Source organism: Streptomyces sp. T39, assembly GCF_008042045.1.
In the GTDB taxonomy this organism is placed as follows: domain Bacteria; phylum Actinomycetota; class Actinomycetes; order Streptomycetales; family Streptomycetaceae; genus Streptomyces.
Window position 1 is genome coordinate 613,655 of the sequence record NZ_RDBP01000037.1, and the last position, 54,311, is coordinate 667,965.

Annotated in this window: 56 protein-coding genes and 1 pseudogene (1 of these 57 cut by a window edge); 26 read left to right on the plus strand and 31 right to left on the minus strand. The window is 74.1% G+C overall.

All coding sequences use genetic code 11. The features are described from left to right. Positions 1–579 precede the first annotated feature (579 nt). A complete protein-coding gene (locus EAO77_RS25220) occupies positions 580–1,449 on the plus strand; it encodes an esterase/lipase family protein (protein ID WP_147990560.1) in 870 nt (289 codons plus the stop codon). Between the two features lie 70 nt (positions 1,450–1,519). Here the strand turns inward: EAO77_RS25220 and EAO77_RS25225 are convergent, their stop codons facing one another. Further along, positions 1,520–2,542, minus strand: a complete 1,023-nt coding sequence (locus tag EAO77_RS25225) for a lytic polysaccharide monooxygenase (RefSeq protein WP_147990561.1) — start codon at positions 2,540–2,542, stop codon at positions 1,520–1,522. A gap of 318 nt (positions 2,543–2,860) precedes the next feature. On the opposite strand from EAO77_RS25225, the gene EAO77_RS25230 reads away from it, so the two are divergent. After that, the gene (locus EAO77_RS25230) at positions 2,861–3,226 is read left to right on the plus strand and encodes a VOC family protein (RefSeq protein ID WP_147990562.1); all 366 of its coding nucleotides are present in this window, start codon (positions 2,861–2,863) and stop codon (positions 3,224–3,226) included. A gap of 34 nt (positions 3,227–3,260) precedes the next feature. Here EAO77_RS25230 and EAO77_RS41460 read toward each other — a convergent pair. The 5 genes and pseudogenes from EAO77_RS41460 to EAO77_RS25255 form a co-directional block, all read right to left on the minus strand. Beyond that, positions 3,261–3,362, minus strand: a pseudogene (locus EAO77_RS41460) (two-component system response regulator); the annotation flags it as partial. 363 nt (positions 3,363–3,725) lie between these two features. Further along, positions 3,726–4,601: a sigma-70 family RNA polymerase sigma factor gene (locus EAO77_RS25240; protein ID WP_147990563.1), complete on the minus strand. Its 876-nt coding sequence runs from the start codon at positions 4,599–4,601 to the stop codon at positions 3,726–3,728. Next, the gene (locus EAO77_RS25245; RefSeq protein WP_147990564.1) at positions 4,598–4,981 is read right to left on the minus strand and encodes a VOC family protein; all 384 of its coding nucleotides are present in this window, start codon (positions 4,979–4,981) and stop codon (positions 4,598–4,600) included. The genes EAO77_RS25240 and EAO77_RS25245 overlap by 4 nt, the downstream gene beginning before the upstream one ends. 328 nt (positions 4,982–5,309) lie before the next feature. Next, positions 5,310–5,804 (minus strand): DUF402 domain-containing protein, encoded by a 495-nt coding sequence (locus EAO77_RS25250; protein ID WP_147990565.1) that lies wholly within the window; start codon positions 5,802–5,804, stop codon positions 5,310–5,312. Beyond that, positions 5,785–6,705 (minus strand): GNAT family N-acetyltransferase, encoded by a 921-nt coding sequence (locus EAO77_RS25255; protein ID WP_147990566.1) that lies wholly within the window; start codon positions 6,703–6,705, stop codon positions 5,785–5,787. The genes EAO77_RS25250 and EAO77_RS25255 overlap by 20 nt, the downstream gene beginning before the upstream one ends. A 70-nt stretch (positions 6,706–6,775) precedes the next feature. Between EAO77_RS25255 and EAO77_RS25260 the strand changes: the two genes are divergently transcribed. Continuing rightward, positions 6,776–7,153 carry a GntR family transcriptional regulator gene (locus EAO77_RS25260; RefSeq protein WP_261994133.1) on the plus strand — a complete coding sequence of 126 codons (378 nt, stop codon included), beginning with the start codon at positions 6,776–6,778 and terminating at the stop codon, positions 7,151–7,153. 28 nt (positions 7,154–7,181) lie between these two features. Here EAO77_RS25260 and EAO77_RS25265 read toward each other — a convergent pair whose 3' ends face one another. Continuing rightward, entirely contained in the window at positions 7,182–8,276 is a 1,095-nt protein-coding gene (locus EAO77_RS25265) for a DUF5925 domain-containing protein (RefSeq protein WP_147990568.1), read from the minus strand. 258 nt (positions 8,277–8,534) lie between these two features. Here EAO77_RS25265 and EAO77_RS25270 point away from each other — a divergent pair, with 258 nt between their 5' ends. Then, complete coding sequence (locus EAO77_RS25270; RefSeq protein WP_147990569.1) at positions 8,535–9,344, plus strand: SGNH/GDSL hydrolase family protein; 810 nt, start codon at positions 8,535–8,537, stop codon at positions 9,342–9,344. Between the two features lie 96 nt (positions 9,345–9,440). On the opposite strand, the gene EAO77_RS25275 is transcribed toward EAO77_RS25270, so the two are convergent. Further along, positions 9,441–10,412 (minus strand): serine/threonine-protein kinase, encoded by a 972-nt coding sequence (locus EAO77_RS25275; protein WP_261994134.1) that lies wholly within the window; start codon positions 10,410–10,412, stop codon positions 9,441–9,443. A 284-nt stretch (positions 10,413–10,696) separates the two neighbouring features. On the opposite strand from EAO77_RS25275, the gene EAO77_RS25280 reads away from it, so the two are divergent. Continuing rightward, positions 10,697–10,960, plus strand: a complete 264-nt coding sequence (locus tag EAO77_RS25280; protein WP_147990570.1) for a hypothetical protein — start codon at positions 10,697–10,699, stop codon at positions 10,958–10,960. 47 nt (positions 10,961–11,007) lie between these two features. On the opposite strand, the gene EAO77_RS25285 is transcribed toward EAO77_RS25280, so the two are convergent. The 4 genes from EAO77_RS25285 to hmgA all read right to left on the minus strand — a co-directional run bounded on the left by EAO77_RS25285 (position 11,008) and on the right by hmgA (position 15,868). Continuing rightward, the gene (locus tag EAO77_RS25285; protein ID WP_147990571.1) at positions 11,008–12,204 is read right to left on the minus strand and encodes a CaiB/BaiF CoA transferase family protein; all 1,197 of its coding nucleotides are present in this window, start codon (positions 12,202–12,204) and stop codon (positions 11,008–11,010) included. 174 nt (positions 12,205–12,378) lie between these two features. Further along, a complete protein-coding gene (locus tag EAO77_RS25290; protein ID WP_410088714.1) occupies positions 12,379–13,683 on the minus strand; it encodes a type ISP restriction/modification enzyme in 1,305 nt (434 codons plus the stop codon). Between the two features lie 76 nt (positions 13,684–13,759). Beyond that, positions 13,760–14,512: a GntR family transcriptional regulator gene (locus EAO77_RS25295; protein ID WP_147990572.1), complete on the minus strand. Its 753-nt coding sequence runs from the start codon at positions 14,510–14,512 to the stop codon at positions 13,760–13,762. A gap of 27 nt (positions 14,513–14,539) precedes the next feature. Continuing rightward, positions 14,540–15,868 (minus strand): homogentisate 1,2-dioxygenase, encoded by a 1,329-nt coding sequence (hmgA, locus tag EAO77_RS25300; RefSeq protein ID WP_147990573.1) that lies wholly within the window; start codon positions 15,866–15,868, stop codon positions 14,540–14,542. A gap of 119 nt (positions 15,869–15,987) precedes the next feature. Here hmgA and EAO77_RS25305 point away from each other — a divergent pair, with 119 nt between their 5' ends. From EAO77_RS25305 to EAO77_RS25335, 7 genes are all read left to right on the plus strand, one after another. Beyond that, positions 15,988–16,623, plus strand: a complete 636-nt coding sequence (locus tag EAO77_RS25305) for a TetR/AcrR family transcriptional regulator (RefSeq protein WP_261994135.1) — start codon at positions 15,988–15,990, stop codon at positions 16,621–16,623. Positions 16,624–16,899: 276 nt separating this feature from the next. Next, positions 16,900–19,119 (plus strand): molybdopterin oxidoreductase family protein, encoded by a 2,220-nt coding sequence (locus EAO77_RS25310; protein ID WP_261994165.1) that lies wholly within the window; start codon positions 16,900–16,902, stop codon positions 19,117–19,119. 440 nt (positions 19,120–19,559) lie between these two features. After that, positions 19,560–20,975: a CitMHS family transporter gene (locus EAO77_RS25315; RefSeq protein WP_147990575.1), complete on the plus strand. Its 1,416-nt coding sequence runs from the start codon at positions 19,560–19,562 to the stop codon at positions 20,973–20,975. Position 20,976: 1 nt separating this feature from the next. Further along, entirely contained in the window at positions 20,977–22,230 is a 1,254-nt protein-coding gene (locus EAO77_RS25320) for an MFS transporter (protein WP_147990576.1), read from the plus strand. Positions 22,231–22,348: 118 nt separating this feature from the next. Continuing rightward, positions 22,349–23,011 carry a hypothetical protein gene (locus EAO77_RS25325; protein ID WP_147990577.1) on the plus strand — a complete coding sequence of 221 codons (663 nt, stop codon included), beginning with the start codon at positions 22,349–22,351 and terminating at the stop codon, positions 23,009–23,011. Between the two features lie 91 nt (positions 23,012–23,102). Further along, positions 23,103–23,852 carry a class F sortase gene (locus tag EAO77_RS25330; protein ID WP_261994136.1) on the plus strand — a complete coding sequence of 250 codons (750 nt, stop codon included), beginning with the start codon at positions 23,103–23,105 and terminating at the stop codon, positions 23,850–23,852. 288 nt (positions 23,853–24,140) lie between these two features. Continuing rightward, entirely contained in the window at positions 24,141–25,472 is a 1,332-nt protein-coding gene (locus EAO77_RS25335) for an ABC transporter ATP-binding protein (protein ID WP_147990579.1), read from the plus strand. A gap of 95 nt (positions 25,473–25,567) precedes the next feature. On the opposite strand, the gene EAO77_RS25340 is transcribed toward EAO77_RS25335, so the two are convergent. Further along, positions 25,568–27,301 (minus strand): SpoIIE family protein phosphatase, encoded by a 1,734-nt coding sequence (locus EAO77_RS25340; RefSeq protein WP_147990580.1) that lies wholly within the window; start codon positions 27,299–27,301, stop codon positions 25,568–25,570. Positions 27,302–27,485: 184 nt separating this feature from the next. Here EAO77_RS25340 and EAO77_RS25345 point away from each other — a divergent pair, with 184 nt between their 5' ends. The 4 genes from EAO77_RS25345 to EAO77_RS25360 all read left to right on the plus strand — a co-directional run bounded on the left by EAO77_RS25345 (position 27,486) and on the right by EAO77_RS25360 (position 32,047). Beyond that, entirely contained in the window at positions 27,486–28,238 is a 753-nt protein-coding gene (locus EAO77_RS25345) for a HEAT repeat domain-containing protein (RefSeq protein WP_261994137.1), read from the plus strand. Positions 28,239–28,244: 6 nt separating this feature from the next. Next, positions 28,245–29,252 carry a HEAT repeat domain-containing protein gene (locus EAO77_RS25350; protein WP_147990581.1) on the plus strand — a complete coding sequence of 336 codons (1,008 nt, stop codon included), beginning with the start codon at positions 28,245–28,247 and terminating at the stop codon, positions 29,250–29,252. A gap of 304 nt (positions 29,253–29,556) precedes the next feature. Next, on the plus strand, positions 29,557–30,951 hold the full coding sequence (locus tag EAO77_RS25355) for an aldehyde dehydrogenase family protein (protein ID WP_147990582.1): 1,395 nt from the start codon (positions 29,557–29,559) through the stop codon (positions 30,949–30,951). Between the two features lie 16 nt (positions 30,952–30,967). Then, a complete protein-coding gene (locus EAO77_RS25360; RefSeq protein WP_147990583.1) occupies positions 30,968–32,047 on the plus strand; it encodes a Zn-dependent alcohol dehydrogenase in 1,080 nt (359 codons plus the stop codon). Positions 32,048–32,206: 159 nt separating this feature from the next. Here EAO77_RS25360 and EAO77_RS25365 read toward each other — a convergent pair whose 3' ends face one another. Then, positions 32,207–32,578, minus strand: coding sequence for an ATP-binding protein (locus EAO77_RS25365; RefSeq protein ID WP_147990584.1), 372 nt, complete (start codon positions 32,576–32,578; stop codon positions 32,207–32,209). Beyond that, positions 32,575–32,796 carry a hypothetical protein gene (locus tag EAO77_RS25370; protein ID WP_147990585.1) on the minus strand — a complete coding sequence of 74 codons (222 nt, stop codon included), beginning with the start codon at positions 32,794–32,796 and terminating at the stop codon, positions 32,575–32,577. Before EAO77_RS25370 ends, EAO77_RS25365 begins: the two co-directional genes overlap by 4 nt. 110 nt (positions 32,797–32,906) lie before the next feature. Between EAO77_RS25370 and EAO77_RS25375 the strand changes: the two genes are divergently transcribed. Together EAO77_RS25375 and EAO77_RS25380 are read left to right on the plus strand one after the other, a co-directional pair. After that, positions 32,907–33,758 (plus strand): helix-turn-helix domain-containing protein, encoded by an 852-nt coding sequence (locus EAO77_RS25375; RefSeq protein WP_147990586.1) that lies wholly within the window; start codon positions 32,907–32,909, stop codon positions 33,756–33,758. Then, the gene (locus tag EAO77_RS25380) at positions 33,739–33,954 is read left to right on the plus strand and encodes a DUF397 domain-containing protein (RefSeq protein WP_147990587.1); all 216 of its coding nucleotides are present in this window, start codon (positions 33,739–33,741) and stop codon (positions 33,952–33,954) included. Before EAO77_RS25375 ends, EAO77_RS25380 begins: the two co-directional genes overlap by 20 nt. Here EAO77_RS25380 and EAO77_RS25385 read toward each other — a convergent pair. The 4 genes from EAO77_RS25385 to EAO77_RS25400 form a co-directional block, all read right to left on the minus strand. Continuing rightward, the gene (locus EAO77_RS25385) at positions 33,944–34,399 is read right to left on the minus strand and encodes a hypothetical protein (RefSeq protein WP_147990588.1); all 456 of its coding nucleotides are present in this window, start codon (positions 34,397–34,399) and stop codon (positions 33,944–33,946) included. The two genes, EAO77_RS25380 and EAO77_RS25385, sit on opposite strands and share 11 nt — an antisense overlap. Before the next feature lie 125 nt (positions 34,400–34,524). Further along, positions 34,525–35,484: a DMT family transporter gene (locus EAO77_RS25390; RefSeq protein ID WP_147990589.1), complete on the minus strand. Its 960-nt coding sequence runs from the start codon at positions 35,482–35,484 to the stop codon at positions 34,525–34,527. A 32-nt stretch (positions 35,485–35,516) separates the two neighbouring features. Further along, positions 35,517–36,215: an ArsR/SmtB family transcription factor gene (locus EAO77_RS25395; protein WP_147990590.1), complete on the minus strand. Its 699-nt coding sequence runs from the start codon at positions 36,213–36,215 to the stop codon at positions 35,517–35,519. 67 nt (positions 36,216–36,282) lie between these two features. Continuing rightward, positions 36,283–36,951: a TetR/AcrR family transcriptional regulator gene (locus EAO77_RS25400; protein ID WP_147990591.1), complete on the minus strand. Its 669-nt coding sequence runs from the start codon at positions 36,949–36,951 to the stop codon at positions 36,283–36,285. A 63-nt stretch (positions 36,952–37,014) separates the two neighbouring features. Between EAO77_RS25400 and EAO77_RS25405 the strand changes: the two genes are divergently transcribed. The 3 genes from EAO77_RS25405 to EAO77_RS25415 all read left to right on the plus strand — a co-directional run bounded on the left by EAO77_RS25405 (position 37,015) and on the right by EAO77_RS25415 (position 39,329). After that, positions 37,015–38,166: an acyl-CoA dehydrogenase family protein gene (locus tag EAO77_RS25405; protein ID WP_147990592.1), complete on the plus strand. Its 1,152-nt coding sequence runs from the start codon at positions 37,015–37,017 to the stop codon at positions 38,164–38,166. Between the two features lie 104 nt (positions 38,167–38,270). Continuing rightward, positions 38,271–38,558, plus strand: a complete 288-nt coding sequence (locus tag EAO77_RS25410) for a YiaA/YiaB family inner membrane protein (protein WP_147990593.1) — start codon at positions 38,271–38,273, stop codon at positions 38,556–38,558. A gap of 126 nt (positions 38,559–38,684) precedes the next feature. Beyond that, complete coding sequence (locus EAO77_RS25415) at positions 38,685–39,329, plus strand: TetR/AcrR family transcriptional regulator (RefSeq protein ID WP_147990594.1); 645 nt, start codon at positions 38,685–38,687, stop codon at positions 39,327–39,329. Positions 39,330–39,363: 34 nt separating this feature from the next. On the opposite strand, the gene EAO77_RS25420 is transcribed toward EAO77_RS25415, so the two are convergent. Continuing rightward, positions 39,364–39,825 carry a MaoC family dehydratase gene (locus tag EAO77_RS25420; protein WP_147990595.1) on the minus strand — a complete coding sequence of 154 codons (462 nt, stop codon included), beginning with the start codon at positions 39,823–39,825 and terminating at the stop codon, positions 39,364–39,366. Positions 39,826–39,964: 139 nt separating this feature from the next. On the opposite strand from EAO77_RS25420, the gene soxR reads away from it, so the two are divergent. Next, positions 39,965–40,444, plus strand: coding sequence for a redox-sensitive transcriptional activator SoxR (gene soxR, locus EAO77_RS25425; RefSeq protein ID WP_147990596.1), 480 nt, complete (start codon positions 39,965–39,967; stop codon positions 40,442–40,444). Positions 40,445–40,509: 65 nt separating this feature from the next. Here soxR and EAO77_RS25430 read toward each other — a convergent pair whose 3' ends face one another. From EAO77_RS25430 to EAO77_RS25450, 5 genes are all read right to left on the minus strand, one after another. Further along, positions 40,510–41,583 carry an RNA ligase (ATP) gene (locus EAO77_RS25430; RefSeq protein ID WP_147990597.1) on the minus strand — a complete coding sequence of 358 codons (1,074 nt, stop codon included), beginning with the start codon at positions 41,581–41,583 and terminating at the stop codon, positions 40,510–40,512. 190 nt (positions 41,584–41,773) lie between these two features. Further along, positions 41,774–42,385, minus strand: a complete 612-nt coding sequence (locus EAO77_RS25435; protein ID WP_147990598.1) for a hypothetical protein — start codon at positions 42,383–42,385, stop codon at positions 41,774–41,776. 114 nt (positions 42,386–42,499) lie between these two features. Continuing rightward, entirely contained in the window at positions 42,500–43,849 is a 1,350-nt protein-coding gene (locus EAO77_RS25440) for a serine-threonine protein kinase (protein WP_147990599.1), read from the minus strand. A gap of 360 nt (positions 43,850–44,209) precedes the next feature. Next, a complete protein-coding gene (locus tag EAO77_RS25445) occupies positions 44,210–44,422 on the minus strand; it encodes a hypothetical protein (protein ID WP_147990600.1) in 213 nt (70 codons plus the stop codon). 104 nt (positions 44,423–44,526) lie between these two features. After that, a complete protein-coding gene (locus tag EAO77_RS25450) occupies positions 44,527–45,771 on the minus strand; it encodes an exo-beta-N-acetylmuramidase NamZ domain-containing protein (RefSeq protein WP_147990601.1) in 1,245 nt (414 codons plus the stop codon). 165 nt (positions 45,772–45,936) lie between these two features. Between EAO77_RS25450 and EAO77_RS25455 the strand changes: the two genes are divergently transcribed. From EAO77_RS25455 to EAO77_RS38845, 4 genes are all read left to right on the plus strand, one after another. Further along, on the plus strand, positions 45,937–46,701 hold the full coding sequence (locus tag EAO77_RS25455) for an SDR family oxidoreductase (protein WP_147990602.1): 765 nt from the start codon (positions 45,937–45,939) through the stop codon (positions 46,699–46,701). Next, on the plus strand, positions 46,698–48,350 hold the full coding sequence (locus tag EAO77_RS25460) for an AMP-binding protein (protein ID WP_261994138.1): 1,653 nt from the start codon (positions 46,698–46,700) through the stop codon (positions 48,348–48,350). The genes EAO77_RS25455 and EAO77_RS25460 overlap by 4 nt, the downstream gene beginning before the upstream one ends. A gap of 48 nt (positions 48,351–48,398) precedes the next feature. Beyond that, positions 48,399–48,992: a TetR/AcrR family transcriptional regulator gene (locus tag EAO77_RS25465; RefSeq protein WP_147990604.1), complete on the plus strand. Its 594-nt coding sequence runs from the start codon at positions 48,399–48,401 to the stop codon at positions 48,990–48,992. A 113-nt stretch (positions 48,993–49,105) separates the two neighbouring features. After that, the gene (locus EAO77_RS38845; RefSeq protein ID WP_187283398.1) at positions 49,106–49,255 is read left to right on the plus strand and encodes a hypothetical protein; all 150 of its coding nucleotides are present in this window, start codon (positions 49,106–49,108) and stop codon (positions 49,253–49,255) included. Positions 49,256–49,376: 121 nt separating this feature from the next. Here EAO77_RS38845 and EAO77_RS25470 read toward each other — a convergent pair whose 3' ends face one another. From EAO77_RS25470 to EAO77_RS41465, 6 genes are all read right to left on the minus strand, one after another. Beyond that, entirely contained in the window at positions 49,377–50,591 is a 1,215-nt protein-coding gene (locus tag EAO77_RS25470) for an acyl-CoA dehydrogenase family protein (RefSeq protein ID WP_147990605.1), read from the minus strand. 7 nt (positions 50,592–50,598) lie between these two features. After that, on the minus strand, positions 50,599–51,618 hold the full coding sequence (locus tag EAO77_RS25475) for a phosphotransferase family protein (protein ID WP_147990606.1): 1,020 nt from the start codon (positions 51,616–51,618) through the stop codon (positions 50,599–50,601). Between the two features lie 419 nt (positions 51,619–52,037). After that, positions 52,038–52,334: a hypothetical protein gene (locus tag EAO77_RS25480; protein ID WP_187283399.1), complete on the minus strand. Its 297-nt coding sequence runs from the start codon at positions 52,332–52,334 to the stop codon at positions 52,038–52,040. Positions 52,335–52,469: 135 nt separating this feature from the next. Further along, positions 52,470–52,796: a DUF202 domain-containing protein gene (locus tag EAO77_RS25485; RefSeq protein WP_410088715.1), complete on the minus strand. Its 327-nt coding sequence runs from the start codon at positions 52,794–52,796 to the stop codon at positions 52,470–52,472. Continuing rightward, on the minus strand, positions 52,781–53,170 hold the full coding sequence (locus EAO77_RS25490) for a YidH family protein (protein WP_147990608.1): 390 nt from the start codon (positions 53,168–53,170) through the stop codon (positions 52,781–52,783). Before EAO77_RS25490 ends, EAO77_RS25485 begins: the two co-directional genes overlap by 16 nt. A 59-nt stretch (positions 53,171–53,229) precedes the next feature. Next, on the minus strand, positions 53,230–54,311 hold the 3' portion of the coding sequence (locus EAO77_RS41465) for an ASCH domain-containing protein (RefSeq protein WP_410088716.1). 19 nt of this gene lie beyond the right edge of the window; only the last 1,082 of its 1,101 coding nucleotides appear in the window; its start codon lies beyond the right edge, outside the window; the stop codon is at positions 53,230–53,232.

Consider the following 54,311-nt stretch of genomic DNA (forward strand, 5'->3'; position numbering starts at 1 on the left):
AACTCTCCCGCCAAATTACGGGTGAGTAACCGGGGCCGGGAAGTTACGCGACGGTAAAGCTTCTGCCGAGGGGGTGCGCGCGAGGCGGGGCGGCACGTGTACGGGCCGGGCTGCGGCCACGGTGCGGGCCGGTGGTSGCAGCACCCCCGCTGCGCGCGGTGTCCTCGAACGCCGGACGGGCTGGGGTGGTCGGGGTGTGTCCGCCCCGTGCGGGCCGGTGGTSGCAGCACCGCGCTGCGCGCGGAGTCCTCGAACGCCGGACGGGCTGGACACGCGTGCCGAGGTGGCCTGGTCCTCGGACGGCACACGGGCGAGCGGGCCGGGCCCAGGTCACTTCAGCCCGTCCGGCGATTGAGGACACCCGCGCGCAGCGGGGGTGCTGCGACCACCGGCCCGCACCGTGGCCGCAGCCCGGCCCGTACACGTGCCGCCCCGCCTCGCGCGCACCCCCTCGGCAGAAGCTTTACCGTCGCGTAACTTCCCGGCCCCGGTTACTCACCCGTAATTTGGCGGGAGAGTTGTCGTGCGCACCGCAACTTCGGTCATCCCCACTCCCTTGAGCCGCAAGGAGAACGACCGATGCTGCCCTGGAAACGCGCCATCAGACCCCTGTCAGCCGTGCTGCTCGCCCTCGCCCTCGCCCTCACCCCCGCCGTCACCGCGACCGCCGCCCAGACCGCGGCCGCGCCGAGCAGTGGCTGGAACGACTACCGCTGCAAGCCCTCCACGGCCCACCCCCGGCCCGTCGTCCTCGTCCACGGGACGTTCGGGAACTCCGTCGACAACTGGCTCGTCCTCGCCCCCTACCTGGTGAAGCGCGGCTACTGCGTCTTCTCCCTCGACTACGGGCAGCTCCCCGGCGTGCCCTTCTTCCACGGCCTCGGCCCGGTCGCGGAGTCGGCCGTGCAGCTCGATGCCTTCGTCGGCCGCGTCCGCGGCGCCACCGGTGCCGCGAAGGTCGACATCGTCGGCCACTCGCAGGGCGGCATGATGCCCCGTCACTACCTGAAGTTCCTGGGCGGCGCCGCCGAGGTGAACGCCCTCGTCGGCATCGCGCCGAGCAACCACGGCACCACGCTCGGCGGGCTGACCAGGCTGCTCCCGTACTTCCCCGGTGTCGCCGGACTGATCGGCGAACACACCCCCGCCCTCGCCGACCAGGTCGCGGGATCCGGCTTCCTCACCCGGCTCAACCAGGGCGGCGACACCGTCCCCGGGGTCCGCTACACCGTCATCGCCACTCGCTGGGACGAGGTCGTCACGCCCTACCGCACGCAGTACCTCAGCGGGCCGAACGTCCGCAACGTGCTGCTCCAGGACCTGTGCCCGCTCGACCTCTCCGAGCACGTCGCCATCGGCACCCTCGACCTGATCGCCTTCCACGAGGTCGCCAACGCACTCGACCCCGCCCATGCACGCCGGACGACCTGCGGGTCCGTCCTCGGCTGAGCCGCACGACGAGGGCCGCCGTGCACCCCGATGGGTGCACGGCGGCCCTCGTCGTGCGTCGACGCCGGTGTCAGCGGCCGTGGCGCCCGCCGGCCGCCGCGGGCCGGCGGCGGCCCAGTCCGAACAGTGCCGCCGCGCCGATCGCGAGCGCGGCGGCCCCGCCGGCCGCCAGGTACGCCGTGCTGCCGTCCCCACCCGTCTCGGCGAGGTTCTCGCCGTCGTCCGAGGTCCCGGGGGCCGCCGGGGACGGGGAGGCGGCCTCGGCCGCCTCGGGTGCGTTCGCCCCGCCCGCCGTCTCCGGGGCCGCCGCCGCGTCCGCGGGCGCCTCCGCCGGGGCGCCGCCGTGGCCCTCGTGGCCGTCGCCGCCGTGACCCCCGTGGTCCACGGTCGACTTGTCGGCGCCCTCCGCGATCTCCTCGTCCGAGGGGGCCGAGGCGGTGGGCGCGGCGCCGGTGCCGCCTTGGCCGAACACCACGTCGGAGCAGGTGTAGAAGGCCTCGGGGGAGTCCGAGCGCTGCCAGATCGAGTAGATCAGGTGCCGGCCCGAGCGGTTCGGGACGATGCCCGTGAACGTGTACGCGCCGTTCTCCAGCTTCGGGTCGGTGACCTTCGCGAACGGCTTCTCCTCCAGGTCGGACCATGCCAGCGGCTTCGACGGGTCGTAGCCCTCCTTGGTCACGTACAGCTCGAACGTGCCCTTGTGCGGGGCGGTCGCCTTGTAGGTGAAGGTGCGGTTCCCCGCGGACATCGCGGACGAGGGCCAGTCGGCGCGGGGCAGGTCGAGCCCCTTGTACTTGTCGCGGCCGGCGCTGCAGAGCCTGCCGTCCGGGATCAGCTGCCGGTGGTTGCCCGCGGCGTTGGCGATGTTGACCTCGTTCCAGTCGTACAGCGGCTGCGTGCCGCCGGCCGCGACCAGTGCCTTGCACGCCGCCGAGACCGGGCTCTCCGGACCTTCGGCGAAGCAGGCGGAGATACGGCTGACCGGGTCCGTCATCGAGCCGTGCGCGGACGCCGGGACCGCGGCCAGCGAGACCAGCGCGAGCGGCGCGAGACCGAGTGCGGCGATCGTGGCGGTCCTGCGGCGAGCGGTCATGGTGGGGTTCTCCTTCGAAGCGGTGACGGGCTGACGGCCCGGTGCGGGGGTGGCGGCGCAGCCCCCGTGGAACGGCGCCGGCGACTTCCCCCGGACGGGTCCGGCGCCATGCAAGCTAGCCGCTCCGCACCGCGAAATCGCCTGCTGGGAAAGGGGAACGGGCATCCTTATGGTCCCGTTAAGGCGGTCCTAAGCGGGCGCTGAGACTGGCCCCGCCACGGCCCTGACGAGCCGCCCGCGCCGGCCCCGTCCGGGTGCGGGCGCCCGGGGCCCGGCCTACGTTGGTGGGGGTGTTCCGCGACGAGCCGGGAGCGAACGATGGCCGGGGAGATCTCCTTCTTCGAACTGGGTGTGGGCGACCCCGACCGGGCGCGCGCCTTCTACGGCGGCCTGTTCGGCTGGGTCTTTGAGGCCGGGACGGCCGAGGGCGGCGGCTACGCGATCCGTACCGGAGCAGCCCCCGGCGGAGTGCACGGCGGCGATCCCGGAGCCCGCCCGTACGTCTTCTTCCACGTCGACGCCATGGACGCCGCCTTGGCCCGGGTCCGCGAACTCGGCGGCCGGGTGGACGAGACGGAGCTGGGCGGCGACGAGGAGACGGTCGCGCGGTTCGGGCGCTTCCTCATCTGCGAGGACGACCAGGGCTCGGCCTTCGGCCTGCACGAGCCCCCGCCCGCCTCCTGACCCCGCCCCCGATCCCGGCGCGGCGGTTCGGCCGGACCCGGCGGCGGCGCCGCTCGGGGCGGCCCGTTCCCCCGTACCGCAGCGTCACCGCGGCTCGGCCGGTGTCGGCGAAGTACTCCGGACGGCGCCGGGCGCTTCAGATCGTGCGACGGCAGCGTCACGGGACGCGTCGGCACGCCGTTCTCGGTCGCGGTCCACGCCGTGGTCGCGGTCCTGCCCTCGTGGCAGCTGCTGAACACTGGCGACTGCGGCTGTTCGGACGTGCGGAATTGCCCGGATCCGGAATGTCCCTCTGCATGGTGAGGCCGGCCCGCTTCGGTCCCACGACCCTGTCTCCCGCGGTCCGCTGCGGACGAGTGTGCTGTCCCGGAGGCATGGGCCGGAGCACAGCCCCGTGCGGCTGGCCGGCGGATGGCGTGTGGACTCGATGCCGGAGGAGCGTGGTTCCGCCACCGCACCGGACACCGTCCTCTCGCTGTGCGAGGTGCCCGACACCGGCTCAGGTCCCGGCGGGCAGATGGACCGAGGCGAGTTTGGCCGGGTCGACGACGATGTGGATGCCGGTGATCCGGCCTTCGGCGACGGTGAAGGCGATGAGGGAGAGAGGGGTTCCGTCGGGGCGCCAGGACATGTGGCCGGGGTTGCCGTCGACCAGCACGGGCCGTTGGCGGGCGACCTCGCCGGAGAACATGCGGGCCCCGGAGGCGACCTTGGTGGCGCCGAGGGTGACGACCACGCCGTCGGAAGTGTCGACGGTCAGCTCCACGTTCGGGTCGAGGACACGCAGCAGTGCTTCGAAGTCGCCGCTACGGGCGGCGGCGCCGAATGCCCGGACGACCTCCCGGTGCTCGCGGCCGGAGCCCGCCGGACGGTCCGTGGCGCGGACCTTGCGGCGGGCGCGGCTGGCGACCATCTTGGTGGCGGCGGTGGACTTGCCCAGGATCCGGCCGATTTCGTGGAACGGGACTGCGAACATGTCGTGCAGGACGAACGCCAGGCGCTCGCTCGGGGTGAGCGAGTCGAGCACGACGAGCAGGGCGAGGCCGACCGAATCGGCCAGCGCCGCCTGCTCGTCCGGCGCGGGGTCATCGTCGGGTACCACCACGAGGTTCGCGAACTCCTGCTCGTAGGCGATTTCGGGGTGGGCTCGGCGGGATCTCAGGAGGTCCAGGCTGATTCGGCCGACCACCGTGGTCAGCCAGCCCGCCAGGTTGCCGATGGTCGCCGCGTCCTGACGGACGAGGCGCATCCAGGCTTCCTGGACCACGTCCTCGGCGTCGGCGTGTGAGCCCAGCACGCGGTACGCGACGGCGCGCAGCCGATCGCGCTGGGCTTCGAACGCCTCGGTCACAAGGCCGGACGGGTGGGCGGTCACGGCTTGCGCTGCTGACGGAGCGAGACCCGGTTGCCGTCCGGGTCCACCGCCTCGATGCGCACCCCGAACGGATAGTCCTCGGGCTCGGGCTCCTCGAAGACGACGCCGCGCTGACGCATGATCTCGAAATCCTTTCGCAGATCGTCGGATTCGAGGATCAGCGGACCAGGCGCGCCCGTTTCCCCCGGCTGTCCCGCGGCCGCCGCATGCGACCACAGGATGATCTGCACCGGGCTGTCGGGAACCCCGACGGTGAGGAACCGTCCGTCGGGCCCCGGGAAGTCGAGCCGCTTTTCCAGGCCCAGTCCCTCGGTGTAGAAGTCCAGTGCGCGGTCCTGATCGGTGACGTAGATCGTCACGTACATGATCTTGTTCAGCATCCTGCTCTCGATTCACTCGCTGAGGCGACCGTTCGTATGCGGTCGTCGCTCTCATGACGAGTGCCGACGGGAGAAGGTAACAGGACCGGTCCGCGGGAGCCGACGGGAGAAGGTGACAGGACCGGTCCGCGGGAGCCGACGGGAGAAGGTGACAGGACCGGTCCGCGGGAGCGGAGACGGAACACGCCTCACCGCTAGGTCAGGCGAGAGGCGAGGGGGCGCCCCCTGAGCCGGCAGGCCGAGCGAAGGGGCCCGGCACACCCCAATGTGCCGGGCCCCCGTCATGGGCGGCTGCCGCCGGGCGGCTGGGCCCGCGCGGCCCCCGGGCTCAGCCGGTGGTGAGGAGTCCGGGCAACCCGGCCCCCCGGGCGAGGAGTTCGAGCTCGTCGAGGGCGCGCACCGCGGCTCCGGCCGCCTGCGGGTCCCGCTCGGCGAGCCCGCTCGCGGCGAACTCGTCCTCGTCCAGACGCAGCACCTCGGCGCCGTCCGCGGACACCCAGAGGTCGAGGTCCAGGTCCTCCACCTCGACCTCGTCGCCGGTGCGCACCGCGGGCCGGGTGATGTCGCAGTACCAGCCCTTGAGCCCGCCCGCGCCGGTGCGCACCTCCTTGACGGCGTACCACCGGTCGCGCCAGTAGTGCTCGGTGAACACGTCACCCGGCTCGAACCGCACGAAGCCGAAGTCGCGCACCCCGGGCGCGGCCCACGGAGCCCGGACCACCAGATGGGTGCCGTCGTCGTGGACCAGCGCGGCGGGGTAGCGGATCTTGGTCGCGCCGGCCTTCACGAGCCGGACCACGACCTCAGACGATGTCGCGGACATGCCGTACCTCCGTGGCGCACACCTCGTAGCCGAACCAGTCGTTGATCGCCAGCATCGGCGCGTTGTCCGCGTCGTTGCTGGTGAACGCGTCCGTGAAGCCCGCGGCGCGGGCGCGCCGCAGCGAGTCCGTCTTGGCGAGCTTGGCGAACCCCTTGCCCCGGTGGGCGCGCACGGTCCCCGTCATTCCGCTCAGATAGCGGGTTTCGCGGTCGGTCATCGCCGCGGTGAACGCCGCCACCTCGCCGTCCACCACCACGATCGTGGACAGGTCCCGGTCGAGCAGCGGCTGCTCCCAGGTGTGGCGGATCCAGTCGTCGTAGTCGGTGAAGTCCGTGGCGACGTCGCCCGGTTCGTCGGAGGTGGCCTCCGCGTCGGCGGCGAAGACGGGGCGGGGATCGTCCGCGTAGTCCGCCGCCGTCCGCAGTTCCACCCCGGGCGGCGTCCTCGGGAGCTCCGGCAGCGTGCCGGACGCCAGGTCCAGGCGCTGGAAGTGTGCCGTGCGGCTGGGACGGTAGCCCCGCTTGGCGGCGAACGCCCGTGCCTCGGGTGTGTCTTCGACCCAGGCCAGGAGCGACCGCGCCCCCTCGGCGGCCAGATGCTCCTCCGCCGTGCGCAGCAGCAGCCCGCCCGCGCCCCGGCCCCGGCGACCGGGCAGCACCAGGGGATCGGCGAAGGAGAAGCCGGGCTCGGCCGCGTCGTACGCGATGCCGGTGTGCGCCATGCCGATGACCTCGCCGTCCTCCTCGGCGATCATCAGCCGGTACTTCTTCGCGGGGTGGGCGGTCCGCACCCCGTGGAGCACCGAGTCGGCGGTGGTCACGTCGAACGGGAGCGCGGCCCGCCGCAGCCGGGTCACGGCGTGGGCGTCCCCGGCGCGGAAGTCGCGCACGATCACTGTCATGGGGCCGCACGCTACGTCGCGCCGCGCGGCCCCGCCTCCCAATTACCCGCCGGTGGGGGAGAATCTGCCCGTGACGCTGAACATCACCATCGATCCCGGGGGCGCCGACGCGCCCTACGAACAGCTCCGTGCCCAGATCGCCGGCCAGGCGCGCTCGGGCGCCCTCCCGGTCGGCCACCGGCTCCCGACGGTCCGGGGCCTGGCGGAGGAGCTGGGCCTCGCGGCCAACACCGTGGCCAAGGCGTACCGGGCCCTGGAGGGCGACGGGGTGATCGAGACCCGGGGCCGCAACGGCACGTTCGTGGCGGCCGCCGGTGACGAGGCGGAGCGCCGGGTGGCGTCGGCGGCGGCGCGGTTCGCGGCCGAGGCCCGCCGCCTCGGGGCCGGCGAGGAGGCCGCGCGGAGCGCGGTGGAGGACGCGCTGCGGGTGGCGTACGGGAAGGACTGACGCCCCCGGGCGTCCCGGGGGCGGGGCGTCACAGGTACAGCCCGGCGTCCGCGCTCGTGCCCGGCGCCGGCACCGAGGCCGGTGACGTGCCCCGGCGCAGCGCGAACAGCTCCGCCAGCGTCGCCCCTTCGCGGCCGACGCCCTTCTCGGTGCCCAGCCAGGACACCGCCTCCGGCCGGGTCAGCGGCCCCACCTCGATCCGGGCGAGGCAGCGACCGGGCCGGACGACCGCGGGGTGGAGCCGTTCGAGGTCCTCGTTGGTGGTGACGCCCACCAGCACGTTGCGCCCCTGCCCGAGCAGTCCGTCCGTCAGGTTGAGCAGCCGGGACAGGGCCTGGCCGGCGGTGTGGCGCGCCTCGCCGCGGATCAGTTCGTCGCAGTCCTCCAGCAGGAGCAGCCGCCAGCGGCCCTTCGCGGTGCCCTCGTCCTCGCCGATCGCGATGTCCATGAGATAGCCGACGTCGTTGAAGAGACGCTCCGGGTCCAGCACGCAGTCCACCTGGCACCACTCGCGCCAGGACCGGGCGAGAGTCCGCAGCGCCGAGGTCTTGCCGGTGCCGGGCGGGCCGTGGAGCAGCAGCAGCCGGCCGGCGATGTCGTCGGGCGTCACCGTCATCAGGCGGTCCATCGCCCCGGCCACCGGCGCGGTGTAGTTCGGGCGGATCTCGTCCCAGGTGCCGGCCGCGATCTGCCGTGTGGTGCGGTGCGGGCCGCGCCGGGGCGAGACGTACCAGAAGCCCATGGTCACGTTCTCCGGCTGCGGTTCCGGTTCGTCGGTCGCGCCGTCGGTGGCCTGCGCGAGCACCTTCTCGGCCAGTTCGGAGCTGACGGCCGTCACGGTGACGTCCGCTCCCCGGTTCCACCGGGAGACCAGGACCGTCCAGCCGTCGCCCTCGGCGAGGGTCGCGCTGCGGTCGTCGTCGCGTGCGCTGCGCAGCACGGCGGCGGCGGGCGGCAGCAGAGTAGCGCCCGCCCGGACGCGGTCGATGGTCGAGCTGTGCGAGTACGGCTGCTCGCCCGTGGCGAAGCGGCCGAGGAACAGCGCGTCGACGACGTCGGACGGGGAATCGCTGTCGTCGACGTTCAGCCGGACCGGCAGTGCGTCATGGGGGTTGGCGGACATACGGCACATGATCCGGCACACCACCCGCCGCCGCACCGTGTTTTGCCCGGAGCGGCGCGGGAGCGGCGCGGCAGGGGTGGTGGCGGGAACCGGGCGCGCCGGACGCCCGGTTCGGCCCGCTTGGCTCCACCTTGGGGGTCCTTGATCCAGGAGGCCGACAACCCGTCAGTAACATCTTTGGCATGAACACTTCCTGTCGGGTGGGTCCGCTGGTACGAAAGTTCCCGCAGAGATCCTGCGCACCGCCTGGGAGGTTCCATGAAGCTGTCCCGTCTCGCGGCACTCTCGTCCTCGATCGTCCTCGGCGCCGTCCTCGCTCTCACCGGAGCGGGTGCGGCACAGGCCGACACCTCGGCCGCCGCCCTCGACTACGTGGCCCTCGGTGACTCCTACTCCTCCGGTGTGGGAGCGGGCAGTTACGACAGCGCCAGCGGGGACTGCAAGCGCAGCACCCGTGCGTACCCCAAGCTCTGGGCGGCGGCCAACGCCCCCTCCTCGTTCGCCTTCACCGCCTGCTCGGGAGCCCGCACCAACGACGTGACGGCCAATCAGCTGGGCCCGCTCAGCTCGGCGACCGACCTCGTGTCCGTCACCATCGGCGGAAACGACGCCGGTTTCGCCGACGTCATGACCACCTGCGTCCTGCAGTCCGAGTCCACCTGCGTCAACCGGGTCGCGCAGGCCAAGGCGTACGTCGACAGCACCCTGCCCGCCCGGCTCGACTCGGTGTACTCGGCCATCCGCGCCAAGGCGCCCGCCGCACGCGTGGTGGTCCTCGGATACCCCCGCTTCTACCAGCTGAACGGCAACTGCATCGCCGGTCTGAGCGAGGGTGAGCGGGCGGCGATCAACGGCGCGTCGGATCACCTCAACGCCGCCGTCGCCAAGCGGGCCGCCCAGCACGGCTACACCTTCGGCAGCGTCGTCGGGACCTTCACCGGCCACGAGATCTGCTCGGGTTCCTCCTGGCTGCACAGCCTCAACTGGCTCAACATCGGTGACTCGTACCACCCGACCGCGGCCGGCCAGTCCGGCGGCTACCTGCCCGTCCTCAACGCCAACGACTGACGGCGCAACCGGACGGCCGCGCACGGCGGGCCCTGTCCCGGCGTCACCCGCCGGGGCAGGGCCGTCCCGTTCCGCCGCCCGCGGCCTCTCCCCGGCTCAGCCCGAGCCCGCCACCACCCACACCAGGGCCGCCACCACGAGCACCAGCAGGGCGATCCCGACCGCCAGCACGGCCGTGGCGTGCCGCCCTCCCTCCGGGCCCGGCGCGGGGCCGGCGGCCGGCGGGGAGCCGGCGGCGGGCCCCGGACCGTCGCCCCCCGGGGCCGCCGGGGCCGGGGCGGAGGCCGCGCCCGCCGTGCCGGCGCGCGGCTGCCCGCCCGCGCTCGCCAGGCGCAGCCGGTGCTCCGCCTCCGCGGCCGTCATCCGCTCCGCCGGGTCCTGCCGCAGCAGGCCCTCGATCACCGGCGCCAGTGCCGGCCCCGCCCGTTCGGCGACCGCGGGCCCGTCCCCGTCGGGGTAGCGGCCCTCGACCGCCGTGAACAGCAGTGCCCCCAGCGACCACAGGTCCGCCTCCGCTCCCGGCGCGTCCGCCGCCGAGGCGACCGGGCCGAGCGAGCCCGCGGTGCCGGCCGCGGAGGCCATCCCGAAGCCGGTCACCAGGATCCTGCCGTCGTTGGCGAGCAGGACGTTGGCAGGCTTCACGTCCAGATGCGCCACCCCCGAGGCGTGCGCCGCCCGCAGTCCCGCCAGCACCTCGGCGCCGATGTGCGCCGCACGGTGGGGCGTCAGCGGGCCCTCCCCTTCCAGCACGTCCGACAGTGCGAGCCCGCGGACCAGCTCCATGACGATCCAGGGGCGGCCGTCGCAGGTGGCCACGTCGTGGACGGCCACGACGTTCCGGTGGGAGACGCGGCCGGCGGTCCTGGCCGCGTGTTCCAGGCGCCCGTACAGCGCGCGGGCGGCGCCGGGGTCGGCGCCCGCGGGGCCGCGGACCTCCTTCAGGGCCACGTCCCGCTCCAGCAGTTCGTCACGGGCGAGCCACGCCACGCCCGTGACACCCTCGCCGATCCGCCCGATCAGGCGGTAGCGCTCCGCAATCAGCCGGCCCGCGTCCGGTGCTCCGGTCATGCCCTGCCCCCTGTCCGTGGTCCTCCCCGTGGCACCCTCCGGGGTGCCTCGGCCGTCATCAACTCGTGCGCGTACGCTGTCGCTTGAGGCGCAGTCAGCCGTCGGCGCCTCCGTGCCGGAACGATCCGGCGGTCCAACTCGCCCTGGAATCACTTGTATTCGGAGAGTAACCGTCAATCTCCGTACAGGTGTGGTGAATCCTGCAGGCGGGATACACGGGTGTACCGCCGGGGCGATAGGGTTAACCTGCCCGGGCCGGGTATCTCGTACGGGTGGGGAGTGACATGGATCAGATAACAGTTCGGAGCAGGGCGCGCGTGCCTGCCATCACCTGCGGGAGCGGCGCGACCAGTTCGCGTCTGGACCGCCATCTCGCGGTGCTCGGCGGACCAGCCGTCCCGCAGCGCGAGTCCGCCGAGGCGACGCTGCTCATGCGCGAGCTGACCTCGCGCGACGTGGCGCACCGGCGCCGGAGCAAGAGCGCGAGGGTCTCGCTGTTCGCCCCGCTGCGCAGGCTGCGCCGTTCCATCCTCGGCAGCCGCGGCTGATCCGACGGCGCGCGTCACCCCTCCCGCACACGGTTCCCACGTCACGCTCAGGCGACCACACCGTCCCGGCGCAGCGCGGCAGCGGTCTCTTCCGTCATTCCCAGGGCCCGCAGCAGCGCATCGGTGTGCTCGCCGAGTGAAGGAATCCCGCCCATCGGGGCCGGCGCCCCGCCCGGCAGCGTGATGGGCGGCAGCAGCGCGCGCAGCGGCCCCACCGGTGAGTCCACCTCCCGCCAGCGGTCGCGCGCGGCGAGCTGCGGATGCCCGGCCACGTCGTGCACGGTGTTCAGCCGTGCGCAGGCGATGCCCGCCGCCTCCAGCCGCTCGACGGCCTCCGCCGCCGTCAGACCGGCCAGTGCCCCGGCCACCACGGCGTCCGTCCTCTCCCGGTGCTCCGTACGGGCCGTGTTGGTCGCGAACGCGGGATGGTCCGCGAGCTCCGGCCGGCCGAGGACCTGTTCGGCCAGCCGCCGCCACTCCCGGTCGTTCTGCACCGACAGCAGCACCTGACTCCCGTCCGCGGTGTCGTACGCGTCGTACGGGGCGATCACGGCGTGCGCGAGGCCGGTGCGGGCCGGTGCCCGGCCCCCGTGCATCCCGTGGTGCAGCGGATGGCCCATCCACTCGGCGAGCGCGTCGAGCATGGACACCTCCACCGGCCCGCCGAGCCCCGTCGTGCCCCGCCGCAGCAGCGCGGCCAGCACACCGGAGAACGCGTACATCGCGGCGGCCACGTCGGCGGCCGGCACCCCCGCCTTGACCGCGTGCTCGGGCGTGCCCGTCACGGAGACCAGACCGGCCTCGCACTGGACGAGCATGTCGTAGGCGCGTTTGTGGGCGTAGGGCCCTTCGGGCCCGTAGCCGGAGATGTCCACGGCGACGAGCCGGGGGTGCTTCGCGCAGAGCGCGGCCGCGTCCAGCCCGAGCCGGGCCGCCGCCCCCTGGGCCAGGTTCTGCACGAACACGTCGGCGTCCGCCACCAGCCGGTGCACGATCTCCAGGCCGCGCGGATCCTTGAGGTCGACGGCGATGGACTCCTTGCCCCGGTTGCACCAGACGAAGTGCGAGGCGAGCCCGCGCGCGGCGGTGTCGTACCCGCGGGCGAAGTCCCCGCCGTCCGGGCGCTCGACCTTGATCACCCGTGCTCCGAGATCGGCGAGCTGCCGGGTGGCGAACGGGGCGGAGACGGCCTGCTCGACGGCGACGACCGTGATCCCGTCGAGGGGAAGCGGCTGGTGGTTCATGCCGGTCTGCTTATCGTGCGGGGCCCGCCCCTGTCATCCCCTCCACGCCCGGGGCCGTGCCGCGGCGGGGCGGAGTCGGCCGGCGGGCGGGTCCGCCCACGGCGGGCGCCCGGCGCCGTCCCCGCTCCCGCGGCTCACCCGGACCCCCCGCCGCGCACGCGGCGCCCCACGGGGTCAGAGCAGGGCGAACTGGCCGTCCMGGCSCTCCTCGCGGTGGTCGAGGACCGACGCCGGGCGGCGCGACGCGGCCGGTACCGGCAGGACTCCCGCCGCGCGCAGCTCACCGGCCGTGATCCGCGGGCCGTCGCGCAGGGGCGCCAGGCGCGGCCGCAGTTCCGCGAGGAGCGCCAGGACGGTGATCAGCTCCAGCAGTTCGGAGGTCCACTCCTGGGGCCAGACGGCCGGCCGCACCGCCTCCAGCGTGCCGGGCTCCGGCTCGGCCGCGCGGCGGGCGAACCACAGGTCGAGCACCCGGCCGCCCCCTGCCTCGAAATCCCACGCCCCCTCCGGCACGGGGGCGATGCGGCCCCCGTCGCCGATGAGCAGCGCCTCGTCCCCGGCGTCGTAGGCGAGCGTCAGCGGCCGCGGCGGCAGCGCCGCCCGGACGTAGGGGCGCCGCCCGCCCGGCAGCTTCGGCCGGGTCCCGCCGTGCGCGCCCCGCAGCTGGATCCCGGACGCCGCGCGCCCGAGCTCGACGCCCCGCGCCCACAGCGCGGCGTCCGCGGTCAGCGGCACGGCACACCCGGCGGGCGTACCGGACGCGGCCGCCACGCTCCAGCACAGCAGGTCCTCCGCCGACACGGGGTGCCCGTAGGTGCGGGCGAGCAGCCCGAGGAGTCCGGGCGCCACATTGGGCTCCTGCCCGCCCGGCCTGCGGTACAGCGGCCGGATCCGCCCCGGGCGGCCCGCCGGCGACCGCCCGTCCGGGAGCAGCGCGGTCACCACCAGGGCCGGTCCGCCGCCCCCGGGGACGTGCCCCTGCTCGACGGCGAACCGCTGCCGCCCGTCGCGCACCCGCCACAGCTCGGGACGGGCGACGTCGATCAGCCGGTGATCCGGTATCAGCCACTGCTCGTCGAACGCGCCGTGCAGCACCCGCACCGGCTCCGGGCAGCGGCCCTCCTCGCGGGCGATGCGGGCCGTGCCGCTCGGCTGCCCGGGCAGCTGGGCCACCGCGCTGTGCGGGGTGCGGGACCGGGTGGGGCGAAAGAGCCGTTCGCGCTCCGCGGGTCCCGCGCCGGTGAGCGCGTCCCAGCGGCCCCGCAGGGAACCGGCGTCGGGTGCCATCACCCAGTCGCGGCCGAGCCGCAGCGGGGCCACGGACCAGGGCATCAGGTCGTCCAGCAGCGGCACGTCCCCGGGGGCGGAGCCGTCACGGGGCGCCGCCGGCGCACGTCGTCCGGACTCCGCGCCGGGCGGCGGCCCGGCGTGGGGCGGGGACGTCGGCTCGGACGGGGTACGTGCGCTCACCGTGCGCATGGTAGTGAAACGCCTCCGCCGTCCGCACCGGTGCCGGGTGCCGCCCCCTCGGTGCGCCGCCGCCTCCCCGCGGCCGTCAGTCCGCCGCGTCCACCGTCACGGAGAAGGAGAACCTGTCGCCGCGGTAACGGATCCGGGCCACGTCCACCACCTGTCCGTCGGCGTCGTACGTCACGCCGGTGTAGTGCAGGATCGGGCTGAGCAGCGGGACGGAGAGCAGCCGTGCCGTCTCCGGGTCGGCCAGGCGGGCCTCGACGGTGTCCGTGATGCGGCTGATGCGGATGCCGAGCACGTCCCGCAGCACCTTGGTCATCGGCCAGCGCTCCAGGTCCGCGAGGTCGATGCGGGCCGCCGTCTCGGGACGGAGCGCGTTCTCCGCCCAGTTGGTCGGCTCGTCGGTGTCGCCGTCGCGGCGCAGCCGCCGGAAGACGACCACCTCCCCGGCGTCCGGGAAGTGCTCCGCCAGGTCGCCGGGGACCGGCTGCGGGCCGTGGCCGAGGATCGTGGTGCGTTCGCCGGACTGCTGGGCGACGATCGCGTCGATCGACCCCAGCAGCCGGCGGGGCGCGCCCCGCCGCGCCCCCGGCTCGATGAAGGTGCCGCGCCGCCGGTGGCGGCTGATCAGCCCCTCCTCCTCCAGCTCCTTGAGCGCCTGGCGCATGGTCAGGACGCTCACCCCGTAGTGCTGGGCGAGCTGCTCCTCGGTGGGCAGACGCAGGGACGCCTCGGGCGCCCGGCCCAGTATCGAGGCGCGCAGCGACTGCGAGACCTGGTACCACAGCGGCAGCTTGCGGTTCAGGACCAGCGAGTCGGGGGCGAAGGAGGTCACGGCATCTCCGTACACGGCATCTACCTACTACGGCCGGAAGTGGCGCTCAAGACCCTGCCACACGTTGTCGTACCCCTTCTGCAGGTGTGCGGCGCCGGCGGCCTGTGCGGTCGCGGTCACCGGCCAGCGGGTCTCGAACATGAACGCCAGCCCGTCGTCGATCCTCTGCGGCTTCAGCTCGGCGGCGCTCGCCCGGTCGAAGGTCTCCCGGTCGGGGCCGTGCGCGGACATCATGTTGTGCAGCGAGCCGCCGCCGGGCACGAAGCCCTCCGCCTTGGCGTCGTAGGCCCCCTCGATCAGGCCCATGTACTCGCTCATCACATTGCGGTGGAAGTAGGGCGGGCGGAAGGTGTCCTCGCCCACCAGCCAGCGGGGGGCGAAGACGACGAAGTCCACCCCGGCCAGGCCCGGGGTGTCGGAGGGCGAGGTCAGCACGGTGAAGATCGACGGATCGGGGTGGTCGTAGGAGATGGTGCCGATCACGTTGAAGCGGCGCAGGTCGTAGACGTAGGGCACATGGGTGCCGTGCCAGGCCACGACGTCGAGCGGGGAGTGGTCGTACGTCGCGGTCCAGAGGTTCCCGCAGAACTTGTTGACCACCTCGACCGGGCGGTCGCCGTCCTCGTAGGCCGCGACCGGGGCGAGGAAGTCCCGGGGGTTGGCGAGGCCGTTGGCGCCGATGGGGCCGAGTTCGGGGAGCTCGAAGGGCTGCCCGTAGTTCTCGCAGACGTAGCCGCGGGCGCTCGCGTCGAGGAGCTCGACGCGGAACCGGACACCGCGCGGGATGAGGGCGACCTCGCCGGGGCGGGCCGGCAGCAGTCCCAGCTCGGTCACCAGCAGCAGGCCGCCGCGCTCGGGGACGATCAGCAGCTCGCCGTCGGCGTTGCCGAAGACCCGGTCGGTCATGGCGGCGTTGGCGTGGTAGAGGTGCACGGCCATGCCGGTGCGCTGGGTCGCGTCGCCGTTGCCGCCGAGGGTCCACAGGCCGGCCAGCCAGTCGGTGCCGGGGGCCGGCTCGGGGAGCGGGTTCCAGCGCAGCCGGTTGGGGTCGGGGACGGTCTCGGTGAACGGGGCCGTGCGCAGGCCGCCGTTGTCCGTGCGGACGAAGGCGGGGTGGGCGGCCGAGGGGCGGATCCGGTACAGCCAGGAGCGGTGGTTGCGGGCGCGGGGCTCGGTGAAGGCGCTGCCGCTCAGCTGCTCCGCGTAGAGGCCGAGCGGGGCGCGCTGGGGGGAGTTGCGCCCGTGCGGGAGGGCGCCGGGCTCGGCCTCGGAGCTGTGCTCGTTGCCGAATCCGGGGGAGAAGGACCCGTCGGTCAGCCCCTCGACGGTCTTCCGCGCCTGTTCGATGCCGCTCATCGCCGCTCCATGATGTCTGCGTTGACCCGTGCCGTGGCCGCCCACGAACTCATTCCTATGGACAACCGTAGGATTGCAGGACGGGTCCGTCAACGGCAACGGCCCGGCATCATGGGCGCGTGTCCCCGTCCCCTCTGCGCCGTGAACCCGTCCAGGCGCGCAGCGCCGACCGGCTCGCCCGGATCCTGGACGCCTGCGCCGAACTCCTGGACGAGTGCGGCTACGAGGAGCTGTCCACCCGCACGGTGGCCGAGCGCGCGGGCGTCCCCATCGGTTCCGTCTACCGCTTCTTCGGCAACAAGCGCGCCCTGGTCGACGCGCTGGGGCACCGCAATCTCGACCGCTACGCCGAGCGCGTCGCCCGCCGCCTGGGGCCGCCGGGCGCGGGGGAGTGGCGTGCGGTCGTGGACGTCGTGCTCGACGAGTACCTGGAGATGAAGCGCACCGTCGCCGGCTTCAGGCTGATCGACTTCGGCGCGCAGGTCCCGCTCGGGGCGCCCGTCACGGGTGTGAGCAGCGAGGTCCCCGACCGGCTGAGCGGCCTGCTCGCGGCCCAGCTGGGGCGCGCGGTGGACGAGGACCTGCGCCGCGCGGTGCTCGTCGCGGTCGAGGCGGCCGACGCGCTGCTCCAGCTCGCCTTCCGGGCCGACCCCGCCGGGGACGAGCGCATCGTCGCGGAGACCCGCCGGCTCGTCGGCGCCTACCTCGCCCAGGTGCTGGACGAGGGGCCGGCGGACCGGCGCCCGGGCTCCTGAGGCCGCGCGCACCCCTCTCCGGGCCCTGGGCCCCGCACCCGGCACCCGTCTCCCGGGCCCCGGAGCCGGCCCGCGCTGCCGGACGCCGTCGGGATGCGTCCGGGTGCGACAAGACCCTCCCCAGCATGCCTACCGGTCGGTATGCTCGCGGGTGACGGCATGCCACCGCCCCCGGGAGGACCTGTGTCCAGCACCGCAGCCGACGCGCCGACGACCCCGCCCGCTCCCGCCGGGAGCGACGGGGCAGCCGGGGCCCCGCCCGCCGCACGCACCGCCGTGCCGTCGCCGCAGGCCGGCCCCGGCACCAGGACCGCGCTGCGCGTCTGCCCTCTGTGCGAGGCGACCTGCGGGCTCACCCTCACCATCGAGGGCACCCGCGTCACCGGCGTGCGCGGGGACCGGGACGACGTCTTCAGCGCCGGCTTCATCTGCCCCAAGGGGGCCTCCTTCGGCGAGCTCGACGCCGACCCCGACCGTCTGCGCACCCCCCTCGTACGGGAGGACGGCGAGCTGCGGGAGGCGAGCTGGCAGGAGGCGTTCGACCTCGTCGCCGCCCGCATCCGCCCGCTGGTGGAGGAGCACGGGCCGCACGCCGTCGGCCTCGTCCTCGGCAACCCCAACGTCCACACGATGGCGGGCGCCCTCTACCCGCCCGTGCTGCTCGGCGCCCTGCGCACCCGCAGCCTCTTCACCGCCTCCACCCTCGACCAGATGCCCAAGCACGTCTCCAGCGGACTGCTCTACGGCAGCGCCCTCGCGATCCCCGTCCCCGATCTCGACCGCACCGACCACCTGCTGCTCCTCGGCGCCAACCCCCTGGAGTCCAACGGCAGTCTGTGCACGGCCCCCGACTTCCCCGGGAAGCTCAAGGCGCTGCGCCGCCGCGGCGGCACCCTCACCGTGGTGGACCCGCGGCGCACCCGCACCGCCCGGCTCGCCGACCGGCACGTCGCCATCCGCCCCGGCACCGACGCCCTGCTGCTCGCCGCGCTCGCGCACGTGCTCTTCGCCGAGCACCTCACCGACCCCGGCCGCCTCACCGACCTGGTCGAGGGCATCGCGGACGTCGAGACCGCCCTGGCCGACTTCACCCCCGAGGCCGTCGCCGCGGCCTGCGACCTGGACCCGGACGACATCCGGACCATGGCCCGCGAACTGGCGGCCGCCCCCACCGCCGCCGTCTACGGCCGCATCGGCAGCTGCACCGTCGAGCACGGCACCCTGGCCAGCTGGCTCGTCGACGTGCTCAACATCCTCACCGGCAACCTCGACCGCCCCGGCGGCGCCCTCTTCCCGCTCTCCGCCACCGACCGGGCCCCGCGGCCCGCCGCCCCGGGCAAGGGCTTCGCCCTCGGCCGCTGGACCAGCCGCGTCTCGGCCCGTCCCGAGGCGAAGGGCGAGCTGCCCATGGCGGTCCTCGCGGAGGAGATCGAGACCCCGGGCGACGGCAGGATCCGGGCCCTCGTCTCCATCGCGGCCAACCCGGTGCTCAGCGCCCCGGACGGGGACCGGCTCGACCGGGCGCTCACCGGCCTGGACTTCATGGTCAGCGTCGATCCGTACCTCAACGAGACCTCCCGCCACGCCGACGTCGTCCTGCCCCCGCCGCCGCCGGCCCAGAGCGCCCACTTCGACTTCGCGTTCAACGCCCTGGCCGTGCGCAACCAGGTCCGCTTCACCCCTGCCGCGGTGCCGCTGGAGGAGGGGCTGATGGACGAGTGCGAGATCCTCGCCCGGCTGGTCCTCGCCGTCTCCGGCATGCACGGCGCCGATCCGTCGGCGGTCGACGACATGGTCATCGGCTCCACCCTGGCCAAGGCGGTCGCCGACCCGCACTCCGCCGTCCACGGCCAGGACCCGGCGAAGATCGCCGCCGATCTCACCGGCGGCAGCGGGGCCGAGCGCCGGCTCGACATGATGCTGCGCCTCGGGCCCTACGGGCTGACCCTGGCCGACCTCGTGGAGAATCCGCACGGCCTCGACCTCGGGCCGCTGCGGCCCCGGCTGCCCGAGATCCTGCGCACCCGCAGCGGGCGGGTGGAGCTGCTGCCCGGCCCTGTCGCGGACGACCTGCCGAGGCTGCGCGAGGCGCTCGGCGAACGGCCCGCCGGGCTCGTCCTCGTCGGCCGCCGCCATCTGCGCTCCAACAACAGCTGGCTGCACAACGTGCCCACGCTGAACGGCGGTTCCAACCGCTGCACCCTCCAGGTCCACCCCGACGACGCGGCCCGCATCGGACTCGGCGACGGCGGCACCGCCCGGATCACCGGGGACGGCGGGAGCGTCGACGCGCCCGTGGAGGTCACCGAGGAGGTCCGCAGGGGAGTGGTGAGCCTGCCCCATGGCTGGGGCCACGACCGGGCGGGCGTCCGCCTGGCCGTCGCGTCCGCCCGCCCCGGGGTCAACGTCAACCAGCTCCTCGACGGCTCACGCACCGACCCCCTGTCGGGCACCGCGGTGCTGAACGGATTCCCGGTCGAGGTGGTCCCGGTCTGAGCCGGTCCCGTGCCGGGGGGTCCGCGCCCCCGGCACCCCTGTACGCAGCGCTGCCCGCCGGCCACCCGCTCGCCACGGCCGGGCCCCCGCCGGAGCTTCGGGCCCTCCCGGACCTCCCCCTGCCCCTGGCCCCTCGCGAACGCCCCGGCCTTCCGCGACGCGATCACCGGGGCCCTGACCGGCCTCCGGTCCGGTGACGTGCCGCGCCTCGGTCCGGCCTTCACCGACCTCCAGTCCACGCTGGTGGCCGTCGGGTCGGCCGCGCGGCGGGGAGACCCTGCCGCGCCGACGCACCTCCGCGTCGCGGTCACCCCGGTGAGCTGGGGTTCTGCTCGTATTGCTCACGTGTCAACACCTTGTTAACGGCAAATCACGGCACCTAACGTCGTCCGGGCCGCCGCCCCCCGGTGGAGTTCAAGGGTGAACGTTAGGTGTCCTGAATGCTGACAATCCTCGGCTTCACCATGATCGCGACCTTCCTGGTCCTGATCATGATGAAGAAGATGTCGCCGATCGCGGCGCTGGTCCTGATCCCGGCCCTCTTCTGCGTGATCGTGGGGAAGGGCGCCCATCTCGGGGACTATGTCCTCGAAGGTGTCGGCAACCTCGCCCCCACGGCCGCGATGCTGATGTTCGCGATCGTCTACTTCGGCGTGATGATCGACGTCGGTCTCTTCGACCCGATCGTCCGCGGCATCCTGCGCTTCTGCCGCGCCGACCCGCTGCGGATCGTGGTCGGCACGGCGGTGCTGGCCGCGATCGTCTCCCTCGACGGCGACGGTTCCACCACGTTCATGATCACGGTGTCGGCGATGTATCCGCTCTACAAGCGCCTGGGGATGAGCCTGGTCGTGATGACGGGTGTCGCCGCGACGGCCAACGGCGTGATGAACACGCTGCCCTGGGGCGGCCCGACCGCCCGGGCGGCGACCGCACTCGAACTGGACGCGGCCGACATCTTCGTCCCGATGATCCCGGCGCTCGGCGTCGGCCTCCTCTTCGTCGTCGCCCTCGCCTACGTCCTCGGCCTGCGCGAGCGCAAGCGCCTCGGATTCCTCTCGCTGGAGAAGGCCCTGGAGCCGCAGAGCGAGACGGTGCTGGTCGAGGCGGGCGGCACGGGTGCCGCCGGGGGCGCGGGCAGCGGCCCGGCGGGCACGGACACCCGCCCGGGCGGCGCGGCGGACGGGAGCGAACACGACGCGGCCGGCGAGGACTTCCCGGGACTCGACCCCGACCGGCCCACCCTGCGCCCGAAGCTCTACTGGTTCAACGCGGGCCTCACCGTCGTCCTCCTCGCCTCCATGATCATGGAGCTGCTCCCCATCCCGGTGCTGTTCCTGCTCGGCGCCGCGCTGGCCCTCACCGTCAACTACCCGTCGATGAGCGACCAGAAGGCCCGTATCGCCGCCCACGCGGACAACGTCCTCAACGTCTCCGGCATGGTCTTCGCCGCCGCCGTCTTCACCGGAGTCCTCACCGGCACCGGCATGGTCGAGCACATGGCCGACTGGCTCGTCGGCGCCATCCCCGAGGGCATGGGCCCGCACATGGCCGTGGTGACCGGGCTCCTCAGCCTCCCGCTGACGTACTTCATGTCCAACGACGGCTTCTACTTCGGCGTGCTGCCGGTCCTCGCCGAGGCGGGCGCAGCCCACGGTGTCTCCCCGCTGGAGATCGCCCGCGCCTCGCTCGTGGGGCAGGCCCTGCACATGTCCAGCCCGCTGGTCCCGGCCGTGTACGTGCTCGTCGGCATGGCGAAGGTCGAGTTCGGCGACCACACCCGGTTCACCGTGAAATGGGCCGCCCTCACCTCGCTGGTGGTCCTCGGTGCCGGCATCCTGTTCGGGATCATCTGACATGAGCTCCTCGCGGGGCTGGCTGCTGCGCCTCGTCATCGCGTTCGCCTTCGCGCAGGGCGCGGTGTCGATGGCGCGGCCCGCCGTCTCCTACCGGGCCCTCGCCCTCGGGGCGGACGAACGCGCCATCGGCGTCATCGCCGGTGTGTACGCGCTGCTCCCGCTCTTCGCGGCCGTACCGCTCGGCCGCCGCACGGACCACGGCCGGTGCGCCCCGCTGCTGACCGCGGGCGTCGCGCTGATCGCGGGCGGCTGCGCCCTCGGCGGCACGGCCGGCTCCCTGGGTGCGGTCGCCGCCTGGAGCGGGGTGACCGGGCTCGGTCACCTGTGCTTCGTGATCGGCGCCCAGTCGATCGTCGCCCGCCGCTCGGCGCCCGCCGAACAGGACCGCAACTTCGGGCACTTCACGATCGGCGCGTCCCTCGGCCAGCTGGCAGGACCGCTGGCGGCGGGCGCCGTGATCGGCGGGGACATGGGCCGCACGAGCGCCCTCGCGCTCCACGTCTCCGCCGCCGTCGCGGCGGTGGCCCTCACCTCGCTGTGGCGGATCGAGGCCCGGACCCGTCCGGCGCCCCGCGCCGAGCAGCAGGCCAAGGTGCCGGTGCGCGGCATCCTGCGCACCCGGGGGGTGCCGGCCGGGATCTTCGTGAGCCTCGCGGTGCTGTCGGCGACCGACATCCTCACCGCCTACCTGCCGGTGGTCGGCGAGCAGCGCGGCATCGCGCCCGCCGTGGTCGGCGGCCTGCTGTCCCTGCGGGCGGCCGCCACCATCGCCTGCCGCCTGGCGATGGGCCCGATGCTCCGGCTGATGGGGCGTACCGCGCTGCTGGCCACGACCTGCCTGGCCGGGGGCGTGCTGTGCGCCGCCCTCGCCCTTCCGGTGCCCCTGTGGGGCCTCGCGGCGATGCTGGCCGTGCTCGGCTTCTGTCTCGGGGTGGGGCAGCCGCTGTCGATGACGACCGTCGTGCGGGCGGCGCCGGAGCAGGCGCGGTCGACGGCGCTGGCGCTGCGGCTGACGGGCAACCGCCTGGGCCAGGTCGCGGCGCCCGCCGGGGCCGGGCTGGTCGCGGGAGTGGCGGGCGCGGCCGCGCCGTTCGTCGTGCTGGGGGTGCTGCTCGCGGCTTCGGCGGGGGTGGCCGTGCGGGCCTCCCGTCCGACCCGCGGGGGGCCGCCGCGCGGTGCTTCGGACGACGTTCCCGCAGCGGCTCCACAGGGGGCGCCGTCGCCCGGTCGGCACACATCCGGTATCGGCTAGTCAGGGCATATCTGACATCGTTTCAGCGTTTCGAGGCTTTACGGCCCCCGATCTGTGACATCTAGTCAGGCGATCGCCTGATCAGTATGACAATCGGATCGGCTTGAAGGAGCCTCGCATGCCCTCCACCGCATCGTTCCGCGCCCACCGTCTCCGTCCCGCCGCGGCGGCCCTGGCGACGCTCGCCGTCGCCGGGGCCACCCTGGCCGGCGCCACGCCGGCCCTCGCCGCCCCGGGCGACAGCGGTGACCTGAAGGTCCACCGCGCGGGCGTGCCGCACTGGAACACCCAGGACGACCTGAAGGTCTGCAAGTTCAGCCTCTCGGCGTTCAACTTCGAGACCGTCCGGCTGCTCACGTGGGCCATCGCGCCCCAGCCGCCCACGCCGACCGGCCCGACCCTGTCCGGCAGCCTCACGCTGATCGCCGGCCGCGGCCACACCCCGGAGTACAGCCTCCCCGAGGGCGACTACCGGCTCACGTGGACGTTCACCGGCGGCGTGGCCAAGGAGAAGGTCTTCCAGGTCACCTGCCCCGAGAACAAGAAGGGGACCCCGGGCGGCAAGGGCGAGGACCACCACACCGGCGGCGGCGAGAAGAACGACACGTGGGAGCAGCCGTCCGGCGCCGTGCCCGCGGGCGGCGGCGGCATGTCGGGCACCGGTGGCGACGGCGGTTCCGGGATCGGCGCCACGCCCGTGGTCGCCGCCACCCTGGCCGCGGGCCTCGCCGGCCTGATCGTCGTCCGCCGGGCACGCCGCCGTGTCCATGGCGCAGCGTAATCCGCCGAGCCGCCGACCCCAGCCCCCCGCGCGTCCCCGCCGCCGCCGTCGCGGACCGAGCCGCGCCTGCCGCCTGACCATCACGCTCAGCGTGACGGCGACCCTGGTGACCGGCCTCGTCCGGGCGTGCGACGGCACGCCGCCGGACGGGGCGGCCGTCACCGTGGCGGCCGGCGCACCGGCCAGGATCGAACTCCCTCCGCTCACCACGCGGGTGGAGGGCCCGTCCGCCCGGAAACCGTCCCCCCGGGCCGCGGCGGCGAAGCCCCGCGACGCGGCGAAGCCGAAGCGCGCGGCATCGCCCGCCGGTGCGCCGCGCACCGGTTCGTCCGCCCGGCCGGCCTCCAGGGACGGCAAGGCCCGGGGTGCTCGGGCCCTCCCGCCGTCCCCGGCCAAGCGGCTGGTCATCCCGAAGCTCACCATCGCCTCCCCGGTGACGCTCCTCGGACTCGACGACCGCGGGGTGCTCACCGCACCACCGGTCGACGACCCGAAACTGGTGGGCTGGTACGGACTGGGCCCCGCACCCGGCGAGGCGGGCACGGCCGTCGCGGTGGGGCACCGGGACACCAGGACCGGCCCCGCCGTCTTCCTCAACCTGAGCACCCTCAAGCCCGGGGACAAGGTCGACGTGGTCCGTGAGGACCGCCGGACGGCGGTGTTCACGGTGGACAAGGTCCGCACCTTCACCAAGGAGAAGTTCCCCGACAAACAGGTCTACGGCAGCACGGGACGCCCCGAGCTGCGGCTGCTGACCTGCGGCGGGACGTTCGACAAGAAGCGCGGCTACTCGGCCAACGTGGTCGTGTTCGCGCACCTCACCGACGTCCGCCAGGTGTGACCACACGTGGGGTCGGCCCGTGGACGGGCCGGCCCCACGGGCGTGCCCGCGGCCGTCCGCCGGCGCCCCGCGGGCCGGGCCCGGATCTCCGTGACCGTGCCGGACGCATGTGCCGCAACGGCCGTGGCCGGGCGACCATTTCCGGCCGTTTCCCGTACGGCGGCAAGTGAGCGGACGACGCCTCAGATGTCCGTTCGCCGACCTTTCGCGCGATGTATTCCCTGATCGCACGGCATGGGCTAACTTCCTGCCTCTCGGCTGCCTTCCTCACTCCCGGGCGGGACCCCTATGACTCGCGCCATCGCTCTGCACAACGTCAGCAAGAGATACGGACGCAACGCCCGTGCCGTCGACCGCCTGTCCCTCTCGGTGGAACCGGGCGAGTTCCTCGTGCTGCTGGGCCCCTCCGGATGCGGGAAGTCGACGGTGCTGCGGATGATCGCGGGCCTGGAGGACATCACCGAGGGCGAGTTGCTCCTGGACGGCGAGTACGCCAACGACATCCCGCCCCGCGAACGCGACATGGCGATGGTGTTCCAGAACTTCGCCCTCTACCCGAGCATGACCAACCGGGAGAACATCGGCTTCCCGCTGAAGCTGGAGAACCCGCGCGCCGACCGCAACCCGCGGGTCGAGGCGACCGCCCGGATGCTCGGCATCGAGGACCTGCTCGACCGCTTCCCCGGCCAGCTCTCCGGCGGCGAGCGCCAGCGCGTCGCGATGGGCCGCGCCATCTCGCGGCGCCCCTCCGTCTTCCTGATGGACGAGCCCCTCTCCAACCTCGACGCCAAGCTCCGCAACCACCTGCGCGCGGAGATCGCCCGCCTCACCGCCGACCTGGGCGTCACCACCGTGTACGTCACCCACGACCAGGCCGAGGCGATGTCCCTCGGCGACCGGGTCGCGGTCATGCGCGGCGGGGTGCTGCAGCAGGTGAGCACCCCGCGGGAGACCTACGCCCTGCCCGCCAACGTCTTCGTCGCCGCCTTCATCGGCACGCCCCGCATCAACCTCCTCCAGGCCGTGGTGCACGCCCCGCTCGACGGGCGGATGTCGATCGACCTCGGCCGCCAGCGGCTCCCGCTGCCCGAACCGCTCAGCTCCGACCACCAGTTGCTCCGCATCCAGCAGGGGCGTCAGATCATCGTGGGTCTGCGCTCGGAGGCCGCCCGCATCGCCCCGCCCAGCCAGGCCCGTCCGGGAGAAGTGGCGCTGACCGGTCTCGTCGAGCACATGGAGTACCAGGGACACGAGGCGCTGGTGCACTTCAACACCGGCTCGCGGCCCGCGGTCGTGGCCGACCTGGAGGCCTCGCGGCCCCAGTCCGCCACCCGCAGGCGCCGCGAAGGCGGACCGGGGATGCTGGCCCGGCTCAAGGAGCGTGCCGTCTCCCAGGTCACCGGGCCGGTGGCGGTGCTCGACGCCCCCGATGTCGCGGCGCCCGACGAGCGCAGGGCCGTCGCGCCGAGCGACCTGGTGGTGCGGACCGGGCCCGACGTGCGGCTGCGCACCGGGGCGCAGGTGCCGCTACTCGTCGACCTCGCCCACCTGTACGTCTTCGACCACCTCGGCCGGCGCATCTGCCCCGCCCCGGCGGACGTTCCCGGCCTGGAGGTCTGAGACGTCGGCCGGAACGAGGCCCGAACGACGCCCGGTCGGGGCCGATCCGGCCGAGGGGCGCTCGCCGGTGCCCCTCACGTCACGCCCGGTGCCCCTCACCCCGCGTCGAGGGCGGGGGTGCGCAGGGCGAGCATCGCGACGTCGTCGTCGTTGTCCCGGGGGCGGACCTCGTCCAGCACGGAGTCGCAGAAGACGTCCAGCGGGCGGTGCGCGAAGGAGGCCGCGTGCCGCCGCAGCCGGTCCAGGCCCTCGTCGACGGAGTGCCGCGGGGACTCGATCAGACCGTCGGTGTAGAGCAGAAGCGTCGACCGGGGCGGCAGGGTGGTGACGGCCTCGGGCCGGGGCCGGTTCAGTCCGGTCCCGAGCAGGATGCCGTGTGCTCCGTCGAGGTAGCTCGCCCGGCCGTCGTGGGTGACGAGCAGGGGCGGCGGATGGCCGCCGTTCGTCCAGTGCAGCCGCCACAGCGCGTCGTCGCCCCGGGCGATCCTGGCGAGGATCATGGTGGCCATGGGGACCTCGGCTATGTGCATCACGGCTTCGTCGAGGCGTTTGACGACGGCGGCAGGGGAGGCGGTCGGCTCGGACCAGGCGAAGGCGCGGAGCATGTTGCGGACCTGCGCCATGCCGGCCGCGGCGTCGAGGTCGTGACCGACGACGTCGCCGATGACCAGGGCGTGGCCGTGGCCGGCCAGCGCGAAGGCGTCGTACCAGTCGCCGCCCACCGACGAGGCGTGCGGAGCGGGCACGTAGCGCGCGGTCATCTCCAGGCCGGGCAGGGTGGGCAGCTGCGGCAGCAGATGACGCTGCATGGTCTCGGCGACCTTGCGCTGGCGCTGGTACAGGCGGGCGTTGTCCAGGGCGAGGCCCGCCCGGCGGGTGATGTCCTCCAGCAGCGGCAGGTCGGCCGGGGTGAAGGCGTCCTGACGCTGCGACCGGCCCAGCGTCAGGGCGCCGAGCACGTCGCGCAGACCCCGGATGGGCGCGATGACCGCGGAGTGCATGCCCGTGGCGGCGAACAGGCGCTGCTGCTCGACCGCGATGCCCGAGTCCGGCGGTCCCTGGTACGTGGCGGGGCCGGCGAGGGTGGAGGCCGCGCCGCGCAGGGCCCGGGACAGCGGCATCGGGGACTCCTCGGGCACGGGGGGCATCGGACCCTGCAGATCGGTCCGCTCGATGAGGATGCCGTCCTTGTGCTCCGTCACCAGGACACGCCGTACCTCGTCGCGTTCGGTGAGGAGGTCGAACACCGCCCAGTCCGCCAGCCGGGGCACCGTCAGAGCGGCCAGCCGGTGCAGCGCCTCGTCGACGTCCAGGGTGGACGTGAGCTGTGTGGTCGTCTCCGCGAGCAGGGACAGGCGGTCCATCTCGGTGAGCGACGCCGCGTACCCGGCCCCGCGGCGCACCTCGTCGTGCGGCGGCTCGTACAGCAGCACCAGCGCACCGGTCGTGTCCGTGTCCGGTGCGCAGGGCGTGACCAGCCAGGACAACGCGATCAGCGTGCCGTCGCCGCGGACGAACCACTCGGTGTCGCCGTGCCGGGTGCCCTGGGTGAGCAGCGCCTTGCGCAGCCGGCAGCGGCTGCGCGGCATCGTGTGGCCGTGCTCGTCCCGGTGCAGCAGGTCGTGGGAGTCCTGGCCGAGGAGTTCCTCGGCGCTGTGGCCCAGCAGACGCAGGGCGGCGCCGTTGGCCGTCAGGATGCGGCCGTCGTCGTCGACCACGAAGGCGGGCGCCGTCATGCTCTCCGGACTCAGGCTCAGCAGGCCGTCGGACACCGGCCGGGCCCCGAACACCGGGGGGCCTGCCGGGCCGGCGGCGGCCACGTCGTCCATCTCACTCCTTCACCGGGACGTGCACCTACTGTGGGTTCCCCGGCTGGACCGTGGCAAGCACCCGGGCCCGGCCGGAGTGCGCTGCCCGGCCCTGCCCGTGATGCCGCCCGGGTGCGGCCCCCGTGCGCCCCGCTTGACCTTGACACCGTGCCAAGCCCTTCACTGTCGGCGAGGAGGTGTCCCCATGACCTTGCCGACACCGGACGCGCAGACCGCCACCGGGACCGACACGACCGCCACCGGGACCGACACGACCGCCACCGGGACCGACACGAGGACCGATGCGGACACGGACACGACGCGGGCCCGCCGGGGGCTGGCGGACGGCCGGTCCTCGGTACGGCTCCGGGCGGCGATGGCCATCGGCACGTCCCCCGACGACCGGCTCGTCGCAGCCCTGATCGAACGATGCGGGATCGAACCCGATTTCTCCGTGCGCGAGGCGCTCACCTGGGCGCTCACCCGCCATTCCCCGTCCGCCACGATCCCGGGGCTGCTCGCCGAAACCCGGTCGGAGCACGCCCGGGCGCGCAGCCAGGCGCTGCACACGCTGTCCAAGATCGGGGACCGGCGGGGCTGGCCGGCCATCACCCGGGCGCTGCTGTGCGACGAGGACGACGAGGTGGCGCGCAGCGCCTGGCGCGCGGCGGTCGTCCTCGTGCCCGAGGGCGAGGAACCCGGGCTGGCCGCCGTGCTGGCCACCCGGCTGGGCCGCGGCGCACGGGAGACGCAGCTGAGCCTCAGCCGGGCGCTGACCGGGCTCGGCGAGGTGATCCTCCCCGCGCTGCGCGCTGCGATGATGGACTCCGATCCCGGTGTGCGCGCGCACGCCGCGGCCACGGAACGCCTGCTGCGCGATCCGGACGCCGGATCCGGCTTCGCGATCGAGGAGGCGAAGCGGATCGTGGCCCTCGGCGGGAGCGGTCAGGAGGGGTGACGGACGGTGCTGATCGGTGAGGTGGCCCGGCGGTCCGGGGTCAGCGCACGCATGCTCAGGCACTACGAGTCGCTGGGTCTGGTGCGGCCGACGGACCGCAACGGTGCCGGCTACCGGGAGTACTCCGCCGACGACATCCGGCGGATCTTCCACATCGAGAGCCTGCGGTCGCTGGGCCTGTCGCTGCGGGACGTCGGCCGTGCGCTCGACGATCCCGGCTTCGCCCCCTCGGCGCTGGTCGACGACCTCATCCGCGGGGCCCGGGAACGCATCACGGCCGAGACGGAGCTGCTCACCCGGCTCCGCCGGATCGGCGAGGCGGAACCCGAGGACTGGGAGGACGTCCTGCAGACCGTGGCGCTCCTCCAGGCCCTGGGCTCCACGAGCGCCGGCAGACGCCAGCGTGCGGCCCTGTCGTCGGCCGACGAGGTGCCGGTGCCGGTGGAGGCGCTGGTCGAGGCGGCGCTGAACGAGACGGACCCGCATGTGGCCGGAGCCCTGCGATGGGCGCTGGCGCGATCGGGCGACGGCGGGTGGGCGCCGCTCGCGGAAGGGCTCGGCGCACCGTCGGCGCAGGTGCGCCGCCGGGCCGCGCGGACGCTCGCCGCGATGCCGCACCACGAGGAGGCCACCGCTCTGCTGCGGGACGCCCTCGCCGGCCCCGACGCCGCGGTCCGCGGGATCGCGGCCCTGGCGCTCGGGGCGCGAGGGGCGGCCGAAGCGGTCCCGGCACTCGTGGACATGGTCGTGGCGGGGACGAACGACGTCGACGCGGCCGACGTGCTGCACGGGCTGGCGGCGACCCCCGCGTCGGCGGACCGGATCGCCGCCGGGCTCGCCGGGCGTCTCGCCCGCTGCGCCGGTGACCCGGCGGCACGCCGGCGCGTGGCGCAGGCGCTCGCGGACATCCCCGGATCCACGGCCGCGCACGCCCTCCGGGACCTGTCGGAGGACGAGGACCGTGGCGTCGCCCTCACCGCGGCGTACGTCCTCGGCCGGCGGGGGGAAGGGTAAGGGGTCCTTCCCGGGGCGCGGCCGGGACCCGTCCGGCAGCGGTCCTCCGGGGCGCCGCTCCAACCGCCGGTGGCGGTCCTCCCGGGGCGTCACCCGACCGGCCCGGGGGCGGCCCCGCCGGGTGGCCGGGACCCGTCCGGCAGGCGTCCTCCCCGGGCCCCGCCCGAACCGGCCCGGCAGCGGCCCTGGCCCGTACCGCCCGGTCCCGCGTAGCCTCCGCCACACCGCCGGGACACCCCTGGCGCACGAAAACTAACACCGCTAGTTTAGGGTCCGAGACGACCGCGACGCGTGGAGGAGTGCGATGAAGGCCCACGACGGCATGTACATCGACGGCAGGTGGCAGCCCGCCCTCGGCACGGACACCATCGCGGTGGTGAACCCCGCCGACGAGCAGGTCATCGCGCAGGTGCCCGCGGGCACGGCCGAGGACGTCGACGCGGCCGTGCGCGCCGCCCGCGAGGCGTTCCCCGCCTGGGCGGCCACCGCGCCCGCCGAACGCGCCGCCCTGCTCGGCGCGCTGCGTGACGAACTCGGCCGCAGGACCGAGGAGATCGCCGAGACCGTCACCGCCGAACTCGGCGCCCCGCCCGCCCTGGCGCTCGCCGTCCACGCCTCGCTGCCGGTCATGGTCGCCGGGACGTACGCCGAGCTGGCGGGCACCTACGCGTTCGAGGAGAAGCTCGGCAACTCGACCGTGCTGATGGAGCCGGTCGGCGTGGTCGGCGCGATCACCCCCTGGAACTACCCGCTCCACCAGATCGTCGCCAAGGTCGCCCCCGCCCTCGCCGCCGGCTGCACCGTGGTGCTCAAGCCCGCCGAGGACACCCCGCTGACCGCCCAGCTCTTCGCCGAGGCCGTGGACGCGGCCGGCATCCCCGCCGGGGTCGTCAACCTCGTCACCGGGCTCGGTCCGGTCGCCGGCCAGGCGCTCGCCGAGCACGACGGCGTCGACCTGGTGTCCTTCACCGGCTCCACCGCCGTCGGCAGCCGGATCGGCGCCGTCGCGGGCGCCGCCATCAAGCGGGTGGCGCTCGAACTGGGCGGCAAGTCCGCCAACGTGATCCTGCCGGGCGCCGACCTCGCCAAGGCCGTCAACGTGGGCATCGCCAACGTGATGTCCAACTCCGGCCAGACGTGCAGCGCCTGGACCCGGATGCTCGTCCACAAGGACCGGTACGAGGAGGCGGTCGAGCTCGCCGCGGCCGCCGTCGCCAAGTACGTCCCGGGCGAGCGCGTCGGCCCCCTGGTCAACGCCAGGCAGCAGGAGCGCGTACGCGGCTACATCGAGAAGGGCGTCGCCGAGGGCGCCCGTCTCGTCGCGGGCGGGGCCGACGCGCCCCTGGAGACCGGCTACTACGTCCGGCCCACGGTCTTCGCCGACGTCACCCCCGAGATGGCCGTCGCGCAGGAGGAGATCTTCGGCCCCGTGGTCTGCCTCCTGCGGTACGAGGACGAGGACGACGCCGCCGCCATCGCCAACGGCACCGTGTACGGCCTGGCCGGAGCGGTCTGGGCCGGCGACGACGAGACGGCCGTCGCCTTCGCCCGCCGCCTGGAGACGGGCCAGGTCGACATCAACGGCGGCCGGTTCAACCCCCTCGCGCCCTTCGGCGGCTACAAGCAGTCCGGCGTCGGCCGGGAGCTCGGACCGCACGGTCTCGCCGAGTACCTCCAGACCAAGTCCCTCCAGTTCTGAGCCGGGAGACCTCACCGTGGTCCGCGCAGCAGTCCTGCCCTCCGTCGGATCTCCGCTGGAGATCACCGCCATCGACCTCCCCGACCCCGGCCCCGGCCAGGTCCGGGTGCGTCTCACCGCCGCCGGGGTGTGCCACTCCGACCTGTCCCTGTCCAACGGCACCATGCGGCTTCCCGTCCCCGCCGTGCTCGGCCACGAGGGAGCCGGCACCGTGGTCTCCGTCGGCGAGGGGGTCACCGGCATCGCCCCGGGCGACGGCGTCGTCCTCAACTGGGCCCCTTCCTGCGGCGTCTGCCACCCCTGTTCGCTCGGCGAGGTCTGGCTCTGCAACGACGCCCTCACCGGCGCGGGCCGGGTCCACGCCGTCGCACAGGACGGCACGGAGCTCCATCCGGGCCTGAACGTGGGCGCGTTCGCCGAGGAGACCGTGGTCCCGGCGAACTGCGTGCTGCCCGTGCCCGACGGCATCCCGCTCGCGGACGCCGCCCTGCTCGGCTGCGCGGTCCTCACCGGCTACGGCGCGGTCCACCACTCCGCCCGGGTGCGCGAGGGGGAGTCGGTCGCCGTCTTCGGGGTCGGCGGGGTCGGCCTGGCCACGCTCCAGGCCGCCCGGATCGCCGGCGCCGGCCCGATCGTCGCCGTCGACGTGTCGCCCGAGAAGGAGGCGCTGGCCCGCGCGGCCGGCGCGACCGAGTACGTCGTCGCCTCCGACACCACAGCCCGGGAGATCCGCAAGCTCACCGGCGGACACGGTGTCGACGTGGCCATCGAGTGCGTCGGCCGTGCCGTGACCATCCGCACCGCCTGGGAGTCGTCCCGCCGGGGCGGCCGCACCACGGTGGTCGGCATCGGCGGCAAGGACCAGCAGGTCACCTTCAACGCGCTGGAGATCTTCCACTGGGGCCGCACGCTGTCCGGCTGCGTGTACGGGAACTGCGACCCCGCCGCCGACCTCCCGGTCCTCGCCGCGCTGGTCCGTGACGGCAGCCTCGACCTGTCCGCGCTGGTGACGGACCGCATCACCCTGGAGGACATCCCGGCGGCCTTCGACGCCATGCGCGAAGGGAAGGGCGGCCGCGCCCTCGTGATGTTCTGACCCTTCCCGCACAGCGAGCCCCGGCGGCCCTTCCGCCGGGGCTCCTCGTGCTGCCGGGGGCCCGGCCCGGGCCGCCGCCCCAGGGGTCGCGCCGCCCCGCCGGGCGCCGACGGCCGCAGGGTGACCGGAGGGGCCGGGCCGCCCGGCCCCTCCGGTCGCTCAGGATCCGTCCAGCTCGCACCACACGGTCTTGGACCCCGTCCCGCGCACCACGCCCCAGCGCGTGGCGAGTGCCTCCAGCAGTGCCAGGCCACGCCCCGACTCCTCGTCCGGCGACGGGCTGCGCGGGGCGGCCACGGCCGCGGGGGCCCGGTCCGTCACCTCGACGCGGGTCGTTCCCCCGGCGCCGGTCACCCGCAGTGTGACCGGTGTGCCCGTGCCGACGTGGCGCACCACGTTGCCGAGCAGTTCGCTCACCGCCAGCTCCACGTCCGGGCACTCCCGCCGCAGATGCGCGCGGACGGCGTGCCGCAGCCGCGGCACGGCCTCCGGCCCGGCCGTCAGCTCCGCCTCGAAGTCCCCCGACCTCACCGGCCCTCCGCCCGGCGCAGTGCGGCCGTCAGAAGGTCGGCCGTGGCGGGACTGCAGTTCCCCAGCGCGACGAGATGCCGGCAGGGCAGGGCGCCGGCGTAGCTCGGCAGATCGACGCCCAGGGACGGCAGCGTGATGCCGTGCGCGCCCAGCGCCTCCCGCAGCCGGTCCACGCTCGCCTCGACATCGGGTGCGCCATCGGGTCGTTGCTCGTTCATGAGGGCCACTTTCGTGTGCTGTGTGTGACGTTGCGCTCACAGCGTGGCGGGGCGGTGCGTACGGTTGAAGGGTTTCTGACTCCACCGCACGGACCGTGGAACGGTGAACGATGGCGGCACGCAAGGACATCGACGGCTCGGCGGGCGTCCCCGCCCTCTACGGCGCGGAGCTGCGCTTCCAGCGGGAGGCGGCCGGACTGACGCTCCAGCAGACGGTCGAGGGCAGCTTCTACGGCGTGAGCCTGCTCAGCGAGATCGAGCGCGGTACCCGCCGCATGCCGGCCGACCTGGCCCGGCACGTCGACCGCCTCCTGGGCACGGACGGGTTCTTCGAGCGCCGCTGCGAGGATGTGCGCAGGGCACGCCAGGGCGTGCACGCCGGTTACTTCGCGCAGGTGGCCGAGTTGGAGATGCGCGCCCGGTCGATCGAGAGGTGGAGTCCTGCGCTCGTGCCCGGTCTGTTGCAGACCGAGGCGTACACACGCGGGGTCATCCACGCGACCCACCCCCTGGACCAGCCGGACGAGGTCGATGCGAAGGTGACGGCCCGCGTGTGCAGGGCGGCACTCCTCGACGACCCCCGGACGCCCGAGTACTGGGTGGTCCTCCACGAGTCGCTGGTCCGTCAGCCGTTCCTGCCGTGCGCCGACATGGCGGCGCAGCTCACCCGCATCTCGGAGCTGGCCGGGCGGCGTCGCATCGTTCTACAAGTACTTCCGTGGAACGGGCCGACCCGCCCGTTCCTGAAGACGGACATGATGTTCATGCGGTTCGCGGACGCCCCACCGGTGCTCTACACGGAGGGCGCCTACCACGGTCACCTGATCGACGATCCGGCCCTCGTGGAGCAATACCACAAGGCATACGATCAGCTCAGGGCCGCCGCACTGTCCCCGGAGGCGTCCCTGGCCATGATCGACGCAGCGGCAGAGGACTACCGAAATGGCAAGCAGCCGAATTGACCTGGGTGCAGCCGCCTGGCGGACGAGCAGTCACAGCAACGGTGACGGCGGCGAGTGCGTCGAAGTCGCCGACGGACTCCCCGGCCTGGTCCCCGTCAGGGACTCCAAGCGCCCGGGCGGGCCGGTCGTGGTGGTCGGCGGCGGGGCGTGGTCCGCGTTCGTCGGGGCGCTGAAGGCGCCGTGGGCTACGGCCTGACGGCGCGGGCGAGCCACGGGGTGAGTCCGCTGAGCAGGATCAGCTCCTTGTAGGTCTCGTCGCCGGGCAGCGGCACCACCAGCCACTCGCCCACCGGGAAGAACCTCCCCTTCACGTAGGCCAGTCCTCCGTAGACGGACCTCAGGAAGCCCGGAACCGAGGCGCGCGGGACGTCGTGGAACTCGACCTCGTCGACGGTCACCTTCGCGTCCCCGTCGGCGAAGATCCGCACGGTGACGGCCGGTTGACCGCCCAGCTCCACGAACGCCTCGTGCGGCAGCGATCCGTCCGGGTCGGCCGCCGTGAACGCGTCGGCCGACTCGCGGCGCGAGACCTGGTCGGCCCCGATGTCGTCGGAGACGACGAACTCCCGGTCGTACTCCCGCGCGACCTCGCGGATCGCGGCGACGGCGGCCTGGGTCGTCGGCAGATGTGGGTGTCCCATGCGCACGATCATGCCCGGTGCGGGGCCGGACGCCGGGACGCCGGGCGGCCGTCGCCGCCCGGCGTCCGCGGGGTGAGGCGGGGACGGCCGCCGTGACACCCGTCCCGGGAGCGGGCGGCCCCCGTTCAGGACGAGGGCGACCGGCGCCGGGTGGCCGCCTCGGCGCCCGCCTCGCCGCCGGTCCCTGCGGCGGCCGTCCTCGCCCGCGAGCGGGAGACGGCCACACCCGCCAGGCAGAGTGCGCCGCCCGCCAGCGTCAGCAGCCCCGGGACCTCGTCCAGGGCGAGCCACGACATCAGCACCACGAGGGCGGGAACCGCGTACGTGGTCGCGCCCATCCGGCCCGCCGTCGTGCGCGCCAGCGCGTACGCCCAGGTCGTGAAGGCGAGCGCGGTCGGGAAGATGCCGAGGTAGACCATGTTCAGCGTCGCGGAGAGCGGAGCGTCGGACGCCTGCGCGACGAGCTGCCCCGCGAAGGGCAGGCAGGCGACCGTGCCGACCAGGCAGCCGAACGTGGTGACCTGGAGCGCGCTCGCGTGGGCCAGTGCGGGCTTCTGCGCCACCACACCGGCCGCGTAGCCCACCGCGGCCACCAGGCAGAGCAGCACGCCGAGGGTCGAGGAGCCGCCCTCGCCGGACATCGACAGGCCCACCACCACGGCACCCGCGAAGGAGACCGCCATGCCCGCGACCAGCCGGGGCGGCAGCCCCTCGCCGAGGAGCCGTGCGCCGAGCAGCGCGATCAGGATCGGTCCGATGTTGACGACCATGGCCGCCGTGCCCGCGTCCACCTGCTGCTCGCCCCAGTTGAGCACCACCATGTAGACGCCGAACCACAGCAGGCCCGACACGGCGATCCCCGGCCACGCGGCCCGCGGCGGCAGCCCCTCGCGCCGGATCAGCAGCACGCAGCCCAGGGCGAGGGAGCCCGCGAGCAGGCGGCCGAGGGCGAGCGCGCCGGGGGAGTAGGCGTCGCCCGCGCTGCGGATGGACACGAAGGCGGACGCCCAGAGGACGACGGTGACGGCTGCGGCCGCGAGGGCGGGCCAGGCGGTGCCACGGGAAGGGTTCGGCGGGTTCGTCATGGGCCGACGGTACGGCGGTGACCCTTCGGTCCTCACCGCAATTTCCCGGGCTCGATCCCGAGCAGCGCGTGCAGCGCACGTTCGCCCTCCCCGGTGACCTTCACGGCCCGCTCCGACCCGATCCGCACGCACCAGCCCGCCTCCAGCGCGTGGGCGCACAGGCGGGCGCCGGCGATCCCGGCGAGGTGGGGGCGGCGTTCGGTCCAGTCCAGGCAGCCGCGGGCCAGCGGCCGGCGTCCGGTGCGGGTGAGGGCGATGCCCGCATCGCCGAACCAGCCGACGCCCCGCTCGGTGAGCGCGAAGCCGGCGTCCTGGGCGAGCAGCCCGCGCGCCGTCATGGCGTCGGTGACGGCGATGCCCAGCCGTCCCGCGAGGTGGTCGTAGCACGTGCGGCCCCGCGCCATCGCGTGGGCGGCGCTCGACTCGCGCAGGGTGCGGGGCCGGGGCGCCGGCCCGGGGGACGCGTAGGCGGCGAGCTCCTCGACCAGATGGGCCGCCCGGTCGTCGGCGAGGCGCACATAGCGGTGGCGCCCCTGGCGTTCCTCGGTGAGCAGGCCGCCCGCGACCAGCTTGCCGAGGTGCTCGCTCGCGGTCGACGGGGCGACCCCGCCGTGACGGGCCAGCTCGCCCGCGGTCCAGGCGCGTCCGTCGAGCAGGGCGAGCGCGAATCCGGCGCGGGTCTCGTCGGCGAGCAGCGAGGCGAGGGCGGCGAGGTCCCGGGAGGAGGTCATGCCCCCAGGATGCGGCAGCCATGGTTCGGCGGCGGCCGAAAGGTCGCAGCGGCGGCCCGCCCGCACGTCACCCGGAGTTCGACACCGCCCAGTCCCGTCGGACGCCCGCCTCGTACTGCATCGCCAGCCCGTCCAGCAGCGCGCGCAGCCCCGTCTCGAACGCCCCTTCGTCGACCTGTTCCTGGCGGTCGGCGAGGAGGTGGGCCTGGCCGAGGTGCGGATAGTCGGCCGGGTCGTAGGCGGCGGCGTCGTCGACGAAGCCGCGGGCGAAGGAGCCGAGTGCGGAGCCGGTGATGAAGTACCGCATCAGCGCGCCGATCCGGGTGGCCTGGGCGGGCGGCCAGCCGGCGCGGACCATGGCGCCGAAGACGGCGTCGGCGACCCGGAGGCCGGCGGGACGGCGGCCCGGTCCGCGGGCCAGGACGGGGACGGTGTTGGGGTGCGCCCGCAGCGCGGCCCGGTAGGAGAGCGCCCAGTCGTGCAGTGCGGTGCGCCAGTCCCGCGGGTCGTCCGCGTCGAACATCGACAGGTCGACCCGGGCGCTGACCGCGTCGGCCACCGCGTCCAGGATCTCGTCCTTGTTGCGGAAGTGGTTGTAGAGCGAGGGGCCGCTCACCCCCAGCTCGGCCGCGAGCCTGCGGGTGGAGACCGCGTCCAGCCCCTCCGCGTCGACGAGGGCGCCGGCCGCCTCGACGATGCGGTCACGGCTCAGCAGGGGCTTGCGCGGTCGGGCCATGCGGCACATAGTAGGCCCTGGCAAAATAAACTAGCAGTGGTAGTTAAAGTGGGGTGCCCGCGTATGAACCTGGAGCTCACCGAGGAGCAGACGGCCGTCCGCCGGCTCGCAGCGGACTTCGTCGCCCGCGAGATCGCCCCCCATGTCGTCGAGTGGGACCGGGCCGAGAACGTCGACCGCGCGATCGTGAAGAAGCTCGGCGCGCTCGGCTTCCTCGGTCTCACCGTCGACGAGGAGTACGGCGGCTCCGGAGGCGACCACCTCGCCTACTGCCTGGTCACCGAGGAACTCGGCCGCGGCGACTCGTCGGTGCGCGGCATCGTCTCCGTCTCCCTCGGCCTGGTCGCCAAGACCATCGCCTCCTACGGCACCGAGGGGCAGAAGCGGGCCTGGCTGCCCCGGCTGACCTCGGGAGACGCCGTCGGCTGCTTCGGGCTCACCGAACCGGGCACCGGATCGGACGCGGGCAGCCTGGCCACCCGTGCCGTCCCGGACGGCGACGACTACGTCGTCAACGGGTCGAAGATGTTCATCACCAACGGCACCTGGGCCGACGTGGTCCTGCTGTTCGCCCGCACCAACGACACCCCCGGCCACCGGGGCGTCTCCGCCTTCCTCGTCCCCACCGACACCCCCGGGCTGACCCGCCGCACCATCCACGGCAAGCTGGGCCTGCGGGGCCAGGCCACCGCCGAACTGGTCCTCGAGGACGTGCGCGTCCCGGCGTCCGCCATGCTCGGCGCTGAGGGCAGGGGCTTCTCCCTCGCCATGTCCGCGCTCGCCAAGGGCCGGATGTCGGTCGCGGCCGGCTGCGTCGGCATCGCCCAGGCCGCGCTGGACGCGGCCGTCGGGTACGCGGGCGAGCGCGAGCAGTTCGGCCGCCCCATCGCCCATTACCAGCTCGTCCAGGAGCTGATCAGCGACATCGCCGTGGACGTCGACGCCGCCCGCCTGCTCACCTGGCGGGTGGCGGACCTCGTCGACCGGGGCGAGGAGTTCGCCACGGCCGCGTCCAAGGCCAAGCTGTTCGCCTCCGAGGCCGCGGTCCGGGCGGCCAACAACGCCCTCCAGGTCTTCGGCGGGTACGGCTACATCGACGAGTACCCGGTCGGCAAGCTGCTGCGCGACGCCCGGGTGATGACCCTCTACGAGGGCACCAGCCAGATCCAGAAGCTGATCATCGGCCGGGCGCTCACGGGGGTCTCCGCGTTCTGACCCGGCCGTGCGGCGGCGCTCCGGCGCGCCCGGGCACCGGCCTGAGTACCCGGATGAGTACCAGCGCCCATGTGACGCCCGCCACGGCGCACGAAGCTGTGCCCATGAGTGAGACACAGGTCAAGCAGCAGAACACCGCGGCCTACTACAGCCAGGCCGTGATCTCCTTCGCCGTCGCGCTGGGCGCCGTCGCCATCGGGATCTACCACATGGAGGCGGACGCCTGGGTGCGTGCCTTCCTCGCCGTCGCCGTGCTGTACCTGACGACGTCGGCCTTCACGCTCGCCAAGGTGGTCAGGGACCGTCAGGAGGCCGGACAGATCGTCAGCAGGGTCGACCAGGCCCGGCTGGAGAAGCTGCTGGCCGAGCACGACCCCTTCCAGAAGCTGTAGGCACACGCCGGGGCCGCCCGTGGCCGCCCCGGCGCCCGGCGCGTCCGCGCGATCCCGCCGCGAGGCCCTAAGCGGGCGCTCATGCGCGGGGTATGGTGTCGTCCTGTGCCAGAGAAGGGGCGAGTGATGACTGCGGACCAGACGGCGGCCGGCGAGGACGTGTCCGGCGAGGAGAAGCCGTGGGACCAGGTCACCCCGGAGGCGGCCAGGAAACTGCTCGTCGCCGCGGTCGAGGCGTTCGCCGAGCGCGGGTACCACGCGACCACCACGCGTGACATCGCCGGCCGGGCGGGCATGAGCCCCGCGGCCCTGTACATCCACTACAAGACCAAGGAAGAGCTGCTCCACCGGATCAGCCGCATCGGGCACGACAAGGCCCTCGACATCCTGACGGCCGCGTACGACCGGCCCGGCACCCCGCGGGACCGCCTCGCCGAGGCCGTGCGCACCTTCGTGCGCTGGCACGCCGGGCGGCACACCACGGCCAGGGTGGTCCAGTACGAACTGGACGCCCTCTCCGAGGAGCACCGGGCGGAGATCATCGAGCTCCGCCGCGAGAGCGACGCCGTGGTGCGCAGACTGCTCGACGAGGGTGTCGCCGCGGGCGAGTTCACCGTGCCCGACGTGCCCGGCACCGCGGTCGCCATCCTCTCCCTCTGCATCGACGTGGCGCGCTGGTTCAACACCCAGGGACGCCGGACGCCCGACGAGGTCGGCGCGTTCTACGCCGACCTCGTGCTGCGCATGGTGGGGGCCCCGCAGGGCCGCTGAGCGGGCCGGCCGGGCGCCCCGGCGGGCGGCCGGTTCAGAAGAAGTAGCGGGAGACCGACTCCGCCACGCACACCGGCTTGTCGCCGCCCTCGCGCTCGATCGTGACGAGGGCGGTCATCTGCACACCGCCGCCGGCGTCCTCGACCTCCTTCAGCACGGCCGTGGCGCGCAGCCGCGAGCCGACCGGGACGGGCGCGGGGAAGCGCACCTTGTTCGTCCCGTAGTTGATGCCCATCTTCATGCCCTCGACCCGCAGGACCTGGGGCACCAGGGCCGGCAGCAGCGACAGGGTCAGATACCCGTGGGCGATCGTCGTGCCGAAGGGGCCGCTCGCCGCCCGCTCGGCGTCCACGTGGATCCACTGGTGGTCGCCCGTCGCGTCGGCGAAGAGGTCGATCCGCTTCTGGTCGATCTCCAGCCAGTCGCTGTGCCCCAGTTGCTCGCCCACTCCGGCGCGCAGCTCCTCGGGGGAGGTGAAGATCCTCGGCTCAGCCATGTCCCTGGTCCCTGCCTCTCGCACTCTCGAAGCGCATGTCTCGACACAAATGTCTAAGCGCTTGCTCAGCATGGTGGGGCGGGGGCACTCTGTCAACGGACGTCCAGGACGAGTCGGCGGTGGACGTAGGGTTCGCCGGGTGCCCCAGATTCCCGAGACGATCCACGAACTCACGGTCGGCCAGCTCGCCGCGCGCAGCGGCGCCGCCGTGTCCGCCCTGCACTTCTACGAGTCCAAGGGCCTGATCTCCAGCCGGCGCACCAGCGGCAACCAGCGGCGCTACAGCAGGGACACCCTGCGCCGCGTGGCCTTCGTCCGCGCGGCCCAGCGCGTCGGCATCCCGCTGGCCACCATCCGCGACGCGCTCGCCGAACTGCCCGAGGAGCGCACACCCGACCGCGAGGACTGGGCCCGGCTCTCCGAAGCGTGGCGGGGCGTGCTGGACGAGCGCATCAAGCAGCTCGGCAGGCTCCGGGACCACCTCACCGACTGCATCGGCTGCGGCTGCCTGTCCCTGGAGACCTGCGTGCTGTCCAACCCCGACGACGTGTTCGGCGAGCGGCTGACCGGCTCGCGTCTGCTGGGCGAACGCCGCAGGCCCGCCGGCGACGGAGGCTGACCCCGACGGGACACGGCTCGGGGCCGGCCCCCGGAGGGACCGGCCCCGAGCCGTGGCGGAGAGCGTCACTCGTACTCGGTGCCGCCCTTGCGGGTCAGATACGCCGGGCTGACCGCCTTGGCGATGGCCCGCCCGCCGGTCACCGGGCTGTAGCGCTCCACCGCGGAGCGCACCACGACGCCCTCCCGCAGATGCAGCCCCCGCCCCGACACCGTCTCCCTGCCGGTGGCCAGCTCCAGCACCGTGCCGGCGTCGTACGGGCCCTCGTACAGCCGTGGCACCAGCGGCAGTTCACCGTCGAGCAGGGCGGCCGCGTCCAGCCAGCGGACCCGCCCGTCGATTTCCGCCGACACGTCGAACACCGCGTACCCGAGCCCCTCGGCGCTGCGGGCGTCGGCGCCGTACGCGAGGTCCTGGACGCCCGCCCCGTACACCTCGCCGAAGACGCCCACCCGGCTCGCTCCCAGCGCGGCGGCGAGCCGCGCGGCGGCGGCGGGGACGCCGTGCCCCAGCACCGCGCGCCAGTAGAGGTTCGCCGGGTCCTCGGTGAGAGCGAGGCCCTTGGCGCCGAAGCCCTTCGACGACACCCGTACGCTGCCGCCGTCCGCGGCCGAGTAGGTCAGCAGGCAGGCCGAACCGTGCAGCTTCTCGGTGAGCACCACCTGCTCGCCGGGCTCGAAGATGTCCGGGTAGCGCTGGAGGTTCTCGATGTCGACCCACCCCAGCAGCTCGGGCGCCGGCTCCACCGCCCCGCTCATCCCCACGGGCACGGGCGGGACCCACTTGGTGATCGCGAGCAGCTCCGCGAAGTCCGTGCCCTCCTCGGCCGCCCGGGCCAGGTCGACGTTCGCGACCGCACGCGGCCGGCACACGATGCCCTGCGACAGCTCCCCGCGCAGCCGCACCGCCTTGACCCGGTTGCGGTCCCCGCCGGACAGGCGTCCCGTCAGGCCCAGTTCGTCGATCAGGGCCGGGGGCAGCACGGCCTGCTCGGGGATGTAGAGCGCGACGTCACCGGTGCGGTAGGCACCCTTGGCGACGACGGCGCGGTAGAGACCCACCTGGGCCAGCTCCAGCGCGTCGGCGTCGGGGTGTTCGTGCACGGTCAGCGTCTCGGCGGTGACGCGCAGCGTCGACATGTCGGGGACTCCTTGCTCGTGGCATCCGTCTCCCGACACTCTCGCCCGCCGAAATCCCGCTGGCCCAGGGGATTTCCGCTCTGCTAAAGGCCGTCCCGCGCCCCGAAGCGGATCCCCGCCCGTGGGTGTGCGCCGCGCGGCGCCCGCCCGGCCGGGACCCGGGCCCCCGTCCCCGGGCTCCCCGCCGCGTTCAGGCCACCGACGCGAGTTCGCGCCGGCCCGCCCTGCGGGCCGCGGCCACCGCGGCGGCCGTCAGCACCGGCTGCGGCACCACGATCCCGCACCCTTCGCAGACCGGACCCGCCCACGGCTCGTCGTCCAGGTCCTGCCGCCACACGATGTGCGTTCCCCGGCACACCGGACAGGCCGACCCCGGCTCCTCGTCCAGCGCGCCGATGAGCCGGCGCAGCACCTCGCCCAGCGGCTGGGAGGGGTGGGCGTGAGGTGTGTCGCACCGCGCCACCCCGTTCCCGCCCCAGCTCCTGCGGTGCCAGTCGTCGAGATGGCCGGGCCGCCGCAGCCCTTCGTGCTTCTCCCGTTTGCGGCGGTCCGCGAAGTCCTCCTCGTACGCGAGCCACACCGCGCGCGCGTCCTCCAGCTCGTCGAGCGCGGCCACCAGCCGCGCCGGATCGGGATCCCGGTCCTCGGGCTCGATCCCGTGGCGGGCGCACAGGTGGTCCCAGGTGGCCCGGTGGCCGTACGGCGCGAACCTCTCCAGGCACTTGCGCAGCGAGTAGCGGCGCAGCGCCAGATCGCACCGCCCGTCGCGCACCTGTCTCGCAAGACTCCGGAAACCTGCCATCGTGTCGGCACCTCCGTCACTCGTCCATCGGCGTTGGGGAATGGACGTAGGAGTGCCCGTTTAGGCTCCATCGAAAATCGCCGGGCGCCGATTCGTCCGGATCCTGTCGTCCGGTCAGCGTCCGACGCGGCCCGCCGCCAGCACCAGCCGGGCCAGTTCCTCGTGGCAGATGTCACTGTGCGCACCGGCCGGGGGCCCGCCGCGGCGCACCACCTGAGCCGCGTCCACGCTGACGCACCCGCTGCCCGGCAGCCCGTCGCGCAACGCCTCGCCCAGGTTCGTCCGCACGGCCCCCGGCACGGCCCGGATGCCCTCGGCGCCCATCGCGCACCAGCGCGCGTCGCCGCCGGCCGCCGCCGGCTCGCCGGCGAGCCCGTGGGCCAGCGGGTAGAAGACTCCGAGCGCGCTGTCGTGCCGCGAGAAGGAGGCCACCACCGGGCCGTCGACCCGGTCCTGGAGCCCGGCGAGCGCGCCGCCGGCCCCCGGCGCGTGGGGGAGACCACTGGCGAACACGTAGTGGGACAGCGCGCCCTGGAGCAGCGTCACGGACTTGACGTTGTGGGCGCCGTGCGGCAGCCCGCGCAGCGCGAACGCCACCAGCCGGGCGCCGTGGCCGTGCCCGACCAGGTGCACCCGCACGCCGGGCGCCGTCCGGGCCAGCCGCCCCAGCAGCGGACCGAGCCCCAGCTCGCCGACCGTCCCCGCCCGGCGCTTGAGCGCGTAGTAGGTGGTCTGCCGCAGCAACTCCTTCGCGCCCCGCCACGGGACCGGAACCACGGCAGGCGTGGAGGTCCCCGGGTACCCGCCCGGCGGCGTCCGGTCCGCCGGGCCCCGCGCGCCGGGAGGCGCGGCGCCCCGGGCGTCCGGTGCCGGGCCGTCGTCCAGTGCCTCCGACAGCCGGACGCACAGCCTCGGGAGGTGCTCGTACAGCACGGCCGGCGGGCCCTGCTCGTCCTGCGGCAGATCCTCGGCGAAGCCCGACTCCAGGCCGCCGGCCGGCACGGCCGCCAACTGCCGTGCCAGCGAACCGAACTCCTGGAACGCCGCCATGGACGACGGCTGCTCGTCGAGCAGCACCGCCAGCCGCCGCACGTCGGAATGCCGGCCCGGGTGCAGCCCGGCCAGCCCGTCCCGGGTCGCCCGGTCGAGGCCGGGACCCGTCGGCTGCGCCCCCGGGGCCGGCGGTTCCACGTCGGGGATGGACTCGTCGGTGAACCGCATCGACGGCCAGGTGACCGCCGCGCACGCGAGCCGCACCTGCGGGGTCTGGGCGACCAGTTTGGTGAACGGGGCGAAGAACGCCGTGTTCAGCGCCCGTGCCGTGGCGGGGGTGTTGTGCCACCCGTGCGCGAACAGCAGCAGATCGGTGACCCCCGGCTCCACCAGGCCGTCGCACGGTCGGAGCGGATCGCCGTCCGCGCCGAAGACCGTCTCCCGGTACGGCTGCCCACCTGCGTCGGCCATGGTGCGCCCCTCCCTCGTCCCCTCTCCCCAGCATCCTGCGCAAGAGAGGAAACAGCCATACCCCCGGCCGGTCCGAGACGGCCGGCGGCACCCGACCTCATGCAGATGGATGAGGACGTCGTACGACGTGAGCAGGCGCACCGACCCGGCCCCGTCCGGACGGATGCCGCCGGAGCTCCGGGCGGGACGGTCGACTCCCGGCCATCGGCGGGCTCGTGGGGCGGTGCGCGGGCCGGCGCGTCCGTCGCGGGCGGCACCGCGCGCCGGGGTGTGCGCGGCCGGGCCGGGGAGGGGCGGCCGGGTCATCCGGTCCGGTCCGCCGGGCCGCGGGCGCCCGGCGGTGCGCGGCGCGGCGGACGTTCACCTGGGCGGCGCCGATCGCTCGCACGGCTCCGCGTCCGCCACCCGCGGGACGTGACCGGGCTCGCCGGTCCCGTGGCGGGGGAGGGGGTCGGCGGAATGCTGCTGCGCCCGTGCGGGCGACATGACGGCGATGGCGGCCAGCGCCACGACGAGCAGCACGGCGTGCCGCTTCAGGGGGTGCCTTCTGAGGTCTCGCAGCCGGGGGCGCATGGACCCACTCTCCCCGTGCGCCCGGTGGGGGGCCAGGGTGCGGCCCCCCGGAACGGGGGTGGGGACGACCGCACCCCCGTTCCGGACCGCGCCCGGACGCCGGGTCAGTAGCGCAGATACCTCCTGCGCACGGCGCGGAAGGCGGCCAGGTCGGCCGCCCAGGCCCCGACGACCTCGTCGGTGTCCGCGCCGGCGTCGATCAGCGTGCGTACCGAGGTGGTGCCGGTGAGCTTGTCGATCCAGTTGTCCGGACGCCAGGCGAATCCGCTCCAGCTCCGCTTCGCCGTCACCAGCAGCCCGATGCCGGTGCGCACGGGGTCGAAGGACTCGCGGTCGTGGACGTGCAGCTGGACCCCGCCCACGGTCTTCCCCTGGAACTTGGAGAACGTGGGGGCGAAGTAGGCCTCGCGGAAGCGGACTCCGGGCAGCTCCAGCGCGTTCGCCGCCTCGGCCCAGCGCCGGTCGACGCCCTCGGCGCCCAGCAGTTCGAACGGCCGGGTCGTGCCGCGCCCCTCGGAGAGGTTGGTGCCCTCGAAGAGGCAGGTGCCCGAGTAGACGACGGCGGTCTCCGGGGTGGGCATGTTGGGGCTCGGCGGCACCCAGGGCAGTCCGGTCCCGTCGAAGAAATCGGTCCGCCGCCAGCCCTTCATCGTCACGACGGACAGGTCCACCGGCTGCGTCAGGAACTCGCCGTTGAACAGCAGCGCCAGCTCGGCGACGGTCATGCCGTGCGCCTGCGCGATGGGTTCACGGCCGACGAAGGTGGCGAACCGCTTGTCGAGCACCGGGCCGAGGGCCGCCCGCCCGGTCACCGGGTTCGGCCGGTCCAGCACCACGAACCGCTTGCCGGCCGTCGCGGCGGCCTGCATGCAGTCGAACAGCGTCCAGATGTAGGTGTAGAACCGGGCGCCGGCGTCCTGGATGTCGAAGACGACCGTGTCCACGCCCGACGCGGTGAAGACGTCCGCCAGCGGCTGCCCGCTCTTCAGGTAGGTGTCGTAGACCGGGAGCCCCGTCGCCGGGTCGTCGTACCGGCCCTCGGAACCGCCCGCCTGCGCGGTCCCGCGGAAGCCGTGCTCCGGGCCGAAGACCGCGGTCAGGTCCACCCGGTCGTCCGCGTGCATCACGTCCACGATGTGGCGCACGTCCCGGGTGATGCCCGTCGGGTTGGTCACCACCCCGACCCGCTCGCCCGCCAGGGCCGCGTACCCGTCCGCCGCGAGCCGATCGAATCCGGTGCGCACCGCGCGGCCCCGGTCCCCGTGGGCTGCGGCGGTCGGGGCGGAGGCCGCGAGGGCCCCCACCGCGCCGCCGCCCGCGGCCAGCAAACCCCGTCTGGACAGGCTCATCGGGCTACCTCCGTGATCGCCGTCTGTCATGGCCACGCAGGCTAGCGCTCCTGACGCCCGCCGGGAACGACCCCGGCGGCACCCGTGCGTCCGACCCCTTCCCCCCGTACATACCGACCGGTTAGTCTGCCCATGGAGCCGAGGATCTGCGAAGGGCGGAGCGTGATGAGTACGGTGCGGGGCGCGGGAGTTGTGGTCACGGGCGCGGGAGGCGGCATCGGCGCCGCACTGGCGAGCCGGTTCGCGGCCGAGGGAGCCCGGGTCGTGGTCAACGACATCGACGCCGCCAAGGCCGAGGCCGTCGCCGCCTCCGTCGGGGGCACCGCGGTGCCCGGCGACGCCTCGGACATCGTGGACGCCGCCCGCGACGCGCTCGGCGGCACCGTCGACGTCTACTGCGCCAACGCCGGCCTCGGGTCCGGCGGGGACGCCTTCGCCGACGAGGACGTCTGGGCATCCGCCTGGGACGTCAACGTCATGGCGCACGTCCGCGCGAGCCGCGCGCTGCTGCCCGACTGGCTGGAGCGCGGCAGCGGGACCTTCGTCTCCACCGTCTCCGCGGCGGGGCTGCTCACCATGATCGGCGCGGCCCCCTACAGCGTCACCAAGCACGGCGCCCTCGCCTACGCCGAGTGGCTCTCGCTCACCTACCGCCACCGCGGCGTCAAGGTGCACGCCATCTGCCCCCAGGGGGTGCGGACCGACATGCTCACCGCCAGCGGATCGGCCGGCGACATCGTCCTGCGCCCCACCGCCATCGAGCCCGAGGACGTCGCCGACGCCCTCTTCGACGCGATGGCCGAGGACCGCTTCCTCGTCCTGCCGCATCCCGAGGTGGCCGGGTACTACCGGGCGAGGGCCGCGGAGACCGACAAGTGGCTGTCCGGCATGAACCACCTCCAGCGCAAGTGGGAGGAGGTCTCCCGGTGAGCTCCGTCTACGCCGCCCGCCCCTGGCTCGGCCGCCTGAGCGAGGCCCAGCGCGCCCCGGTCGACCCGCCCGCCGGCGTGCTCCAGGCCTTCCGCGCGGCCGTCGCCCGCGCCCCCGGCCGGACCGCGCTCGCCTATTTCGACGGCCGGCTCGCCTACGACGAGACCGACGCGCTCTCCGACTCCGTCGCCGGACACCTCGCCGCCCGCGGCATCGCCCCCGGCGACCGGGTGGCGATCATGCTCCAGAACACCCCGCACTTCGTCATCGCGCTGCTCGGCGCCTGGAAGGCCGGCGCCGTCGTCGTCCCGCTCAACCCGATGTACAAGGGCGGCGAGGTCGCCCATGTGCTCGCCGACGCCGGTGTGGGCGCGCTGATCTGCTCGGACCGTGCCTGGGAGACCCGTCTGCGCGAGTGCGCCGCCGCCTCCCCGGTGCGCGTCGTCCTCACCGCCTGCGAACTCGACCTCCAGACCCGTGGCGACACCCGCGTCCTCGGCTTCGAGCGCACCCCGCCCGCCGACGACGCCGACGACCTCCTCGGCGTCGCCCGCGCCGGCCTGCCCGCACCCGGCTGCCCGGAGCCCGCCGCCGACGACGTGGCGCTCATCAGCTACACCTCCGGCACCAGCGGCACCCCCAAGGGCGCGATGAACCTGCACGGCGCCCTCGCCTACAACGCCGAACGCCAGCGCACCGGACACCCCGTCCCCGAGGGCGCCTGCTACTACGCCCTCGCCCCGCTGTTCCACATCACCGGCATGGTCTGCGAGCTGGCCGCCTGCTTCGCGAACGCGGGCACCCTCGCCCTCACCTACCGCTTCGAGGCCGGCGTCGTCCTCGACGCCTTCGCCGAGCACCGGCCCGCCTACACCGTCGGCCCGTCCACCGCCTTCATGGCGCTGGCCGCGCATCCGGCGGTCACCCGGGACCACTTCGCCTCGTTCGAGGTGATCTCCTCGGGCGGCGCGCCGCTGCCGCCCGCGCTCGTCGAGGGCTTCCGCGACCGCTTCGGCCCCTACATCCGCAACGGCTACGGACTCACCGAGTGCACCGCACCCTGTGCCGCCGTGCCCCCCGAGCACGAGGCCCCGGTCGACCCCGCCTCCGGCACGCTCTCCGTCGGCGTCCCCGGCCCCGACACGATCGTCCGCATCGTCGACGAGAAGGGCGACGACGTCCCCCTCGGCGAACAGGGCGAGATCGCCGTCCGCGGACCGCAGGTCGTCCCCGGCTACTGGGGACTGCCCGAGGCGAGCGCCGAGGCATTCCCGGACGGCGAACTGCGCACCGGTGACATCGGGTTCATGGACGCCGACGGCTGGCTGTACGTCGTCGACCGCAAGAAGGACATGATCAACGCCTCCGGGTTCAAGGTGTGGCCGCGCGAGGTGGAGGACGTCCTCTACACGCACCCGGCCGTGCGGGAGGCGGCCGTCGTCGGCGTGCCCGACGCCTACCGGGGCGAGACGGTCAGGGCCTACGTCAGCCTGCGCCCCGGCGCCGAGGTGGCGCCCGGTGAGCTCTCCGCGTACTGCGAGCAGCGCCTCGCGGCGTACAAGTACCCGCGTGACGTGACGGTCCTGCCGGAACTCCCCAAGACGACGAGTGGGAAGATCCTCAGGCGGGAACTGCGTTCGCAAGCGTAGGGACCGTCCCGGCACCAGAGGAAAACAAGACGAAAGGCGGGTGGCGCGATGGCCAGGACGACGGACGGGGAGGGGACCCCCGTACCGCAGAGGCTGCTGGCCACCGCCACCCGCCTGTTCGCGGAGCAGGGGTACGACCGCACCTCCGTCCAGGAGATCGTGGAGACGGCCGGCGTCACCAAGGGCGCCCTCTACCACTACTTCGGCTCCAAGGAGGACCTCCTCCAGGAGGTCTACGCCCGGGTCCTGCGCGTCCAGCAGGAACGCCTCGACGCCTACGCGGACGCCGACGACCCGATCGAGGACCGGCTGCGGGGCGCGGCGGCCGACGTCGTCGTCACCACCATCGACAACCTCGACGACGCGGCGATCTTCTTCCGCTCCATGCACCACCTGAGCCCCGAGAAGCACAAGCAGGTACGTGCCGAGCGCCGCCGCTACCACGAGCGCTTCCGGGCGCTGGTCGAGGAGGGGCAGCGCAACGGCGTGTTCTCCACGGCAACCCCCGCCGACCTCGTCGTCGACTACCACTTCGGCTCGGTCCACCACCTCTCGACGTGGTACCGCCCGGACGGCTCCATGACCAAGCAGCAGGTCGCCGACCACCTCGCCGACCTCCTGCTGCGCGCGCTGCGCCCGTAGGGCGGCCGCGCACGGCAGGCGGCGGGACGCCCCGGCCCCTCGGCCGGGGCCGCCGCACGGGGCCGGCGAGCCCACCTGTGGCCGCACCGCGCCCGGCGGGTCAGGCTGGAGACATGGACACCAGGCTGCCTCCGCTGTGGGCCAGCGCCTACGGTTCCACCGCCTCCCGGCTGCGCCGCGCCCTCGCGCGCACCGCACTGCGCGCCGCGCGCTTCGCCCGCGACCTGGCCCGCGAGGACCACACCCCGGGCTGCGGCTACTGAACCCGCCGGGGGCCCGGGGCCAGTGCGGCGGACGCCTGCGCCCGGACCGCCGGCCGTCCCGCCCGCGGCCGTCCCGTCCGGGCCGCGCGCGGGCGGAGATGACCGCCCGCCCGCGACCGGGTCAGAGGTAGCGCTTCAGTTCCCGGCGGGCCAGGGAGCGCTGGTGGACCTCGTCCGGACCGTCCGCGAGCTTCAGCGTGCGGGCCGACGCCCACAGCTCCGCCAGCGGGAAGTCCTGGCTGACGCCGCCCGCGCCGTGCACCTGGACCGCCTTGTCGAGGATGTCCACCACGGCACGCGGCGTCGCGATCTTGATGGCCTGGATCTCGGTGTGCGCCCCGCGGTTGCCCACGGTGTCCATCAGCCAGGCCGTCTTCAGCACCAGCAGGCGCAGCTGCTCCACCGTGACCCGGGCGTCGGCGATCCAGTTCTGCACCACGCCCTGCTGGGCGATCGCCTTGCCGAACGCCTCGCGGGAGACGGCGCGCCGGCACATCAGCTCGATCGCCCGCTCGGCCATGCCGATCAGGCGCATGCAGTGGTGGATGCGGCCCGGCCCGAGGCGGGCCTGGGCGATGGCGAAACCGCCGCCCTCCTCGCCGATCAGATGCGAGGCGGGGACCCGGGCGTCGGTGAAGACGACCTCGGCGTGACCGCCGTGGGAGTGGTCCTCGTAGCCGTACACCTGCATCGCGCGCCGGATCTCGACGCCCGGTGTGTCGCGCGGCACCAGGATCATCGACTGCTGACGCCGGATGTCGTCGCCGTCCGGGTCCGTCTTGCCCATCACGATGAAGATCTCGCACCGGGGGTTCATCGCCCCGGAGATGTACCACTTGCGGCCGTTGACGACGTAGTCGTCGCCGTCCCGGTCGATCCGGGTGCGGATGTTGGTCGCGTCGGAGGAGGCGACCTCCGGCTCGGTCATCGCGAAGGCGGAACGGATCTCACCGGCGAGCAGCGGCTGCAGCCACTGCTTCTTCTGCTCCTCGCTGCCGAACTGGGACAGCACCTCCATGTTCCCGGTGTCCGGGGCCGCGCAGTTCAGCGCGGTGGGGGCGAGGTGGGGGCTGCGGCCGGTGATCTCGGCGAGCGGCGCGTACTGCAGGTTGGTCAGCCCGGCGCCGTGCTCGGAGTCGGGGAGGAAGAGGTTCCACAGGCCCTGCCTGCGGGCCTCCGCCTTGAGCTCCTCGACGATCGCCGGGGTGTCCCACGGCGAGGCGAGCCGTGCGCGCTGCTCGTGCTCGATCTCTTCGGCCGGGTGGACGTGCTCGTCCATGAAGGCCAGCAGCCTGTCGCGGAGTTCCTCGGTACGGGCGTCGAATGCGAAATCCATGGGTCGCTCAGCCTTCCTGGAGGGTGGTGAGACCGTGCTCGATGAAGACGGGGACGAGATCGCCGATCCGGTCGAAGCCGGCGCCGACGGTCTGGCCGAGGGTGTAGCGGTAGTGGATGCCCTCGAGGATCACGGCGAGCTTGAACCAGGCGAAGGCGGTGTACCAGGAGATCGCGGACGCGTCCCGCCCGGAGCGGGCGGCGTACCGCTCGATCAGCTCGGCCGGCGCGGGGTGCCCGAGGGCACCCGCGGTGGTGCTGATGGGGGAGCCGGGCAGCTCCAGCCGCCGGCTGTACATCACCAGCAGACCGAGGTCGGTCAGCGGGTCGCCGAGCGTGGACATCTCCCAGTCGAGCACCGCCTTGATGCGGTCGTCCTCACCGATCAGCACGTTGTCGAGGCGGTAGTCGCCGTGCACCACGGTGGGCGCGGGGGAGACCGGCAGATCACGGCCGAGAGCCGCGTGCAGCTCGTCGATGCCGGCCAGCTCCCGCCCCCGCGAGGCGGCGAGCTGCTTGCCCCAGCGGCGCAGCTGACGGTCGAGGAACCCCTCGGGCCGGCCGAAGTCGCCGAGACCGACGGCCCCGGGGTCGACGGCGTGCAGGTCGACCAGGGTGTCGACGAGCCCCAGCACCGCTGCGCGGGTGCGCTCCGGCCCGAGCGGGGCCAGCTGCTCCGCGGTGCGGTACGGGGTGCCCTCGACGAACTCCATGACGTAGAACGGCGCGCCCAGCACGGAGTCGTCCTCGCACAGCAGGACCGGCTCCGGCACCGGCACGGCGGTCCCGACGAGCGCGCTGATGACGCGGTGCTCGCGCTTCATGTCGTGTGCGGTCGCGAGGACATGGCCCAGCGGCGGGCGCCGCACGACCCACCGGTTCGTCCCGTCGGTGACGGCGTAGGTGAGGTTGGAACGGCCGCCCTGGATGAGCCGCGCGCTGAGCGGCCCGCTCACCAGCCCCGGTCGTTCGCGGTCGAGATGGCCGCGCAACTGCTCGGGGTCGAGGCCCTGTGGGGCTGGGCTCATGGGGTGCACCTCCGGGGGGCGGTTCCGGTCGTCGGTCCTGGACGCGCCAATGATGACCGACCAGTCGGTATGTCGTCCAGTGCGTGACCCGCAACAGACGTGCGGATCACAGGGATGACGAGCCGGCCGGGCGCGCGGGAGGGCGGGCGGGAGAAAGCGTGCGCGCAAAGCGGGCACGGGAAAAGAAAAGAGCCGGCGCGGGAGCGGTCCGGTGGTGCGCTTGGGCGTGGCGGGCGTCCGGTGCGGGCCCGTTCAGCGGCGCCCGCGTCCCGGGCGGCGGCCGCCGGGTCCGGCGGGGGCGCCCGCAGGCGGACGAAACCGGCCTGCGGGCGGCGGAGTCGACCCCCGCCGGGGCCGGGCCGGTCGGGGGCGGTCGCCCCGGCGGGGTCGTGCGGGTCGTGCGGGTCTGCGGGTGGCCGTCAGTGGTCGTCCCAGTGCCCGTCGTGCTGCGCGTGGCGGTGGCCGTCGTGGACGTAGTCGACATGGTCGCCGTGCTCGACGGCCGGGTGGCCGCAGCCGTTGCCGTGCTGGTGGGCGTGACCGCTGTGCGACACGTGCTCGCCGGCCTCGCACTCGTCCCAGTGCCCGTCGTGGGCGCGGTGGAGGTGCCCGTCGTGCGCGTAGTCGAAATGGTCGCCGTGGCGGATCTCGGTGTGGCCGCACGTGGGGCCGTGGGCGTGGGAGTGGCCGGTGTGCTCGTGGTGCAGGACGGTCATGGCGCTCACCTCGGAGTTGACATGCGGACAAATGCCGCATTACAGGCTAGTCGGGCCGTCGCCGACCGACAGGTCACCGGACCGCGTCACCGGGAAAGGAGGATGATCCGACCGCGCCGCGCGGGACGCCCGGCGTCACACCACGATGGCCACGGCGAACGCCGCCAGCACCAGCGTGCAGGCCGCAGCCGCCGCCGCGCCGCCCGGGGTCAGCGCGGCCGGCCGGGCGGCGGCCATCGCCAGCATCCGCCGATTGGCCACGGAGGCGAACGCCAGCAGCGCCAGCACGCACATCCCCATCGCGAGCACGTCCGTCCAGACCGGCCGCCCGCCGGCCACCTGCCGCACGGCGAGCACGGCCACCACCGTCCAGCTCAGCACGGTGCGCCGCCACGCCAGCCGGGTCCGCTCCGGCTGGAGGCCGGGATCGCGGGCGGGCCCGGCCGTCACACGTCCCCCCACGCCACGACCAGCACCATCGCGGCCGCCACCACCGCCACCAGGACGGCCAGCAGGGCCGGGAAGCGCGACACCGGCAGATCCTCGCCCCGGCGCATGGCGCGCTCGCACCGCACCCAGTGGTTGACCGCACGCACCGCGCACACCGCGCCCGTGCCGATCAGCGCGAGCGCCAGGCCCGCCCGGACGCCCCACCGGAGGTCGGGCAGGAACTGGTCGACGGCGAAGCCGCCGCCGATCAGGGCGAGCGCGGTGCGGATCCAGGCCAGGAAGGTCCGCTCGTTGGCGAGCGAGAACCGGTAGTCGGGGGTGTCGCCCTCGTCCCGGATGCGCCCCGGCGCGAACCACAGCCGCAGGCTCTGCACGAAATCGCTCACGCCGGGCACCCTACCCGGGGTGTGGCGCGTCCGGACGAAGGGCCCGCCCCCGGCACGGGTCACCGCGCGCGGTGCTCCAGGAGCAGCCGGTACGCCTCCAGCCCGTCGGGCACCCACTCCCACTCGTCCAGGCGGGCCGCCAGCTCGGCGTCGTCGAGGAAGGCGTGCCAGGCGACCTCCTCGGCCTGCGGACGCACGGGCAGGGTGCAGCGGACCTCGTACACCCGCGACCACCAGCTCCGCGCCGGGTCGCCGCCGTCCTCGTAGAGGAAGCCGAACAGCGGTGTGGGCGCGGGGAGTCCGCTCACACCGAGCTCCTCCTCCGCCTCGCGCAGCGCCGCGTCGTCGTAGCTCTCGCCCGCCCCGACGACTCCGCCGACGAACATGTCGTGAAGGGAGGGGAACACCAGCTTGCCGGGCGTGCGCCGGTGCACGAAGACCCGGCCCTCGCCGTCCCGGGCGAGGACGAAGACGCAGCGGTGCCGCAGCCCGCGGGCGTACACCTCGGCGCGAGGGGCCCGGCCGACGACCCGGTCCTGCTCGTCGACGACGTCGAGCACCTCCTCGGCGGGATCCGGAGACCCGCCGCCCTCCGGCCTGCCCGCCGCCGCGGGCGCCGCTCCGTCCGGCACGGAACCGCCGGCCGTCGCGGCCCCGCCGCCCTCCGGCCCGCCCGCCTGCGCAGGCCCCGCTCCCGGCCGCCCGGCCGCTCCCGGCGCCTTCGCGTCCGACGGCGCGGCCGACCGCTCCACCACGCGGAACCGCTCCGCCACCACCATCGTGGTGTCGTCCACGGTGAACTCCGGGTCACCCAGCGCCTCGCGCATCTCCTCCCCGTGCCAGAAGCGTTCGTGGCCCGCCCGCCACTCGGCCACCGAGGTGTAGCCCTCGCCCTCCTCCAGGGCGTGGCGCAGATCGACCTCACCGAGCGGGAGCACCCGCACCTCGGTGACCTCCAGCACGGCGACCTCGCGTCCGGCCGAGTCGATCAGCGCCGAGCGTTCGCCCACCGGCGGCAGTTCCTCCGCCTCCGCCTCGTACTCGGCCAGCAGTCCCGTCGTCGAGACCTTCTCCCCGCTGAGCACGGCCGCCACGAGCCGGTCGCGCAACGGCCCGGGGAAGGCGAGCAGATACGGCTTGA

Excerpts from the sequence above, each read along its gene's own strand:
- EAO77_RS25220 (WP_147990560.1), top strand. The coding sequence starts at position 580 with ATGCTGCCCTGGAAACGCGCCATCAGACCCCTGTCAGCCGTGCTGCTC.
- EAO77_RS25225 (WP_147990561.1), bottom strand. The coding sequence starts at position 2,542 with ATGACCGCTCGCCGCAGGACCGCCACGATCGCCGCACTCGGTCTCGCG.
- EAO77_RS25230 (WP_147990562.1), top strand. The coding sequence starts at position 2,861 with ATGGCCGGGGAGATCTCCTTCTTCGAACTGGGTGTGGGCGACCCCGAC.
- EAO77_RS25245 (WP_147990564.1), bottom strand. The coding sequence starts at position 4,981 with ATGCTGAACAAGATCATGTACGTGACGATCTACGTCACCGATCAGGAC.
- EAO77_RS25250 (WP_147990565.1), bottom strand. The coding sequence starts at position 5,804 with ATGTCCGCGACATCGTCTGAGGTCGTGGTCCGGCTCGTGAAGGCCGGC.
- EAO77_RS25255 (WP_147990566.1), bottom strand. The coding sequence starts at position 6,705 with ATGACAGTGATCGTGCGCGACTTCCGCGCCGGGGACGCCCACGCCGTG.
- EAO77_RS25265 (WP_147990568.1), bottom strand. The coding sequence starts at position 8,276 with ATGTCCGCCAACCCCCATGACGCACTGCCGGTCCGGCTGAACGTCGAC.
- EAO77_RS25270 (WP_147990569.1), top strand. The coding sequence starts at position 8,535 with ATGAAGCTGTCCCGTCTCGCGGCACTCTCGTCCTCGATCGTCCTCGGC.
- EAO77_RS25275 (WP_261994134.1), bottom strand. The coding sequence starts at position 10,412 with ATGACCGGAGCACCGGACGCGGGCCGGCTGATTGCGGAGCGCTACCGC.
- EAO77_RS25280 (WP_147990570.1), top strand. The coding sequence starts at position 10,697 with ATGGATCAGATAACAGTTCGGAGCAGGGCGCGCGTGCCTGCCATCACC.
- EAO77_RS25285 (WP_147990571.1), bottom strand. The coding sequence starts at position 12,204 with ATGAACCACCAGCCGCTTCCCCTCGACGGGATCACGGTCGTCGCCGTC.
- hmgA (WP_147990573.1), bottom strand. The coding sequence starts at position 15,868 with ATGAGCGGCATCGAACAGGCGCGGAAGACCGTCGAGGGGCTGACCGAC.
- EAO77_RS25315 (WP_147990575.1), top strand. The coding sequence starts at position 19,560 with ATGCTGACAATCCTCGGCTTCACCATGATCGCGACCTTCCTGGTCCTG.
- EAO77_RS25320 (WP_147990576.1), top strand. The coding sequence starts at position 20,977 with ATGAGCTCCTCGCGGGGCTGGCTGCTGCGCCTCGTCATCGCGTTCGCC.
- EAO77_RS25325 (WP_147990577.1), top strand. The coding sequence starts at position 22,349 with ATGCCCTCCACCGCATCGTTCCGCGCCCACCGTCTCCGTCCCGCCGCG.
- EAO77_RS25335 (WP_147990579.1), top strand. The coding sequence starts at position 24,141 with ATGACTCGCGCCATCGCTCTGCACAACGTCAGCAAGAGATACGGACGC.
- EAO77_RS25340 (WP_147990580.1), bottom strand. The coding sequence starts at position 27,301 with ATGGACGACGTGGCCGCCGCCGGCCCGGCAGGCCCCCCGGTGTTCGGG.
- EAO77_RS25345 (WP_261994137.1), top strand. The coding sequence starts at position 27,486 with ATGACCTTGCCGACACCGGACGCGCAGACCGCCACCGGGACCGACACG.
- EAO77_RS25355 (WP_147990582.1), top strand. The coding sequence starts at position 29,557 with ATGAAGGCCCACGACGGCATGTACATCGACGGCAGGTGGCAGCCCGCC.
- EAO77_RS25370 (WP_147990585.1), bottom strand. The coding sequence starts at position 32,796 with ATGAACGAGCAACGACCCGATGGCGCACCCGATGTCGAGGCGAGCGTG.
- EAO77_RS25375 (WP_147990586.1), top strand. The coding sequence starts at position 32,907 with ATGGCGGCACGCAAGGACATCGACGGCTCGGCGGGCGTCCCCGCCCTC.
- EAO77_RS25380 (WP_147990587.1), top strand. The coding sequence starts at position 33,739 with ATGGCAAGCAGCCGAATTGACCTGGGTGCAGCCGCCTGGCGGACGAGC.
- EAO77_RS25385 (WP_147990588.1), bottom strand. The coding sequence starts at position 34,399 with ATGGGACACCCACATCTGCCGACGACCCAGGCCGCCGTCGCCGCGATC.
- EAO77_RS25390 (WP_147990589.1), bottom strand. The coding sequence starts at position 35,484 with ATGACGAACCCGCCGAACCCTTCCCGTGGCACCGCCTGGCCCGCCCTC.
- EAO77_RS25395 (WP_147990590.1), bottom strand. The coding sequence starts at position 36,215 with ATGACCTCCTCCCGGGACCTCGCCGCCCTCGCCTCGCTGCTCGCCGAC.
- EAO77_RS25400 (WP_147990591.1), bottom strand. The coding sequence starts at position 36,951 with ATGGCCCGACCGCGCAAGCCCCTGCTGAGCCGTGACCGCATCGTCGAG.
- EAO77_RS25405 (WP_147990592.1), top strand. The coding sequence starts at position 37,015 with ATGAACCTGGAGCTCACCGAGGAGCAGACGGCCGTCCGCCGGCTCGCA.
- EAO77_RS25410 (WP_147990593.1), top strand. The coding sequence starts at position 38,271 with ATGAGTGAGACACAGGTCAAGCAGCAGAACACCGCGGCCTACTACAGC.
- EAO77_RS25415 (WP_147990594.1), top strand. The coding sequence starts at position 38,685 with ATGACTGCGGACCAGACGGCGGCCGGCGAGGACGTGTCCGGCGAGGAG.
- EAO77_RS25420 (WP_147990595.1), bottom strand. The coding sequence starts at position 39,825 with ATGGCTGAGCCGAGGATCTTCACCTCCCCCGAGGAGCTGCGCGCCGGA.
- EAO77_RS25430 (WP_147990597.1), bottom strand. The coding sequence starts at position 41,583 with ATGTCGACGCTGCGCGTCACCGCCGAGACGCTGACCGTGCACGAACAC.
- EAO77_RS25435 (WP_147990598.1), bottom strand. The coding sequence starts at position 42,385 with ATGGCAGGTTTCCGGAGTCTTGCGAGACAGGTGCGCGACGGGCGGTGC.
- EAO77_RS25440 (WP_147990599.1), bottom strand. The coding sequence starts at position 43,849 with ATGGCCGACGCAGGTGGGCAGCCGTACCGGGAGACGGTCTTCGGCGCG.
- EAO77_RS25445 (WP_147990600.1), bottom strand. The coding sequence starts at position 44,422 with ATGCGCCCCCGGCTGCGAGACCTCAGAAGGCACCCCCTGAAGCGGCAC.
- EAO77_RS25450 (WP_147990601.1), bottom strand. The coding sequence starts at position 45,771 with ATGAGCCTGTCCAGACGGGGTTTGCTGGCCGCGGGCGGCGGCGCGGTG.
- EAO77_RS25455 (WP_147990602.1), top strand. The coding sequence starts at position 45,937 with ATGAGTACGGTGCGGGGCGCGGGAGTTGTGGTCACGGGCGCGGGAGGC.
- EAO77_RS25465 (WP_147990604.1), top strand. The coding sequence starts at position 48,399 with ATGGCCAGGACGACGGACGGGGAGGGGACCCCCGTACCGCAGAGGCTG.
- EAO77_RS38845 (WP_187283398.1), top strand. The coding sequence starts at position 49,106 with ATGGACACCAGGCTGCCTCCGCTGTGGGCCAGCGCCTACGGTTCCACC.
- EAO77_RS25470 (WP_147990605.1), bottom strand. The coding sequence starts at position 50,591 with ATGGATTTCGCATTCGACGCCCGTACCGAGGAACTCCGCGACAGGCTG.
- EAO77_RS25475 (WP_147990606.1), bottom strand. The coding sequence starts at position 51,618 with ATGAGCCCAGCCCCACAGGGCCTCGACCCCGAGCAGTTGCGCGGCCAT.
- EAO77_RS25480 (WP_187283399.1), bottom strand. The coding sequence starts at position 52,334 with ATGACCGTCCTGCACCACGAGCACACCGGCCACTCCCACGCCCACGGC.